Below are 57,671 nucleotides of genomic sequence, written 5' to 3' on the forward strand. Positions count from 1 at the left end.
AACGTCCTGTGGGCCATGATCCGTGACGGACAGCGCTACCAAGGTTCACCTCCCGTCACGGCTGCGGCTTGACATCACGATTGGGAAGTCCTTTCGCTCGGTGACGACGGGGAGTTGCCGCTACGGGCCATTACGAAACAGTACGAGCATGTACGAGCCGTTACGAGCCGGTACAAGGAGGTACGGGGCGATACAAGCAGGTACGGGGCGGGGCTCAGAGCTCGATCCACCCCACGGCCAGCGCCGCGACGCCGACGGCGGCACCGACGACCGACACCGCGCAGATGACCGCCTCGCCCGGGGAGAAGAGCCTGCGCCCCTGCTCCCGGCGGGACTTGATGAAGAGCAGGGTCGCCGGGGCGTAGAGGATGAAGGAGACGAGGACGAACTTCAGCCCGGCCGCGTACAGCAGGAACGCGGTGTAGAGGGTCGCCACCACGGCGATGACCAGCTCGCGCCGGGTGGAGCGTCCGACCACGTCCGTACGGCGGCCCGGCCGCCGGGCGATCCGTACGGCGAAGGCGGCGGCCAGCAGGAACGGGATCAGGCTCAGCGCGCTGGTCAGGTCCAGGGCGAAGTTGAAGGCATCGTCGGAGAACAGCGTCACGACGAGGACGACCTGGCTCAGACACGTCGTCATGAGCAGCGCGGCGTCCGGTACGTCCCCCGCCGTGGACCGCTTCAGGAAGCGCGGCATGTCCTTGTCCTTGGCGGCGACGAAGAGGACTTCGGCGGCCATCAGGGTCCAGGCGAGATAGGCGCCGAGCACGGAGACGATGAGGCCGACGCTGACGAAGACCTGCCCCCAGGTGCCGACGGCGGACTCCAGCACTCCGGCCATCGAGGGCTGCCGCAGCTCGGCGATCTCGGCCATCGGCAGCAGCCCGTAACTGACGATCGTGACGGAGGCGAAGACGGCGAACACGCTGAGGAACCCCAGGACGGTGGCCCGGCCGACGTCCTCGCGCCGCTTGGCGTGGCGCGAATAGACGCTGGCCCCCTCCACTCCGAGGAAGACGAAGACGGTGGCGAGCATGGTCCCGCGCACCTGGCCGAAGAGGGAGCCCGCGTAGTCGGTGCCGCCGAAGTTGTCCGCGAAGACGGACGGCTCGAAGTAGAACAGGGCCAGGATCACGAAGAAGACGATGGGGACGATCTTCGCCACGGTGACGATCCGGTTGATGGCCGCCGCTTCCTTCACTCCGCGCCGGATCAGCAGGAAGAACCCCCACAGGCCGACCGAGGAGACCACCACCGCCGTCACGGTGTCACCGTTCCCGAGTACGGGTGCCACCGCGCCGACGGTCGACATGATGAGCACCCAGTAGGTGACGTTGCCGACGCAGGCGCTGGCCCAGTAGCCGAAGGCGGAGAAGAACCCGAGGTACTCGCCGAACCCTGCTTTCGCGTACGCGTACACGCCCGCGTCCAGGTCCGGCCGGCGCACGGCGAGGGTCTGGAAGACGAAGGCGAGCATCAGCATGCCCGTCCCGGCGACGGCCCAGGCGATCAGCGCCCCCGCGACCCCGGTCTCCTGCGCGAACCGCCGCGGCAGCGAGAACACCCCGGCGCCGACCATCGAACCGACGACCATCGCGGTGAGCGTCAGCAGGGTCAGCTTGGCGGCCGGCCGCGGGACGGCTTCCGAACCGGTGTGGGTCATGGGGTTCCCCTGTCGATGCGGTCATCGGCCAAAGGGGAAAGTTAGCAACTTTATGGGGTGTTATGCCCTATATCGCCAATGATTTTCCAATGACGCAAACATCTGGATGACGCCGATATCCTTGCGCGGCAGGAGGCGCAGGGGCACACGGAACACGCAATGAACAAACACGCAATCAATCGCGCTGAACAAGCGATACGGAATGGGGCGACGATGGCGCGACTGACCCGCGCACAGCAGCAGGAGCGGACCCGGGCGGAGGTGCTGGTCGCGGCCCGGCAGGAGTTCGCCGAGCACGGCTACGGCGATGCCAAGATCGACCGGATCGCCGATCGGGCCGAACTGACCAGGGGAGCGGTCTACTCCAACTTCACCGGCAAGCGCGCGCTCTACCTCGCCGTGCTCGCCGACGCCGCCGAACAGGCCCGGGACCACGCCGAACCGCCCCTGGAATCACCGGAATCGCCCGGGGCCGCGCTCGGTGCGTTCGCCCGGGTCTGGCTGGAGCGGCTGCCCTTCGCGGGCGACACCCCGGGCAACGGCCACCTCCAGCTCCGCTCCCTGTCCGGAGTGCTCGACACCGAACCGGCCAGGGCCACGCTGGCCGAACTCGTACGGCTGGAAGCCCTGTTGCTGGCCCCGGCACTCGAACCGCACACCCCGCTCCGCACCCGGACGGTCCGCCTGGCCGAGCTGACGCTGACCCTGCTGCACGGCGCGGCCGGTCTCGCGGAGAACGCCCCCGGGACCGGCGACCCGTTCGACCTGGCCCGCGCCGCCGAGCACCTGGCCGGCATCGGCCCCATCGACGACTCGCCCCCGCCCCACCTGCCCTTCGTCGCCCCGGCACGGCCTGCGCAGGACGAGTGGGCGGCGCCCCAGGGGCTGCGCGACGAGGTCACCGGCCGTCAGATCGGCCTCGATGAAGACGGCGTGGTGGTCGTGCTGGGTGTGAGACGGCTGTCCGCGGCCGAGGAGGCACTGCGCTCGGCGCGACCGTACGGAGACGAGGTGACCCTCGTCGTCGTGACGAGCGACCCCGCCGAGCTCGGCCGACTGGCCCGGCTCCGCATCACCGATCTCGTCGGCTGCCTGCGCCGGGTCTTCGCGCCCGCCGAACTCCCGAGGCTGCGGATCGTGTTCGACGACACCGGCAGGGTCCCCGCCGCCATCGGCCGGGAGGCGGCGGACGACTGGACCGAACTCGCGATCCGGGTACGGGACGGGCTGATCGTGGCCCGCGCGGAGGGGCGCGGCGCGGGTCACGCGGTGGCCGACCACGGCCGGGTACACGCGGACGGGCGCGGCGCGGACCACACGGCGGCTGACCACAGCTCCCACGGAGGCGGCGCACAGCCCGACGCCGACGCGGATCCGGACCCGAGCACGGACCCGCGCGCGGACGCGACCCGGCCGCAGCGCGAGCGTCCGGCCTCCGGGGACTCCCCGCGTCGCTGACCGGGGGCCGGGACCCCGATAGGCCCGGCCCTCGGCCCCCGGCCCCGGTCAGGGACGGGCACGCCCTCTCCGTACTCCGTACACACCCGCGCCGACGGCCAGAACCGCGGCTCCTGAGATGACCGAGGCCGTGGGCAGGGCGAGGGCCAGAACCGTACAGCCGACCAGGCCGAGGACGGGGACGATCCGGGGCGGGCGGCCCTCGGCCCGGGTGAGGGTGTGGGCGGCGGCGTTGGCGATGGCGTAGTAGGCCAGGACTCCGAAGGAGGAGAAGCCGATGGCCCCGCGCAGGTCGACGGTGGCCGCGGCGACGGCGACGACCGCTCCGACGGCGAGTTCGGCGTGGTGGGGAACCCCGAAGCGCGGATGCACGGCGGCCAGGGCGCGGGGGAGATGACGGTCGCGGGCCATGGCCAGGGTGGTGCGGGAGATCCCGAGGATCAGCGCGAGCAGGGACCCGAGGGCCGCGACGGCCGCACCGACGCGCACGACCGGGACCAGGGCGGGGACCCCGGCCGCCCGCACGGCCTCGGCGAGCGGATCGGCGGCCTGGGCGAGCCGGTCGGGCCCCAGGACCGACAGGACCGCGACGGCCACGCAGGCGTAGACGACGAGGGTGATGGCCAGCGCGAGGGGGATCGCCCGGGGGAGGGTACGGGCGGGGTCGCGGACCTCTTCGCCGAGGGTGGCGATCCGGGCGTAGCCGGCGAAGGCGAAGAACAGCAGCCCCGCGGCCTGGAGGACGCCGCTCGCCGTGACGTCCCCGCCGATGTCCGGCCACCCGGCCCCGGTGCTCGCGCCGGTCAGGCAGGCGGTGACCACTGAGGCCAGGACCGCGAGCACGACGGCGACGATCACGCGGGTCAGCCGTGTGCTCTTCTGCACCCCGGCGCAGTTGAGCGCGGTGAGCGCCACCACGGCGGCCACCGCGACCGCGCGTTCGTGACCGGGCCAGGCGTAGGTGCCCACGGTCAGCGCCATGGCCGCGCAGGAGGCGGTCTTGCCGACGACGAACGCCCACCCGGCCAGGTACCCCCAGAACTTCCCGAGCCGTTCGCGCCCGTAGACGTAGGTCCCGCCCGAGGCCGGGTAGCGGGCGGCCAGCCGGGCCGAGGAGGTCGCGTTGCAGTACGCGACCACCCCGGCGAGCGCCAGCCCGACCAGCAGCCCGGACCCCGCCGCCCGGGCCGCGGGCGCGAGCGCGGCGAAGATCCCGGCCCCGATCATCGCCCCGAGTCCGACCAGCACGGCGTCCCCCACCCCGAGACGCCGCTTCAACCCGCTCGACCCGCCCTCACCGACCGGAACTTCCCCCGCACTCATCCCCAGCCCCCTTCACAACAGCCCACAGCCCACAGCGCGCCGCCCGCCGCCCACGCCCGCATCCACCATCTCGGCGCACCGCACCGCACCGTAGCGGAGCAGGAGCTGAGACGGATCACCGCCCGGTCCCTGAATCCGGCCGGGTGTGCCCCGCCGGTTTCCCGCACCGCCTCGGGAGGTTCGGAGCAGATGCCGGTTGGGAGCCTGCGCGGCGTTGGCGTACTCAGGCAGCGCAACGACCGTTACACCGGCCTCTTCGAGGAGCCCCGTGCCGTCGGCGCCCACGACAAAGGTGTCGGGCTCGCTCCAGGCGGTGACGACCCGGCGGATACCGGCGTCCCGGATGAGCTCGGCGCAGGGGCGAGGCCTGGATGCCCGCTTGGCGCAGGGTTCCAGGGAGCTGTAGACCGTGGCCGTGGCCAGCCGGGCATCGTCGGCGGGGAGCTTGGCGAGGGCGCCTTCCTCGGCGTGGTCGTGGGGGTTGTTCTCGCGGGAGTGGCCGCGGGCGAGTTCGGTCCCGTCGGCCGCGACGATGACCGCACCCACGCTGAAAGCGGTCGCCGAGGGCGGGCAGAGGGCGGCCAGCTCGCAGGCGAGGGCGAGCCGCCGCCTTCGACCATGAGCCGCTCGACGGCGTACGTATCACCGAGGAGGTCGAGGGCAGCGGGCCAGACGCCCTCGGCGGGAACGTTCCGAACGGCGGCCAGGCCACCCAGATTGGCACGCGCCTCCGCCGCGGCCGCGTCCCCGACGGCCAGAACGAGCTTGTCCCCGCCGTGGTGCCAGAACTTCCACTCGGCGTCCAGGTCGCCCGTACCGGTGATGGTGACCTTCAGCGGGTACTCCGGCCGCCCGGCCGCGATCCGCGCGGCCCTGCGTTCCTCCGAGTTGACGAGGAGAGGGGGGTTGTCGGCACGGAGTGTCCCGGCCCCACGAGGATGGCGTCGACGCCTGCCCGTACGGAGTCGACGCGGTCGAAGTCCTCCTTGTTGGACAGCAGGAGCCGGTCCTCGCCCGGACGGGTATCCAGGTGGCCGTCGAGCGAAACGGCTGCGGACAGCAGGACGTACGGGCGGGACACGGTGTCTCCAGGAGGTAGGACGTGTGCGCCGACGGTTCGGGCGGGATACAGGACGATACGGTCGAGCGAGGCCCGGAACTCGACGTCCGGCGTCGGCGCGGACGCGCCACGAACGCAGCCGGGCGTCACCGTCACGAACGCGGCCGGACGTCACCGTCACGAATGCCCAGGTCAGATCCTCTCCGCCTAGCACTCGATGATGTTCACCGCGAGCCCGCCCCGCGCCGTCTCCTTGTACTTCACGCTCATGTCGGCGCCCGTGTCCTTCATCGTCTTGATGACCTTGTCCAGCGAGACCTTGTGGCTGCCGTCGCCGCGCAGCGCCATCTTCGCCGCCGTCACCGCCTTCACCGCCGCCATGCCGTTGCGCTCGATGCACGGGATCTGGACGAGGCCGCCGACCGGGTCGCAGGTCAGGCCCAGGTTGTGTTCCATGCCGATCTCGGCGGCGTTCTCCACCTGCTCGGGGGAGCCGCCCAGGACCTCGGCGAGGGCGCCGGCCGCCATCGAGCAGGCCGAGCCGACCTCGCCCTGGCAGCCGACCTCGGCGCCGGAGATGGAGGCGTTCTCCTTGAAGAGGAGGCCGATGGCGCCGGCGGCGAGGAGGAAGCGGACGACGCTGTCCTCCTTCTCGGCCTCGGTGCAGCCGTGGGCCGCGAAGTTCATGTAGTAGTGCAGGACGGCCGGGATGATGCCCGCCGCGCCGTTGGTGGGGGCGGTGACCACGCGGCCGCCCGCCGCGTTCTCCTCGTTGACCGCCATCGCGTAGAGGGTGATCCACTCCATCGCGTGGGCCTGCGGGTCGCCCTCGGCGCGCAGTTGGCGGGCCGAGTTCGCGGCGCGGCGGCGGACCTTGAGGCCGCCGGGGAGGATGCCCTCGCGGGACATGCCGCGCGAGACGCACGCCTGCATGACGCGCCAGATGTCCAGCAGGCCGGAGCGGATCTCGGCCTCGGTGCGCCAGGCCAGCTCGTTCTCCAGCATCATCTGGGAGATGGAGAGGCCGGTCTCGCGGGCCAGGCGCAGCAGCTCGTCGCCCGTACGGAAGGGGTGGCGCAGGGCCGTGTCGTCCGGGACGATCGGGTTCTCGCCCGCCACCGCGTCCTCGTCCACGACGAAGCCGCCGCCGACCGAGTAGTACGTCTTCTCCAGGAGCGGGGCGCCCTCGGAGTCGTACGCGAAGATCGTCATCCCGTTGGCGTGGTACGGGAGCGCCTTGCGGCGGTGCAGGACCAGGTCGTCGTCGAAGGAGAACGCGATCTCGTGCATGCCCAGCAGGTTGATCCGGCCGGTGGAGCGGATCTCCTCCACCCGGGTGTCGGCGGACTCGACGTCGACCGTCTGCGGGGACTCGCCCTCCAGGCCGAGCAGGACCGCCTTCGGGGTGCCGTGGCCGTGGCCGGTCGCGCCGAGGGAGCCGTACAGCTCGGCCCGTATCGAGGTCGTGTGCGCGAGCAGGCCCTCGTTCTTCAGGCGGCGCGCGAACATCCGGGCGGCCCGCATCGGGCCCACCGTGTGGGAGCTGGACGGGCCGATGCCGACCGAGAAGAGGTCGAAGACCGAGATGGCCACGGGAGGACTCCTTGGGGGGTTGGAAGACGCCGTTGTCTGCCTGGGCGGTGCGGGGACAAGCGGGGCAAGCGGGAGAAGCGGGAGGAAACCAGCGGGCGAGGGGCATGGAACGGGGCACCGCGCTCACTCTCCTCAGTGTGCGCGGTGCCCCGTCCGGATGCGTGGAACCGCAGGCCAGGTGCTACTTCAGGCCGGGGTACAGCGGGAACTTCTCGGCCAGCGCCACCACGCGGGCCTTGAGGTCGTCCGCGTCGTACGACGGCTTGAGGGCGGCGGCGATGATCTCCGCGACCTCCGCGAAGTCCTCGGCGCCGAAGCCGCGGGTCGCGAGCGCCGGGGTGCCGATCCGCAGGCCCGAGGTGACCATCGGGGGGCGCGGGTCGTTCGGGATGGCGTTCCGGTTGACCGTGATGCCCAGCTCGTGGAGCCGGTCCTCGGCCTGCTGGCCGTCCAGCTCGGAGTTGCGCAGGTCCACCAGGACCAGGTGCACGTCGGTGCCGCCGGAGAGGACGGAGACGCCCACCTCGGTGACGTCCGGCTGGACCAGGCGCTCGGCCAGGATGCGGGCGCCGTCCAGGGTGCGCTGCTGGCGCTCCTTGAACTCCTCGCCCGCCGCGATCTTGAACGAGACGGCCTTGGCCGCGATCACGTGCTCCAGCGGGCCGCCCTGCTGACCCGGGAAGACCGCCGAGTTGATCTTCTTGGCGAGCTCCTGCGTGGAGAGGATCACGCCACCGCGCGGACCGCCGAGGGTCTTGTGCGTGGTGGTCGTGACGACATGGGCGTGCGGCACCGGGTTGGGGTGCAGCCCGGCCGCGACCAGGCCCGCGAAGTGCGCCATGTCGACCATCAGGTACGCGCCGACCTCGTCCGCGATCCGGCGGAAGGCGGCGAAGTCCAGCTGGCGCGGGTAGGCGGACCAGCCGGCCACGATCAGCTTCGGCTGGGACTCCTTGGCGAGGCGCTCGACCTCCTCCATGTCCACGAGACCGCTCTCGTCGACGTGGTAGGGGACCACGTTGTAGAGCTTGCCGGAGAAGTTGATCTTCATGCCGTGGGTCAGGTGACCGCCGTGGGCCAGGTTCAGGCCCATGATCGTGTCGCCCGGCTTCAGCAGCGCGAACATCGCGGCGGCGTTCGCCTGCGCACCGGAGTGCGGCTGGACGTTGGCGGCCTCGGCACCGAACAGGGCCTTGATCCGGTCGATCGCGATCTGCTCGACCACGTCGACGTGCTCACAGCCGCCGTAGTAGCGGCGGCCCGGGTAGCCCTCGGCGTACTTGTTGGTGAGGACGGAGCCCTGTGCCTCCATGACCGCGACCGGAGCGAAGTTCTCCGAGGCGATCATTTCGAGGGTGGACTGCTGGCGGTGGAGCTCGGCGTCGACGGCGGCGGCGACGTCCGGGTCCAGCTCGTGGAGGGAGGAGTTCAGAAGCGACATCAGGGGGTCCCTTAAGGTCTCAGTTGCCGGAGAACGCGGTGTACTCGTCGGCGGAGAGCAGATCGTCCGGCTCCCCCTCGACGCGCACCTTGAACAGCCAGCCGCCCTCGAAGGGAGCGGAGTTCACCAGCGAGGGGTCGTCCACGACGTCCTGGTTGGCCGCCGTCACCTCGCCGGTCACCGGCGAGTACAGATCGCTGACGGACTTGGTCGACTCCAGCTCGCCGCAGGTCTCGCCCGCGGTCACCGTGTCACCGACCTCCGGAAGCTGGGCGAAGACGACGTCACCGAGCGCGTTGGCCGCGTACTCCGTGATGCCGATCGTGGCCACGCCGTCCTCGACGGCCGACAGCCACTCGTGCTCCTTGCTGTACCGCAGCTGCTGGGGGTTGCTCATGACCTGAATTCTCCTGTACGCGGGGGAGTGCTGATGAACGGTGGTCTTACGGTGTGAGACGGAGGTACGTCACTTCTGTGACGCCCGCGCGCCGATAGGGAGGGGCCGGAATACACCGTTCCCTCCGGAATATCACTTCTGGCGCTTGTAGAACGGCAGCGCGACGACCTCGTACGGCTCGTGCGTGCCCCGGATGTCCACGCCCACGCCCTCGGTGCCCGGGGCGGCGAAGGCCGCGTCCACGTACGCCATGGCGATCGGCTTGCCCAGGGTGGGGGAGGGAGCGCCGGAGGTGACCTCGCCGATGACCTTGCCGTCGGCGACGACCGAGAAACCCGCACGCGGGACCCGGCGGCCCTCGGCGATCAGGCCGACCAGCTTGCGCGGCGGGGCGGTCTCGGCGCGCTCGGCGGCGGCCCGGAGCGCCTCGCGCCCCACGAAGTCGCCCTCCTTCTCGAACTTCACGACCCGGCCCAGACCCGCGTCGAACGGGGTCAGCGCGGTCGTCAGCTCGTGCCCGTACAGCGGCATGCCCGCCTCCAGGCGCAGCGTGTCCCGGCAGGAGAGGCCGCAGGGGATCAGCCCGTGCGCCTCGCCGGCCTCCGTCAGCGCCCGCCACAGCTGCTCCGCGTGCTCGGGCGCCACGAACAGCTCGAAGCCGTCCTCGCCGGTGTAGCCGGTACGGGCGATGAGCGCCGGGACCCCGGCGACCGTGCCCGGCAGGCCCGCGTAGTACTTCAGCCCGTCCAGGTCGGCGTCGGTGACGGCCTTCATGATCGCGGGGGACTCGGGGCCCTGGACCGCGAGCAGCGCGTACGCGTCCCGGTCGTCGCGCACCTCGGCGTCGAAGCCCCCGACGCGGGCGGTCAGCGCGTCCAGCACGATCTGGGCGTTGCCCGCGTTGGCGACGACCATGTACTCGGTCTCGCCCAGCCGGTAGACGATCAGGTCGTCCACGATGCCGCCGTCCTCCTGGACGATCATCGTGTAGCGCGCCCGGCCGTTGCCGACGGTGGCGATGTTGCCCACCAGCGCGTAGCTCAGGAAGGCCGCGGCCTCGGGGCCGGTGACGGTGATCTCGCCCATGTGGGAGAGGTCGAAGAGACCGGCCCGGGTGCGTACGGCGTTGTGCTCGTCGCGCTCACTCGCGTACCGCAGCGGCATGTCCCAGCCCGCGAAGTCGGTCATGGTGGCGCCGAGCGAGCGGTGCAGCGCGTCGAGGGCGGTGAGACGGGGGGCAGTGCTCATGGATACGGCTCCAGGGCATGACGACGTCAGGACGGAAATCCTCCCCATCTGTCATCGGAACCTGAGAGGTTCGCCGATAGCCCCTGACGGGGTATGCCCCTGAAGAGGGACGCCCCTGGTCACGGGGCTCGGCTTGCACCTTGGGTGGAGCCGCCGGAGCGGCCCGCTTTTCAGATCTGCCTCGTCCACGCGGTACGGGGCCTGAGAGATTCAAGGGAGGATCTTGCTCCTTCGGCGCCCGGCTCACACTGTGGCCGGAACTCTCCCGCGCGGATTCGAACGGCCGGTATGCAGTTGGCGGGGTCATCATCGCACGGCTTGCGGCAGAGTGGGGCGGCCGGTCCCGGACTCATGTACGGGAGGCGGAGCCGGTTGTGCCGCCTTGCCGTTTCTTTACACTTCACAGCAGGCGTGAGCGGCCCGACAGCAGGGGGATGGGCGATGACGTTGCAGCGGTCGGTACCGACCGCGGGGGTCGCGCACGACGCGATGCCCGCGCAGGCCGGGGCACCTGTGCGGGAGCTGCCCGCACAGCCCGGGGCCGGGGCGTCGGTGCCCGGACTTTCGGCGCAGCCCGGCGCGCCCGTACACGAACTGCTGGAACCCCGTGCGCCGGTGGTACGCGATCTGCGCGGGCGTACCGGGAACAGCCCCGAGTGCCTCCACTTCCCCGCAGGCGCCGTCGTGGTCGTCTCCGGGCTGCCCGGCGGGGGCAAGTCCACCCTGATCCGGCGGACCGTGAGCGGCCGCGCCATCGACTCCCAGAACACCCGCGACCGCTGGGCCGCCGCCCTGCCCCGGTTATTCCCCTACGCCCTCTACCGCCCCCTGGTCCGGGCCGCGCACTACCTCGGGCTCTGGGCCACCCTGCGTTCCGGCGAATCCGTCGTCGTACACGACTGCGGTACGCAGACCTGGGTACGCCGCTGGCTCGCCCTGCACGCCGCCCGCCGGGGCCGGACCCTGCATCTGATCCTCCTCGACGTGGACCCCCGGACGGCCCGCCAGGGACAGCGCGAGCGTGGCCGGGGCGTCTCCGGTTACGCCTTCGCCCGCCACCGGCACGCGGTGGCCCGGCTGATCCGCGACACCGAACAGGGCGCGCTGCCCCCCGGCTGCGCCTCGGCGGTGCTGCTGGACCGGGCGGCGGCGAGCGCGCTCGGCCGGATCTCCTTCCCGGACGGCCGCGACTTCCCGGACGGCCATGACTTCCCGGACGGCCACGACCCGGCGGCCTGCTCCGGTTAGGGTTCTGGCCGGAACAGGCGACAGCAGCGAGAGGCGCAGAGGCAGTGGACATTCCGGCACCGGTCCAGCCACACCCCCAGCAGGGCTGGCCCGCCAACGAGCTCGAAGAGGTGCTGACCGCCTCCCTCGGCGTCGCCGACGCGGGCGGCCGCCTCGTCGAAGTGCTCGGCCGCAGCTCGGTCTGGGTGCCGCTGCCCAACGGCGGCTCCCCCGCCAGCGCCGACCTGGACCTGCCGATGATGGACATCGACGGCGCCGCGTACGTCCCCGTCTTCAGCTCCGAGGGCCAGTTCCTGAGCTGCGTCGGCAGCCATATGTCCTTCGCCGTGGCGCCCGCCCGCGACTTCGCCCGAGGCCTGCCCCCGCAGGTCGGCATCGCGGTGAACCCGGGCGGCGCGGTCGGCATACCGCTGCCGCCGTCCGCCGTCGCCGAGCTCTGCCGGGCCGGGCGCACCGCCCTGGACGGGCCCGCCTCCGGCGGCCGGGTCAAGCTGTACGAACCGGACTGGCAGCACGACCCGCTCGACTTCCTCGCCGCCGTCTCCGCCGAGTTCGAGGCGACCGGCGTGGTGGCCACCGCCCGCCGGGCGCTCGCCAGCATCGAGGGCGGCGACCCGGTCCTCTTCGTCGGCGTCGAGTTCGCGGCCTGGGACGGTACGGGGCAGAACCTGCCCATGGACGCCCTGGGCCGGGCGCTCGGCCGCGTCGAGGTGCCCTGGCCGGTGAACCTGGTCCTGCTGGATGTGACCCAGGACCTGGTCGGCGACTGGATGCGGGAGAAAGTGCGGCCGTTCTACCGGCGCGAGGGCCACGTACCGCACCCGGGCGGGGGCCACTGACCGTACAACGGTGCGGGTCACTTGCCGCACCGGGGCAAGAGCCACTTACCGTACCGGCGCGAGGGTCGCTCACCGCACTGCCGCGGGGCCGCGGACCGGCGTCCGCCGACCGTGGCGTCAAGTCGGTGCCAGAAGTGGCGCATAAGCTGGTTTGATGACGAGGACCGCTCCCGTGTGCCCGGGAGCGACGGACGATGAGGGGCGGAACCCAGGGTGAGTGCGTCAGGCACTGCGGCGGCCGGCAAGGTCGAGCACATGCTGCGCCAGGTGACCCCCGGGCGTTTCGACGCCTACGAGGCGCTGCTCGCGGCCCTCGCCGACGGCCGGGTCTGGATGCTGCTCTGGCACGGCACGGCCGGCTCCCCGGACGCCCAGTACGGGTCCATGGAGGTCGACGGCCTGGGGTACGCCCCGTGCGTCACCTCCGCCCAGGAGCTCTCCGCCAGCGGCTGGAGCAGGGCCCACGAGCTGGTCTCCGGCCGGGACATCTCCCGCGCCCTCTTCCCCGACCGCTGGGGCATCTGGCTCAATCCGCACGCCCCGGGCGGCGGCGTCGGCATCCCCTGGCTCGACCTGCGCCGGATCGCCACCGGCCTGGACCGGCTGCCCGCGGGCCCGCTCCGGCTGACCGAACCGGCCGTGGAGCTCCCGCAGTTCTACGCCCAGCTCACCCAGAACGCCCACCGCACCCCGGCCGTCCGCTCGCTGCGCCGCGCCTGGGTGCACCCCGCCGTGGGTGTCCCGTACCTCGCGATCGGGCTCGATCTGTACGACACCGGGCGGGCCTCCGTCGACGCGGTGCGCACGATGATGCGGCAGTCGATCGGCGCGGTCCCCGACGGGCTGCCCGTCTCCACCGTCGCCATGTCCGACGAGTACGACCCGGTCGCGATGTGGCTGCGCGCCAACACCCGACCGTTCTACGACCGCGAGGCGCACGCCCCCGCGGGCCCGCCGCCCGCCGCCGCCCCCGGCTACGGCTACCCGCCCCAGCCCCGCTGACGCGCTGACCCGCGCCCGGGGCCCTCGCCTCGCCGAACACCCCTGGATGTCCGGCTTGTTAACTGCCCACGGGGGGATGTCCCGGAACTGGACGGTTTGTTAACTGTCCGGGTCTCGACTAGGTCTCACCGCTATCCGGACTGTTCTCTTGCGGTGTACCCCGTCTGTAGTGTGCGGCCATCAAACCTCACCACATGGCGAACCAGGGGTGGACCCATGCGCATATTCAAGTCCCGGGCCGTCCGGGCGATCACGACAGCGGTCGCTGTCGGTCTGATCGCCACGGGCTGTTCCAGCGAGCGGGACGAGGGCGGCTCCAAGGGGGGCGACAAGGACACCTTCGTCTTCGCCGGATCCGGTGACCCCGGCTCCCTCGACCCGGCCCTCGCGAGCGACGGCGAGACGTTCCGCGTCACCCGCCAGGCGTTCGAGGCGCTGCTGGAGCACGAGCCCGGCGGCAGCAAGCTGGTCGGCGGCCTCGCCGAGAAGTGGGAGAGCGACCCGACCGGCAAGGTCTGGACGTTCAACCTGCGCCAGGGTGTGAAGTTCCACGACGGCGAGGCGCTCAACGCCGCCGCGGTCTGCGCGAACTACGACCACTGGTTCAACTGGAAGGGTACGTACCAGTCCAGCGCGGTCTCGTACTACTGGCAGAAGATCATGGGCGGGTTCGCGAAGAACGAGGACTCCGAGGCGCCCAAGGCGAACTACAAGTCCTGCACCGCCAAGGACGAGAACACCGCGGTCATCGAGGTCAACGAGACCACGGCGAACCTGCCCGGCGGCTTCTCCCTCCAGGCGCTCGCGATCCACTCGCCCAAGGCGATCCAGGAGTACGCGAAGCAGGACGCGACCGCCAAGGGCGACGCGATCACGTACCCCAAGTACAGCCAGGAGGCCGGCACGGTCGCCGGTACCGGCCCGTACAAGATCACCAAGTGGAACAAGGGGAACAAGGAAGTCTCCCTGGAGCGCTTCGACGGCTACTGGGGCGACAAGGCCAAGGTGAAGAACCTGGTCTTCCGCACCATCTCCACCGAGGAGACCCGCCGCCAGGCCCTCCAGGCCGGTGACATCGACGGCTACGACCTGGTCTCGCCCGCCGATGTGACGACGCTGGAGAAGCAGGGCTTCGAGGTCCCGACCCGTGACGTCTTCAACATCTTCTACGTCGGCATGACGCAGTCGGCCAACCCGGCGCTGAAGAAGCTTGAGGTCCGCCAGGCCATCTCGCACGCCATCGACCGCGAGAACCTCGTCAAGACCCAGCTGCCCGAGGGCGGCAAGGTGGCGACCCAGTTCATGCCCGACACGGTCGCCGGCTACTCGGACCAGGTGAAGACGTACGCCTTCGACACCGCCAAGTCGAAGGACCTCCTCAAGCAGGCCGGTGAGGAGAAGCTGACCGTCGACTTCTGCTACCCGACCGAGGTCACCCGCCCGTACATGCCTGCCCCGCAGGACCTGTTCGAGCTGATGAAGGCCGACCTGGAGAAGGCCGGCATCACCGTCAAGCCGAAGGCCATGAAGTGGGCCCCGGACTACCTGGACGCCGTGCAGTCCGGCTCCTGCTCCCTGCACCTGCTGGGCTGGACCGGTGACTTCAACGACGGCTTCAACTTCATCGGCACCTGGTTCTCCAAGCACGACGCGCAGTGGGGCTTCAAGGACAAGAAGCTCTTCGAGGTCGTGAACGCGGCCTCCGAGATCGCCGACACCGCCGGCCGTACCGACGCGTACAAGAAGGCCAACGAGGCGATCATGGAGTACGTCCCGGGCGTGCCGATCTCGTCGTCCCCGCCGGCGATCGCGTTCGCCAAGAACGTCAATCCGCCGAAGGTCTCCCCGCTGACGCAGGAGAACTTCGCCGAGGTCTCCTTCAAGTAATCGCACACCAGCGGGTCCGCCCGGCCACAGCAACCAGGTGGCCGGGCGGACCCGCTTCGACGCACGTGAGAAAGGGGCATGCGGGGTGCTGCGACTCGTCGTCAGAAGACTTCTCCAGCTCATTCCCACCCTGCTCGGCCTGTCGGTCCTGCTGTTCCTCTGGCTGAACCGACTGCCCGGCGGACCCGCCTCAGCGATCCTGGGCGAGCGGGCCACCGAAGCCGAAGTGGCGAGGATCAACCGTGCACTCGGGCTCGACGAGCCGGTGCACGTCCAGTACTGGCGCTTCCTCAAGCGCATCTTCGAGCTCGACCTCGGAACCTCCACCCAGACCGGTCAGCCGGTGTGGGACGAATTCGCCCTGCGCTTCCCGGCCACTCTGGAGCTCAGCGTCGCCGCGATCCTGATCGCCGTCGTCGTGGGCATCCCGATGGGCTATCTGGCGGCCAAGCACCGCGGCGGCTGGCTGGACGTGGCGTCCGTCTCCGGATCGCTGCTCGGCATCTGCATCCCGGTCTTCTTCCTGGCCATGCTGCTGCGCGGGATCTTCTCCGTCCAGCTGGGCTGGTTCCCGAGCCAGGGGAGGCTCACCACCGGCCTCAACGCCACCGACGTCACCGGGCTCGCCGTACTGGACGGGTTGCTGACCGGCGAGTTCGACGCGAGCTGGGACGCGATCATGCATCTGGTCCTGCCCGCCCTCGCGCTGGCCTCGATCCCGCTCGCCGTGATCGTCCGGATGACCCGGGCCAGCGTCCTGGAGGTGCTCGGCGAGGACTACATCCGTACCGCCGAGTCCAAGGGCCTGGACAAGCGCGTCGTCCGCGGGCGCCACGTCCTGCGCAACGCGCTGCTGCCCGTGATCACCGCGGTCGGCCTGCTGACCGGCAGCCTGCTCTCCGGTGCGGTGCTCACCGAGTCCGTCTTCGACTTCGGCGGCATCGGCTCCTTCATCCGTACCGCGATCGACGGTCGCGACTACCCGGTCCTCGTCGGATTCATTCTCTTCATCGCGATGGTGTACGTGCTCATCAACCTCCTGGTCGACCTCGCGTACAGCATCATCGACCCGAGAGTGCGGGTGCACTGACGTGACGATCCTGACCAACAAAGCAGACAAGATCGACCGTCTCGCCGAGCTGACACAGAGCTCCGAGACCGTCGCGGGCACCAGCCTCTGGCGCGAGGCGTTCCGCCGGATGCGCTCCAGCAAGATGGCGGTCATCGGCGCCTCGATCATCGCCGTGTTCGTGCTCGTCGCGATCATCGGCCCGATCCTCGCGCCGCACGGCCCCACCGCGCAGACGTGGCGCGGCGAAGTCTTCCCCAACCAGGGCAAGTTCGTCGGTATGCGCGGCGAGAACTGGTTCGGCCTGGACCACCTGGGCCGCGACATGTTCTCCCGCTGGCTCGTCGGGGCCCGGCAGACGCTCCTCGTCGGTGTGGTCTCCATGCTCATCGGCCTGATCGTCGGCGCCACCGTCGGTGTCCTCTCCGGCGCCGCCGCCACCCTCGGCGGCAAGGTCGGACAGCGCGTCGACACCGTGATCATGCGCATCACCGACATCATGCTGTCGCTGCCGTCCCTGCTGCTGGCCGTCTCCATCGCCGCCGTGCTCGGGCAGTCGCTGACCACCGTGATGATCGCCGTCGGTGTCGTCCAGATCCCCATCTTCGCCCGCCTGCTGCGGGGTTCGATGCTGGTCCAGGGCGGCGCGGACTACGTGCTCGCCGCGAAGGCCGTCGGTATCCGGCGCAAGCGGATCGTCCTCACCCAGATCCTGCCGAACTCCCTGAGCCCGGTGATCGTCCAGGCGACGCTGAGCCTCGCCACCGCGATCATCGAGGCGGCGGCCCTCTCCTACCTGGGGCTCGGCAACCCCGACCCGGCCGTTCCCGAGTGGGGCGTGATGCTCTCGCAGGCGCAGCGCTTCTTCGACAACGAGCCGATGATGGCCGCCTACCCGGCCATCGGCATCATCATCACGGCACTCGGCTTCACCCTGCTCGGCGAGTCCATGCGCGAAGCCCTCGACCCGAAGCTGCGAGGCTGAAGTCCTATGCCACTGCTTTCAGTTGAAGAACTCAGCGTCACCTTCACCGCGCGCGGCCGCAAGGACGCCACGGCCGTGGACGGCGTCTCCTTCGACGTCGACCAGGGCCAGGTCGTCGGCCTGGTGGGCGAGTCGGGGTGCGGCAAGTCCGTCACCTCGCTCGCCCTGATGGGGCTGCTGCCCCGCAAGGGCGTGACGATCGGGGGACGGGCCGAGTTCGACGGCCAGAACCTGCTGGGCATCAGCGAGCGCAAGCTCCGCGACATGCGCGGCAGCCAGCTGGCGATGATCTTCCAGGACCCGCTCTCCTCGCTGAACCCGGTCATCCCCATCGGTATCCAGGTCACCGAGATCCTCCAGCGGCACCGCGGCCTCAAGGGCGAGAAGGCCCGCAAGGAAGCGGCGTCGCTGCTGGACCGGGTCGGCATCCCCGACCCCACGCGGCGGCTCAAGGAGTACCCGCACCAGCTCTCCGGCGGTATGCGTCAGCGTGCGCTGATCGCCATGGCGGTGGCCTGCGCGCCCCGCCTGCTGATCGCGGACGAGCCGACCACGGCACTGGACGTGACCATCCAGGCGCAGATCCTGGAGCTTCTCAAGGAGCTGGTCGACCAGGAGGGCACCGCCCTGCTGATGATCACCCACGACCTGGGCGTGGTGGCCGGTCTCTGCGACGAGGTCAACGTCCTCTACGCGGGCCGGGCGGTGGAGACGGCGGGCCGCCGCGAGCTGTTCGCCCATCCCACCCACCCGTACGCGCACGGGCTGCTCGGCTCCATCCCGCGCCTGGACGCCCCGCGCGGCGAGCCGCTCAACCCGATCCGCGGCTCCATCAACGACAAGATCGCCTGGGCCGACGGCTGCGCCTTCGCACCCCGTTGCGACCACTACACGCTGGAGTGCCTCACCGGCACCCCCGAACTGACCGAACCACGCGCCGCCGGACACCAGGTCCGCTGCGTCAACCCGGTCCTGCCCAAGGCGGAGGTCCCGGCATGAGCCTGCTCGAACTGGACGGCGTCAAAGTCCACTTCCCGGTGAAGAAGGGCCTCTTCTTCGACCGTACGGTGGGCCATGTCTACGCCGTCGACGGCGTCTCGCTCAGCGTGGCGGCCGGGCAGACGTACGGCCTGGTCGGCGAGTCGGGGTGCGGCAAGACGACCCTCGGCCGCGCGGTGCTGCGGCTGAACGACATCACCGACGGCGCGGTCGTCTTCGACGGCACCGACCTCGCGCAGCTGCCCTCGGAGGAGATGCGGTCCTTCCGCCGCCGCCTCCAGATGGTCTTCCAGGACCCGCTGGGCAGCCTCAACCCCCGGCAGAACATCGAGTCGATCCTGTCCGAGGGCATGGCGGCCCACGGCATCGGCAAGGACCAGGCCGAGCGCCGGGAGAAGATCAAGGCGATCCTCGCCCGGGTCGGCCTGCCGTCCAACGCGCTCTCCCGCTACCCGCACGAGTTCTCCGGCGGCCAGCGCCAGCGCATCGGCATCGCGCGGGCCCTCGTCCTGGAACCCGACGTGATCATCTGCGACGAGCCGGTCTCGGCGCTCGACGTCTCGGTCCAGGCGCAGGTCATCAACCTCCTGGAGGAGCTCCAGGAGTCGCTGGGCCTGACCTATCTGGTGATCGCCCACGACCTCGCCGTGGTCCGGCACATCTCGGACGTCATCGGGGTCATGTACCTGGGCGGGCTGGTCGAGGAGGCGCCGAGCGACGCGCTGTACGCGGGGCCCCGGCACCCGTACACCAAGGCGCTGATGTCGGCCGTCCCGGTGCCGGACCCCGAGGTCGAGGACCGCCGCGAGCGCATCCTGCTCCACGGCGACCTGCCCTCCCCGGCCAACCCGCCGGCCGGCTGCCGCTTCCACACCCGCTGCCCGTGGGTGCAGGAGACCAAGTGCGCCACGGAGCGCCCGCCGCTGCTGGACACCGGTGACGGGCACAAGGTGGCCTGCCACTTCACGGCCGAGATCGAGGCCGGGACGGTCAAGCAGACCCTGGCCACCGGGATCGAGGCGGTGATCTCCACGGAGGCGGTGGCGACCGAGGCGGTGGAGGTGTCGGAGGGGGAGGCGTCTGACGCGCCGGAGGCCGGTGCTCCGGAAAAGGAGGCCGACGCTCCGGCCGAGAAGGAAGCGGCTCCGGAGAAGGAGGAGCCCGCGACCGTACCGGCTCAGGCCGACGCGGGGAGCACCGACCGGGCGGAGGAGAGCCCCAAGGCCTGAGACCGGGGTCTGAGACCGGGGTCTGAGGCCGGGGTCTGAGACCGGCACAATTGTCCGGTGCTCACCGAACTGTTCACGCCCTCCGTCCAGCATGCGCTCGATCTCGTCGGGATCTTCGTCTTCGCGATCTCGGGCGCCCTGCTCGCCGTACGCAAGAACTTCGATGTCTTCGGCATCGCGGTCCTCGCCGAGGTGACAGCGCTGGGCGGAGGGCTGTTCCGTGACGTGATGATCGGCGCGATCCCGCCCGCCGCCTTCACCGACCTCGGCTACTTCATCACCCCGCTCTTCGCCGCCGGCCTGGTCTTCTTCCTCCACCCGCATGTGGAGCGGATCCAGTCCGGCGTCAACGTCTTCGACGCGGCGGGGCTCGGCCTGTTCTGTGTGACGGGGACGGTGAAGGCGTACGAGTACGGGCTCGGGCTGACGGCCTCCGCGGCGCTCGGGCTGGCCACGGCCGTCGGCGGCGGTGTGCTGCGGGACGTGCTGGCCAACGAGGTGCCCTCGCTGCTGCGCTGGGACCGAGACCTGTACGCGGTGCCCGCGATCGTCGGCGCGACCATGGTCGTCCTGTGCATCCGCTTCGACACCCTCAACGCCTTCACCAGCGGCGCGGCCGTGATCGCCGCGTTCACCCTGCGGCTGCTGGCGCTGCGCTTCCACTGGCGGGCGCCGCGTGCGTACAACCGCTCCTCGGCGCGGGCGGAGGAGGCGTAGGGCCGCGCAAGGGGCCACCAAAAAGCTACCGCTCAGTAATTCAATCGGTGTACCGTCCCTCTCATGGCACAGGCAGCGACAGAGGCGGCGGCACAGACCGCCCCGGCAACCATCGGCGACAGCGAGTTCGACCGGGACACCGCGGTCACCCTGCGCGAGGAAGGCGTCTACGACGCGGAGCTCTCCGCGGGCTGGACCATCATCCAGGCCGTCAACGGCGGATACCTGCTGGCCCTCCTCGGCCGCGCGCTGGGCGAGGCCCTGCCGCACCCCGACCCGTTCTCCGTCTCGGCGCACTACCTCACCGCCTCCGTCCCCGGACCGGCCGTGATCCGGACCCAGACGGTCCGCACCGGCCGCACCCTCTCCACGGGTCAGGCCTCCCTCTTCCAGTACGCCGAGGACGGCAGCGAGATCGAGCGCATCCGGGTCCTCGCCACCTACGGCGACCTGGACGCGCTGCCCGACGACGTACGCACCACCGCCCTGCCGCCCGCGATGCCCGACCGGGACCACTGCCTCGGCCCGAGCGACGGCGCGCCCAGGATCCCGGGCAGCTCGGCCATCACCGACCGCCTCGACATCAAGCTGGACCCGGCGACCGTCGGCTGGGCGGTCGGCGCCCCGTCCGGCAAGGGTGAGATGCGCGGCTGGTTCGGCCTCGCGGACGGCCGCGACCCCGACGCGCTCTCCCTGCTGCTCACGGTGGACGCCCTGCCGCCGACCTCGTTCGAGCTGGGCCTCACCGGCTGGACCCCCACCGTCGAGCTCACCACCCACATCCGCTGCCGCCCCGCCCCGGGCCCGCTGCGGGTCTCCATCACCACCCGCAACCTCGCGGGCGGCTTCCTGGAGGAGGACGCGGAGGTCTGGGACAGCGCGGACCGCCTCGTCGCCCAGTCCCGCCAGTTGGCGAAGGCGCCGCGCGCGAAGTAGGACGTACGCGACGGAGAAGGCCGTACGGACGTAGACGTACGGCGACGGCTTCCGCGCCCGTCCGGGGCATCCCCGGGCGGGCGCGGCGCCGTTGTCAGTCCCGGGCGGGGGCCTCGTCCAGCCAGTGGGCGCGGCCGATCGACACCAGCCGCAGCCGCCGTTTGGTCCGCCGGACCACCTCCCGCTCACGCTCCGGACCGCCCTCCAGCAGCGCCGACGCGGTCATCACCATGTGGTCCACATAGAACCCGCCCAGCATCAGCAGGTCCTCCTCGCTCCATCCGGCCGCCTCCGGCTCCTGGCCGAGCGCGAGGGCCACCTCCTCCGCGAACCGGAACAGCTGCGCCGCGATGGCCTCGCGCACCGGGCCCACCCCGCCGTGCTGCTCCCGGGCGATGAACCGGAAGTGGGCGGGCTGCGCGGCGACATGGCGCGCTATCACCTCCACGCTGCGGTCCACCCGCTCCTCGCTGTCGCCCGTCTCCATGAGCACCGCGGCGATCAGCCCGTGCAGACTGCCCAGCGTCTCCTCCACCAGGGCCACCCCGAGGGTGGCGGTGTCCTCGAAGTGCCGGTAGAAGGCGGTGGGGGTGACCCCGGCGGCCCGGGTCACCTCCCGCAGCCCCAGGCTGCTCAGGCTCTGGTGCTCCAGCAGCCCGAGCGCGGCGTCCAGCAGGGACTGGCGGGTCCTCAGCTTCTGGGTCTGGCGAATGCCGACGGTGTGACTCATGCCATTCAGTAAACAACCGTTCTCCGAGCCAAGGAAGGGGCCGGAGGTTTAGGCTGGCAAGTCAGTGAACACTCGTACTCCGAACGGCTTTCGTCTCGCGCGGCCCCGCGCAGACTTCGTAGAGAGAGGTTCCGCCGTGCTTGTCCTCGTCGCCGCGCTGTTGCTCCTGGGGATCGCCCTCGGGGCGGTCGCCCAGCTTCCGGTTCCGGTCTCCCTGGCCGCCGGGAGCGTGATCGGCGTCTGGCTGCTGATCTTCGCCGCCCGGGAGCGCCACGCCCGCCGCACCCGCTGACCCGCACCCGTATCCGTACCTGCTGATCCGTACGCGTAGTCCGTACCTGCTGATCCGCCCCGCAACCCGATGATCCGCACGTACACCCGCACCCGCACCCGCCGAGCCCGTCCCGACCGGACCCATCCGAAGGAGCTCGCACCATGACCCTCACCCTCATCGACCGCGCCCGCCGTACGGACGAGGTCATCGACCAGGACCCCGCCGACCCGGGCACGGCACCGGAGAAGGCCCCCGCCCCCGCTCCCCGCCGGGCCGTCGGCCGGGAGGCGGACGGGCTGGCCGTCGCCTCCTTCGTCCTCGGCCTCGTCGGCCTGCTGGTGTTCAACCTGCTCCTCGGCCCCACCGCGATCGTGATGGCGCTGCTGGCCCTGGCCCGCCGCACCCGCCGCCCCGGCCGCGCCCGGCTCGGCCTCGCACTCGGCGTCGCCGACCTCGTCGTCCTGGCCGTCCTGGTCTCCGTCAACGGCACGGTCGCCTGGAACCTGGGCGGCTGACGAGGGCGGTCCGGGACGTGCCCGCCATGCGCCCCGCCCCGGGCTCGTAGAATCGGCCCCACCATGGCCTACCTCGACCACGCCGCGACCACGCCGATGCTTCCCGAAGCGATCGAGGCGATGACCGCCCAGCTCGCCGTCACCGGGAACGCGTCCTCCCTGCACGCAGCCGGGCGCCGGGCCCGCCGTACCGTCGAGGAGTCCAGAGAAACCCTCGCCGACGCCCTCGGCGCCCGCCCCAGCGAGGTGGTGTTCACCTCCGGCGGCACGGAGGCCGACAACCTCGCCGTCAAGGGCCTCTACTGGTCCCGGCGCGACGCCGACCCCCGCCGCACCCGGGTCCTCGCCGGTCCCGTCGAACACCACGCGGTCCTGGACGCCGTCGACTGGCTCGCCGAGCACGAGGGCGCGACCGTCGACTACCTCCCGGTCGACCGCTACGGCCGGGTCCACCCCGAAGACCTCCGCGAGGCGATCCTCCGGGACCCCGACGACGTCGCGATGATCACCGTGATGTGGGCGAACAACGAGATCGGCACGGTCATGCCGGTACGGGAACTGGCTTCGGTGGCCGCCGAGTTCGGGATCCCGATGCACGCCGACGCCGTCCAGGCCTTCGGTCAGCTGGAGGTCGGCTTCGCCGCCTCCGGACTGGCCGCGATGACGGTCAGCGGCCACAAGATCGGCGGCCCGTTCGGCATCGGCGCGCTGCTGCTGGGCCGCGACCACACCCCCGTACCCGTGCTGCACGGCGGTGGTCAGGAGCGGCACGTGCGCTCCGGCACCCTGGACGTGCCCGCCGTCGCCTCCTTCGCCGTGGCGGGGCGGCTGGCCGCCGAGGGGCGCGAGCACTTCGCCCGGCGCGTCGGAGGGCTGCGCGACGACCTCGTGGCCGCCGTACGCCACGCCGTCCCGGACGCCGTGCTCGGCGGCGACCCGGACCCGGCCGGGCGGCTCCCGGCCAACGCCCACTTCAGCTTCCCCGGCTGCGAGGGCGACTCCCTCCTCCTGCTGCTGGACGCCCAGGGCATCGAGTGCTCCACCGGCTCCGCCTGCACCGCCGGGATCGCCCAGCCCAGCCACGTACTCCTGGCCACCGGCACCGATCCGGACCTGGCCCGGGGCACCCTGCGCTTCTCGCTCGGCCACACCTCCACCGAGGACGACGTGAAGGCGCTGGCCCAGGCGATCGGCCCGGCGGTGGAGCGGGCCCGGACGGCCGGGCTCAGCTGAGGGCGCTCACCCGGAAGCCCGTACGGAAGGGGTGGGCGCGGGGGCCGTCGCCGCCCGCCGCACCAGCTTCAGATAGCGGTCCCAGTCCCAGTGCGGCCCCGGGTCGGTGTGGTCGGTACCCGGCACCTCCACGTGCCCGATGATGTGCTCCCGGTCGATGGGTATGTCGTACCGGGCGCAGATCGACGCCGTCAGCCGCGCCGAGGACTCGTACATCGCCTTGGTGAGGTCCTTGGGCCGGTCCACGAACCCCTCGTGCTCGATGCCGATCGCCCGTTCGTTGAAGGAGCGGTTGCCCGCCTGGTACGCCACGTCCAGCTCGCGGATCATCTGCACCACCCGTCCGTCCTGGCCCACGATGTAGTGCGTCGCGGCCCGGTGGGCGGGGTCCTGGAACACCCGTACCGCGCTGTCGAAGCTGCCCTGGGTGACGTGGATGATCACGCGGTCGATCCCGTAGTCGTCGGGGCGGTCCGCGCGCCGCCAGTTCGCCTCGGAGGCGGCGACCCAGGTGGCGCCCGCGTAGTCCAGCTCACCGGGCTTGCGGGGCTTCTCCACACCTGGCACCCGCCACCAGGCCCGCTTCACCTCGTCGCGCGCGAGCACGACGGCGGTGCCGGCGGCCACCACCGCACCGCCGCCGATCAGCAGAGCACGCCGGCTGACACCGCCCGCGGACTTCTTCCGCGACGGCCTGCCCGAGGGCTTTCGCGACGCCCGGGTGCTCCCGTTGTTCCCCATGTGATCGTCAACGTATATCCGCGGGCATTCGGTTCCCGGCGACCCGTACCCTGGAGGGGCTATGACTCAGACTTCCCAGCGCCCCCTGCGTGTCCTCGCCGCGATGTCGGGCGGCGTGGACTCCGCCGTCGCCGCGGCCCGCGCCGCCGAGGCGGGCCACGACGTGACCGGTGTCCACCTCGCCCTCTCCGCGAACCCCCAGTCCTTCCGGACCGGGGCGCGCGGCTGTTGCACCATCGAGGACTCCCGGGACGCCCGCCGCGCGGCCGACGTCATCGGTATCCCGTTCTACGTCTGGGATCTGGCGGAACGCTTCCGCGAGGACGTGGTGGAGGACTTCGTCGCGGAGTACGAGGCCGGGCGCACGCCCAATCCGTGCCTGCGCTGCAACGAGAAGATCAAGTTCGCCGCGCTGCTCGACAAGGCCCTCGCCCTCGGCTTCGACGCCGTCTGCACCGGCCACTACGCCACCGTCGTGCTCACCGAGGACGGCAGCCGCGAGCTGCACCGCGCCTCCGACATGGCCAAGGACCAGAGCTATGTGCTCGGCGTCCTGGACGAGAAGCAGCTCGCCCACGCCATGTTCCCGCTCGGTGACACCCTCACCACCAAGGACGAGATCCGCGCCGAGGCCGAGCGCCGGGGCCTGGCCGTCGCCAAGAAGCCCGACAGCCACGACATCTGCTTCATCGCCGACGGCGACACCCAGGGCTTCCTGGCGAGCCGCCTCGGCGGCCCGGCCGAGGGCGACATCCTGGACGAGTCCGGTACGAAGCTGGGCACCCACGAGGGCGCGTTCGGCTTCACCATCGGCCAGCGCAAGGGCCTGAAGATCGGCCACCCCGCCCCCGACGGCAAGCCGCGCTACGTGCTCGACATCTCCCCGGTGAACAACACGGTCACCGTCGGCCCGGTCGAGGCCCTCGACGTGACCTCCCTGACCGCCATCAAGCCCCGCTGGTGCGGAACGCCCCCGGCCGGCCCGGGCACGTACACCGCTCAGCTGCGCGCCCACGGCGGCGAGTGCGAGGTGACGGCCGAGCTGGTGGACGGCTCCGAGCTGCACGTCACCTTCACCGAGCCGGTCCGGGGCGTGGCCCCCGGCCAGGCGGTCGTCCTCTACGACGGGACGCGCGTGGTCGGCTCGGCCACCATCGCGACGACGGTGCGCCGCGAGCGGGTCTCCTCAGGAGCCTGATTCCCGGCCCACGGCGCCCGGAGCTCCCTACCTCAGGGAGCTCCCTGCCTCCCGGAGCTCCCTACGCCACCTTCTCCGTCGCGTAGAAGCAGAAGTGGTCCTTGATGGCGGCGACTTCGGGCTTCGGGTCCGGGTAGGCCCAGACGAGGTCGGCGGCGTCGGGCAGCGACCAGTAGGAGGCGTCCCCCTTGAATGGACAGTGGGTGGTGGTCTCCGAAGGGGTGAGGAGTTCGGTGCGGACGTCCTCGGGCGGCAGGTAGTAGCGGTCCGGACAGCCCGTCTCGCGCAGGACGAGGGGGCGGCGGCTCTCGGCCAGCACCTGGCCCTCGTGGACGGCCCTGACGTGCTCGGTGCCCGGCTCGACGGTGATGTGGTGTCCTCGGGTGGAAGTCATGCCTGCTTCAGCGGCGTACGGGCCAGGAATCTTCCCCGCCCCGTGGACCGTGACGCGGACGGGGGAGTGTCAGAGGCGGGTCGTACGGTGACTCCATGAACATCTGCGTCTTTCTCTCCGCCGCCGACCTCGACGACCGCTACACCGTGCCCGCCCGGGAGTTCGCCGAGCTGCTCGGCAGAGGCGGGCACACCCTGGTCTGGGGCGGGTCGGAGAGCGGCCTGATGAAGGTGGTCGCGGACGGGGTGCAGGCGGCGGGCGGGCGCCTGGTCGGGGTCTCGGTGGACTTCCTGGCCGCGAAGGCCCGTACGAACGCCGACGAGATGGTGATCGCCCGCGACCTCGCCGAGCGCAAGGCCCTGCTCCTGGAGAAGGCCGACGCCGTGGTGATCATGGTCGGCGGGACCGGGACGCTGGACGAGGCCACCGAGATCCTGGAGCTGAAGAAGCACGGCAAGCACACCAAGCCGGTCGTCCTGCTCAACACGGCGGGCTTCTACGACGGGCTGCGCGAGCAGTTCCGGCGGATGGAGGACGAGGGGTTCCTGCCCATACCTCTGACGGAGCTGGTCTTCTTCGCCAAGGACGCCGTCGGTGCGCTGGCGTACCTGGAGGAGTCCGCCGGTCTGCGGTAGGCAGGGCCGCCCTTCGGGCGACGACGGCAGTTTGACGACAGGACCTAGGATCGGCCCATGCCTACTCACCTCATCACCGGCGCCGGTTCCGGCATCGGTGCCGCTGTCGCCCGCCGTCTCCTGGAGCGCGGTGACGATCTCGTCCTGCTCGCCCGTGACGCCGGGCGCGCCAAGGAGTTCGCCGACCGCTACCCGGGAGCGCGGACGCTCGTCGGGGACCTCGGCAACCCCGACCGGCTCTCCTGGGCGTTCGGCCAGCAGGCCATGCCCGAGCGGATCGACACCCTGCTGCACATCGCGGGCGTCGTCGAGCTCGGCGAGGTCGGTGAGCTCACCCCCAAGGCCTGGCACTTCCAGCTCAACGCCAACCTGGTCGCCCCCGCCGAGATCACCCGCCTCGTGCTCCCGCAACTGCGCGCCGTCCAGGGCCACGTCCTCTTCGTGAACTCCGGTGCCGGGCTCAACGCCCACGCCGGGTGGAGCGCGTACGCCGCGAGCAAGCACGGCCTCAAGGCGCTCGCCGACTCGCTGCGCCACGAGGAGCACGGCAACGGGGTGCGCGTCACCTCGGTCTACCCCGGGCGCACCGCCAGCCCCATGCAGGCCAAGGTGCACCAGCAGGAGGGCAAGGAGTACGACGCCGCCCGCTGGATCGACCCCGAGTCGGTGGCCACCACGATCCTGATGGCGATCGACCTGCCGCGCGACGCCGAGGTCAACGACCTCACGGTTCGCCCGGGGCGCTGAAGCTCACCGTGTACCCGGGGCGCTGAAGCCCGGTCGCGCGGGTGCCCCACTCGGGACCGTAGGCTTCCCGGGTGAGCGAGAAGAGCAAGTTCAGCGGGTGTCCGGCGACCGGGATCGGGTCGATGCCCGGGGGAGACGCGAGGGAGGCGGCGAAGACCGTCACCGGCTCCTTCGCCGACGGCCAGGGCATGCCGTACCTGGCAGAGCTGCCGGCGCGCGGGCCGGGTGCCGACATGATCGGCCGGACCATCGGCATGCTCGTCGAGATGTACGGACACGTCGAGCCGAGCGGCTGGCGGATCAGCGACCGGCCCGGCCGGGACACCCGCCGCGCCCGCTCCTGGCTCGGGGAGGACCTGGACGCCCTGGAGGAGTTCACCCAGGGGTACGAGGGTCTGCTCAAGGTCCAGGCGGTGGGCCCGTGGACGCTCGCCGCCGCCCTCGAACTGCGCGGCGGCGAGGCCATGCTCGGCGACCCCGGCGCCTGCCGCGACCTGGCCGGGTCGCTGGCCGAGGGGCTGCGCGCCCACCTCGCCGAGGTGCGCCGCCGGATGCCTGGGGCCGAGGTCGTCCTCCAGCTTGACGAGCCCTCCCTGACCGCCGTCCTGCTGGGCCGCATCCGCTCGGCCAGCGGCTACCGCACCTACCGGGCCGTCGACCGCCAGGTCGTCGAGGCGGCCTTGCGCGACGTCCTCGCCGCCGCGGGCGAGGACGGTACGGCGCTCGTCCACTCCTGCGCCCCCGAGGTGCCGTTCGCGCTGCTGCGCCGGGCCGGGGCGGCCGGAATCTCGTTCGACTTCTCCTTGCTCACCGAGCGTGAGGAGGAGGCGATCGGGGAAGCGGTCGAAGGCGGCACCCAGTTGTTCCTGGGCGTGGTGCCCTCGACCGACGCGGCAACAGGGGCATTGTCAGACCCGGGCGGTAGCGTCATGGGGGTCAGGACGCTGTGGAGCAGGCTGGGGCTGAATCCGGGGACTCTCGCCGAGTCCGTCGCGATCACCCCGTCGTGCGGTCTCGCGGGGGCATCGCCCGCGTACGCCCGCACCGCGCTCGCCCACAGCGCCAAGGCGGCGAGGTCGCTCGCGGACAACCCTGAGTGACGGGGACGACGGGTACACAGGAGGACGGGACGATGGCGGGCGAAGAGCGGGTGGAGCAGGAGAGTTCGGTTCCGGCGGGTGTGCGGGAGACGCATGCCCTGCTGGCCGAGCAGATCGAGGAGCACCGCTTCCGTTATTACGTGAAGGACCAGCCGGTCGTCAGCGACGCCGAGTTCGACCGGCTGATGCGCTCCCTGGAGGCCCTGGAGGAGGAGTATCCGCAGCTTCGGACGCCGGACTCCCCGACCCAGAAGGTCGCGGGGCCCTACATCACGGAGTTCACCTCCGTCGAGCACCGCGAGCGCATGCTCTCCCTGGACAACGCCTTCGACGCCGACGACCTGGCCACCTGGGCCGAGCGCGTCGCCAAGGACGTCGGCACGCCCGACCACCACTTCCTGTGCGAGCTCAAGGTGGACGGGCTCGCCGTCAACCTCACCTACGAGCACGGCCGGCTGACCCGGGCGGCGACCCGGGGCGACGGCCGCACCGGCGAGGACATCACGCCCAACGTCCGGACGATCGCGGAGATCCCGCACCGGCTCCAGGGCGAGGACATCCCCGCGCTGGTCGAGATCCGGGGCGAGGTCTTCTTCCCGATGGAGGGCTTCGAGGAGCTGAACGCCCGGCTGGTGGCCGCCGAGGACAAGCCGTTCGCCAACCCGCGCAACGCGGCGGCCGGCTCGCTGCGCCAGAAGGACCCGAAGGTCACCGCCACCCGCCCGCTCCACATGGTGGTCCACGGCATCGGCGCCCACGAGGGCCTGAGCATCGACCGCCTCTCCCAGGCGTACGAGCTCCTCCACTCCTGGGGCCTGCCCACGGCCCAGCACAACAAGGTCGTCGACTCCATCGAAGGCGTACGGGAGTTCATCGCGTACTTCGGCGAGCACCGGCACTCCGTGGAGCACGAGATCGACGGGGTCGTCGTCAAGCTCGACGAGATCCCGCTCCAGGGGCGCCTGGGCTCCACCTCGCGCGCCCCGCGCTGGGCCATCGCCTGGAAGTACGCCCCCGAAGAGGTCAACACCAAGCTGGTCAACATCCGCGTCGGTGTCGGCCGCACCGGCCGCGTCACGCCGTACGCCCAGGTCGAGCCGGTCGAAGTGGCCGGTTCCGAGGTCGAGTTCGCCACCCTCCACAACCAGGAGGTGGTCAAGGCCAAGGGCGTCCTGATCGGCGACACCGTGGTCCTGCGCAAGGCGGGCGATGTCATCCCGGAGATCCTCGGCCCCGTCGTCGATCTGCGCGACGGCACCGAGAAGCCGTTCGAGATGCCGACGCACTGCCCCGAGTGCGGTACGGAGCTGCGCCCGATGAAGGAGGCCGACATCGACCTCCGCTGCCCCAACGCCCGCACCTGTCCGGCCCAGTTGCGCGAGCGGGTCTTCTATCTCGCCGGGCGCAAGAGCCTGGACATCGACCACTTCGGCTATGTGGCCGCCGCCGCCCTCACCCGGCCCCTGGAGCCCGCCGAGCCGGTCCTGAAGGACGAGAGCGGCCTGTTCGACCTCACCATCGAGCAGCTGCTGCCGATCCGGGCGTACGTCCTGGACCAGGACAGCGGGCTGCCCAAGCGCGACCCGAAGACCGGCGAGGAGAAGATCGCCACGGTCTTCGCCAACAAGCAGGGCGAGCCGAAGAAGAACGCGGTCGCCATGCTGGAGGGCATCGCCGCCGCGAAGGACGCGCCGCTGGCCCGCATCCTGACCGGGCTCTCCATCCGGCACGTCGGACCGGTCGCCGCCCAGGAGCTGGCCCGCCAGTTCCGCTCCATCGACCGCATCGACGAGGCCACCGAGCAGGAGCTGGCCGACTCGGACGGTGTCGGCCCCATCATCGCCGCCTCCGTCAAGCAGTGGTTCGCCGAGGACTGGCACCGCGAGATCCTGCGCAAGTGGCGCGAGGCCGGGGTCAGGATGGCCGACGAGGGATCGGACGAGGACGAGGGTCCCCGCCCCCTCGACGGGCTCACCGTCGTTGTCACCGGTACCCTCGCCGCCCACACCCGGGACGGCGCGAAGGAAGCGCTCCAGAAGCTCGGGGCGAAGGTCACCGGATCGGTGTCGAAGAAGACCGCGTTCGTGGTCGTCGGCGACAACCCCGGCTCCAAGTACGACAAGGCCATGCAGCTGAAGGTCCCCGTACTGGACGAGGCAGGCTTCACCGTCCTCCTCGACCAGGGCCCGGACGCCGCCCGGGAGGCGGCCCTGCCCGTACCGGAACCGGAGACGGCACCGGAAGAGCCGGAGGCCGCTCCGGAGTAGGCCGCACGGGCCGGGGGCGCCCCGGAGCCCGTTCCGGGGGTGCTGCGGAGCCCGTTCCGAAGCAAGCAGCCCGCCCCGGAGGCCGTCCCCGACCGGGCAGCCCGCCCCGGACCGCCCCCGACCGGGCAGCCCCGCCCCGGACCGCCCCCGGGTAAACCGTCCAAGCCGCCCACCGCCCACCGCCGGTTGCCGGTTTTCGTCCCCGGCTCGCGCCCGCCCGGCTCCGCCCCGGGCTCCCGCCCCGCCGGTCCGTCCGCCACACCCGGACATCCGCTGTTCGCCGGATCGAGACGACTTCGAGACGATGCCCCGGCGTGGCGCGGCTCCGGCGGGGAAGAAACGGGGCAGAGAGGCCGAGAAAGGTCGGCCGGACCCCGAACGGCCCCACCGTTTCACCCGTTCGGCGCATAGCAGATGGTGACGGGTAGTCGGTTCGCCTTCGGCAAGAGCTGTAGAGCGCTGCCCCTGGATGCCCTTCGCGGCCTACTGTTGAGAGGTAGCACGCCCGCCGCGCACGGCTGCCCGCCCGGGGCCGTGAAGGTCAGAGAGCGGGGGCCACCGAGGGCTTCGGCACCGCCGGCTGTGAGAGGGACGGAATGAAACCGACCGAGAGCGCCGCCCCGGTGTCGCGGCTGCAAGGTTTCGTCGGACTCACCTCCCCCGTGGGCGCCGTCGTCATAGGGATCGCCGCGTTACTACTGGGGGTCGGCTTCTACCGGACGGTGCGGGACGGCCACGCCCTCTTCCCGGACGGTGCCGTGGGCTGGTCGCTCGCCGTGCTCACCGGAATCATCGTCGGCCATCTGGTCGCGCTCGGCCGCGACCGCTGGTGGGGCGGCACCGGCTCCGGCGCCGCCCTCACCCTCGCTGTGCTGCTGCTCTACGGCTGGCTCCCCGCGGGGCTGGTCAGCCTGGTCGTCGTGGTCCTCGTCGGGAGCGCCCGCAGACACCGCTGGTGGCAGGGGCTCCTGCACGGTGCGGTGGACATCCTCGGCATCGCGGCGGCGGCGCTCGTGCTGGCCGCGTTCGGGGTGGTGCCGACCGTGGAGAGTCCCTGGCTGCCACTCGACTGGGGCATCGCCGCCGTACCGGAACTGCTCCTGACGGCGTCCACGTACCTGCTCGTCACCCGGGTCCTGCTGTGGTACGCGAGAGCGCCCCAGAACGGCGGGCTGCCCACCATCGCCCGTACCGCCCTGCTGCGCCAAGGGCTCGTGGCCGTCGCGCTGCTCGGCCTCGCCCCGCTGATCTGTGTCGTCGCGATGTCCATGCCCGTCGTGCTGCCGCTCTTCGCGGTGCCGCTGATCGCCCTGGACTCCACGCTCTGGATCGCCCGCGCCCGCGCCGAGGAGCAGTTGCGGGACCCGCTGACCGGACTGCCCAACCGGCAGTGGCTGCTGGAGCGGACCTGGTCGGCGCTGGAGGACGCCGAGAGCGTGGGCACCAGGTCGGGGCTCGTCCTGATCGACCTGGACCGCTTCCGCGCCGTCAACGACACGCTCGGCCACCTCGCCGGTGACCGGCTGCTGCTCCAGATAGCGGAACGCCTGCGCCTCGCCCTGCCGCCCGGCGCGGAGGCGGCCCGGCTCGGCGGCGACGAGTTCGCCGTACTGCTGCCGCAGGCCGACTCGACCACCAGCGCCCAGCGGGTGGCCCGCCATCTGGTCGCCGAGCTGTCCTCGCCGCTCGACCTGGACGGGCTGATCCTCGTGCTGGAGGCCAGCGCCGGGGTGGCGGTCTACCCGGACCACGCGCTGGACGCCGAGGGGCTGCTGCGCCGCGCGGACGTCGCGATGTACCAGGCCAAGCGCGACCGCACGGGCGTCGAGGTCTACGAGTCGAAGCGGGACAGCAACACCCCCGACCGGCTCGGGCTGCTCGGCGATCTGCGCCGGGCGCTGGACGCGGGCGACGTCGAGCTCCACTACCAGCCCAAGGTCCGCTTCGACGGGCAGGTCGCCGGGCTGGAGGCGCTGGTGCGCTGGGTGCACCCGGAGCGCGGCCGGGTCCCCCCGGACGAGTTCATCGCCATCGCGGAGTCCTCGGGCCTGATGCCGCACCTCACGGAGTACGTCCTGGAGACGGCGCTCGCGCAGGTTGCCCGGTGGCGGGCGCAGGGCCTCTTCGTCCCGGTCGCGGTCAACGTCTCCCCGCGCGATGTGCACACCCCCGGCTTCGCGGGCGGGGTCGCCGCCCGGCTGGCCCGGCACGGCGTCCCGGCCTCGGCGCTCCAGCTGGAGATCACCGAGCATGTGCTGCTTGAGGACCCGCAGCGGGCCGCCGACACCCTGGCCGGGCTGACCGCGCACGGCGTGAAGATGTCCCTGGACGACTTCGGTACGGGGTACTCCTCCCTCGTCCATCTGCGCAGGCTGCCCGTGAGCGAGCTGAAGATCGACCGCTCCTTCGTGGCCCGCCTCGCCCTGGACCACGAGGACGGCGAGATCGTCCGCTGCACGATCGACCTGGCCCACTCCCTCGGCCTGGTCGTCGTCGCCGAGGGCGTCGAGGACGACGAGACCTGGGAGCGGCTGCGGGACCTGCGGTGCGACGCGGTGCAGGGCTGGCTGGTGGCGGCCGCGATGCCGCCCCAGGAGACGACGGCCTGGCTCCGGGCGCGCGGCGAGCACGGCTGGCGCCGCCCCGCCGAACTGGAGGCCCAGGCGGCGGCCGCCGCGGCGGCGAACGGCACACCGGACACGGAACAGCACCCGCACCCGGCCCAGGGCCGCACGGTCTCGGGCCCGGCGACGGCCTGAGCCCGGGGCGTTCCCGTACGGAAGGCTCCGCGCGCAGGTACAGGGGCGGCCCGCGTCTCCGTACGGGATCGGCTCCCCCCTCCTTACGGGATCGGCTCCCGCCCTCCGTACGGGAGCAGCCCCCGTCCCCGTATGGGAGCAGCCCCCGTCTCCGTACGGAAACGGCACCTCCGGCCCCGTACGGAAACGGCACCTCCGGCCCCGTACGGAAACGGCACCTCGGTTCCCGTACGAAACGCCTCCGTAACCACCGAAACGGGTGGGGCGATCGGGGTGGGGTACCCGGCAGCGGGGGACCCCATAGGATTGGGGCCAAAACCACACACCAACCCCTGAGGATCGCTGCATGCCTGGCATCACGCGCGAGGAGGTCGCCCACCTCGCCCGGCTGGCGCGTCTGGAGCTGAAGGGCGAAGAGCTCGATCACTTCGCCGGTCAGCTCGACGACATCATCGGCGCGGTCGCCCGCGTCTCCGAGGTCGCCGACCAAGACGTACCGCCGACCTCCCACCCGCTGCCGCTGACCAACGTCATGCGCGCGGACGAGGTCCGTCCGTCGCTCACCCCCGAGCAGGCGCTCTCCGGCGCCCCGGCCCAGGAGCAGCAGCGTTTCAAGGTGCCGCAGATCCTGGGGGAGGACTAACCGCCATGACGGACAACAGCACCATCATCAAGCTCACCGCGGCCGAGATCGCCGCGAGGATCGCCTCCGGCGAGCTGACCGCCGTCGAGGTCACCGAGGCGCACCTCGCCCGGATCGAGGCCGTCGACGAGAAGGTCCACGCCTTCCTGCACGTCGACCGCGAGGGCGCCCTCGCCCAGGCCCGTGCCGTGGACGCCAAGCGCGAGGCGGGCGAGAAGCTCGGCCCGCTGGCCGGTGTCCCGCTCGCGCTGAAGGACATCTTCACCACCAAGGACATGCCGACCACCGTCGGTTCCAAGATCCTTGAGGGCTGGGTCCCGCCGTACGACGCCACGCTCACGCAGAAGCTGCGCGCCGCCGACGTCGTCATCCTCGGCAAGACCAACATGGACGAGTTCGCCATGGGGTCCTCCACCGAGAACAGCGCCTACGGCCCCACCGGCAACCCGTGGGACCTCACCCGCATCCCCGGCGGCTCCGGCGGCGGCTCCTCCGCCGCCCTCGCCTCCTACGAGGCTCCGCTCGCCATCGGCACGGACACCGGCGGCTCGATCCGCCAGCCCGCGGCCGTCACCGGCACGGTCGGCGTCAAGCCCACCTACGGCGGCGTCTCCCGCTACGGCATGGTCGCCTTCTCGTCCTCCCTGGACCAGGGCGGGCCCTGCGCCCGTACGGTCCTGGACGCGGCGCTGCTCCACGAGGCGATCGCCGGGCACGACCCGCTGGACTCGACCTCCATCGACGCCCCGGTCCCGCCGGTCGTCGAGGCCGCCCGCAACGGCTCCGTACAGGGCATGCGCGTCGGTGTCGTCAAGCAGTTCCGCGGCGAGGGCTACCAGGCGGGCGTCCTTCAGCGCTTCGACGAGTCCGTCGAGCTGCTGAAGTCGCTCGGCGCCGACGTCGTCGAGCTGGACTGCCCGTCCTTCGACCTGGCGCTCTCCGCGTACTACCTGATCGCGCCCTCCGAGTGCTCCTCCAACCTGGCCCGCTTCGACGCTATGCGCTACGGCCTGCGGGTCGGCGACGACGGTACGAAGTCGGCCGAGGAGGTCACCGCCCTCACCCGCGAGGCGGGCTTCGGCGACGAGGTCAAGCGCCGCGTCATCCTGGGGACGTACGCGCTCAGCTCCGGCTACTACGACGCGTACTACGGCTCGGCCCAGAAGGTCCGCACCCTCATCACCCAGGACTTCGAGAAGGCCTTCGAGCAGGTCGACGTGATCGTCTCCCCGACGACCCCGACCACCGCCTTCCCGATCGGCGAGCGCGCCGACGACCCGATGGCGATGTACCTCGCGGACCTGTGCACCATCCCCACCAACCTGGCCGGCAACTCCGCCATGTCGCTCCCCTGCGGACTGGCCCCGGAGGACGGTCTGCCGGTCGGACTGCAGATCATCGCCCCCGCCATGAAGGACGACCGGCTCTACAAGGTCGGCGCGGCCGTCGAGGCCGCCTTCGTGGAAAAGTGGGGGCACCCGCTGCTTGAGGAGGCTCCGTCGCTGTGACTGCCATGGCAAAGAAGGCCAGTAACTTCAAGAAGTCCAAGACCGGGCTGTACGTCTCGCTCGGCAGTACCGCGTTCGGCGCGATCAGCATCGCCAAGCAGGCGAAGCTCGCCCGCCAGGACAACGACGTGCTGCGGCTCGTCGACGCGGCGGTCTCCGCGGCCGCCATCGTCACCGGACTCGCGATCCTCTATCGCGAACTGAAGCGTCTCGGCGACGACGACGTTCTGCTGGGCTGAGAGGGAAAGTTTCACCGTGACTGTCACCGACCTGGTGTCGTACGAGGACGCGCTCGCGTCCTACGACCCCGTCATGGGCCTCGAAGTCCATGTCGAACTCGGCACAAAGACCAAGATGTTCTGCGGCTGCTCCACGGAGCTGAAGCAGGGCGCCAACTCCCAGACCTGTCCGGTCTGTCTCGGACTGCCCGGCGCGCTGCCGGTCGTCAACGAGATCGGTGTGGAGTCGGCCATCAAGATCGGCCTCGCGCTGCACTGCGAGATCGCCGAGTGGTGCCGCTTCGCCCGGAAGAACTACTTCTATCCGGACATGCCGAAGAACTTCCAGACCTCGCAGTACGACGAGCCGATCGCCTTCAACGGCTATCTGGACGTCCAGCTGGAGGACGGCGAGATCTTCCGCGTGGAGATCGAGCGCGCCCACATGGAGGAGGACACCGGCAAGTCGACGCACGTCGGCGGCGCCACCGGCCGTATCCACGGCGCGTCCCACTCCCTGCTCGACTACAACCGGGCCGGCATCCCGCTCATCGAGATCGTCACCAAGCCGATCGAGGGAGCCGGTGCCCGCGCCCCCGAGGTCGCCAAGGCGTACGTCGCCGAGCTCCGCGAGCTGATCAAGGCCCTCGGGGTCTCCGAGGCGCGCATGGAGATGGGCCAGATGCGCTGCGACGTCAACCTGTCGCTGCGCCCCAACGGCACCGAGACGTTCGGTACGCGCTCCGAGACGAAGAACGTGAACTCGCTGCGTTCCGTCGAGCGGGCCGCGCGCTACGAGATCCAGCGCCACGCCGCCGTGCTGTCCTCGGGCGGCACGATCGTGCAGGAGACCCGGCACTTCCACGAGGAGGACGGCTCCACCACGGCCGGCCGCATCAAGGACAACGCCGAGGACTACCGCTACTTCCCCGAGCCGGACCTGGTGCCCGTGGCACCTGCCCGCGACTGGGTCGAGGAGCTCCGCAAGGGCCTCCCCGAGCTGCCCCGGCTGCGGCGCGCCCGGCTCAAGGAGGAGTGGGGTGTCAACGAGCACGACATGCAGTCCATCCTCAACGCGGGCGCGGTCGACCTGATCGTCGCCACGACCGAGGAGGGCGCCCCGTCGGACCAGGCCCGCAAGTGGTGGATGGGCGAGCTGGCCCGTAACGCCAACGAGACCGGCCGCGCCCTGGACGAGCTGCCGATCACCCCGGCGCAGGTCGCCCGGGTGGCCGCGCTCGTCGCCAAGGGCGACCTCAACGACAAGCTGGCCCGCCAGGTCATCGAGGGCGTCCTCGCGGGCGAGGGCGACCCGGACACCGTCGTCGAGCAGCGCGGCCTGAAGGTCGTCTCGGACGAGGGCGCGCTCTCCACGGCCGTGGACGAGGCCATCGCGGGCAACGCGGCCATCGCGGACAAGATCCGCGGCGGCAAGGTCGCGGCGGCGGGCGCGCTCGTCGGTGCGGTCATGAAGGCCACCCGCGGCCAGGCGGACGCGGCGCGCGTGCGCGAGCTGATCCTGGAGAAGCTGGGCGTGGAGGGCTGACCTCCGGCTGAAGCTGAACCCGTCCCTGAAGGGGCGGTGCACCCGCACAAAGCGGGCGCACCGCCCCTTCAGGCGTGCACCACCTCTGCCTGAGAGGCCGTGCACTACCCCTGCCTGAGGGACCGTCCACCACTCCTGCCCGAGGGACCCCGTCCACCACCCCTGCCCGAGGGACCCCGTGCACCACCCCTGCCTGAGAGACCGTCCAACCCCTGCCTAGAGACCACGAGAGCCCCCTGAACACCGTCGCCGCCGAGCTCGTCTCCTTCGCCCTCCTCTTGGGGGTCCTCGCCTTCGCCGTCGTACGCCCACGGGGCCTGCCGGAGGCGACCGTCGCGCTGCCCGCCGCCGGTCTCGTGGTGGGGCTCGGGGCGGTGTCCTGGGCCGAGGCGCGGGAGCAGGTCGGGGAGCTGCTGCCCGTCGTCGGGTTCCTCGCCGCGATCCTGGTGCTGGCCCGGCTCTGCGCCGACGAGGGGCTGTTCCGGGCCGCCGGGGACCTGGTGGCGCGTGCCTGCCGGGGGCAGACCGGGCCGCTGCTCGGCGGGGTCTTCGGTGTCGCCGCCCTCGTCACCGCCGTCCTCAGCCTGGACGCCACCGTGGTTCTGCTGACCCCGGTCGTCCTCGCCACGGCGGCCCGGGTCGGCGCGCGGCCACGCCCGTACGTCTACGCCTGCGCGCACCTCGCCAACTCCGCCTCCCTCCTGCTCCCCGTCTCCAACCTCACCAACCTCCTGGCGTTCACCGCGAGCGGCCTCTCCTTCACCCGGTTCGCCGCGCTGATGGCGCTGCCGTGGCTGGCCGCGATCGCCGTCGAGTACGTGGTGTTCCGCCGCGCGTTCCGGGCCGATCTGGCCGCCGGGGCGCACGCGCCGGATCGCGAGGTCGAGCGCACGCCCGTACCCGTCTTCACGCTCGTCGTGCTGGCGCTGACCCTGGCCGGGTTCGTCGTCACCTCGTTCGCAGGCGCCGAACCGCTGTGGGCGGCGCTGGCGGGGGCGGCGGTGCTGGCCGTACGGGCGCTCGCCAAGCGCGAGACCACGCCCGCCGCCGTCGTCCGTTCGGCCAACCCGCTGTTCTGCCTCTTCGTCCTCGCCCTCGGCGTCGTCGTCAAGGCTGTCATGGACAACGGCCTGGGCGACGGCATGGCCGCCGTCCTGCCCGACGGCGACACGCTCCCCGCGCTCCTCGGCGTCGCCGTGGTCGCGGCGCTGCTGGCGAACCTGATCAACAACCTGCCCGCGATCCTCGCCCTGCTCCCGATCGTCGCGGCGGCCGGGCCGGGGCCACTGCTGGCCGCCCTGATCGGGGTGAACATCGGCCCCAACCTGACGTACGTCGGATCGCTCGCCACCCTCCTGTGGCGCCGCATCCTGCACGCCCACGGCGACGCCCCCGAGCTCGGCCACTTCACCCGGCTGGGACTCGCGACCGTACCGGCGACGCTCCTCGCCTCGACGCTCGCGCTCTGGGCATCGCTGCACCTCATCGGGGTGTGAGGGCCTCCCGGGGGACTCCCGGGGGACTCCCGAGGGCCTCCCCGGGGGATTCCGAGGGCCTCCCCCGGGCGACTCCCGAGGCCCGCCCGTACCGCCTCTTGGACTTCTCGTCCGGCCTCTTGGACGTTCACCACCAGTCCGTACGCAGTCCTTCCCGGCGCCACCTGACCTCACTAGCTTCCCGGCTGTAACCACCGATACACGGGAGGCTCTTTTGACCACGGACATGTCACGGCGGCGGCTCTTCGCCCTCGGCGGGGGCGCGCTCGGCGCCGCTGCGGCCGGATCGTTCCTGCCGCCGTCGCTCCAGGCAGCCATCGCCGCGCAGCCCGCCCACGCGGCGGGGTCCGGAGGGCTCGGGGCCATCAAGCATGTGGTGATCCTCATGCAGGAGAATCGTTCCTTCGACCACTACTTCGGCACCCTGCGCGGCGTACGCGGCTTCGGCGACCGCAACGCCATCGAGCTGCCCACCGGCGGCACCGTCTTCGAGCAGCCGGACGCCTCCGGCACCGCCACCGTGCTGCCCTTCCCGGTGCGCGGCGCTGCCGAGGAGCAGAAAAAGGACCTCCAGTACATCGGCGCCCTCGACCACTCCTGGAACGGCGGCGCGAAGGCCTGGGGCGGCGGCTGGATGAACGGCTGGATCAGCGCCAAGACGGCGGCGACGATGGCGTACTACGACCGCCGGGACATCCCGCTCCACTACGAGCTGGCCGACACGTTCACCGTCTGTGACGCGTACCACTCCTCGATCCACACCTCCACCAGCCCCAACCGCAACCACCTCTGGAGCGGCAAGACCGGCTTCGAGGCGAACGGGAAGCGGGTCGTCGGCAACGACGCGTACAACGAGGGCAGCCACCCCGGCTACGACTGGTCCACCTACGCCGAGCGGCTGGAAAAGGCGGGGCGGAGCTGGCGGACGTACACGGAGTGGGAGAACTTCACCGACAACCAGATCGAGTTCTACGCCACCTTCAAGGCCATCGCCCGAAAGGCGCTCGCCCGGACCGGCGGCCACACGTACATGGAGGCGTTCTACGCCAAGGTCCGCGGCGCCTCCGGGGCCGAGCGGGAGCGGCTGCTCGGCCTGCTGGAGGAGGGCGTCGCCACGCTCACCGAGCAGGAGCGGAGTCTGTTCGAGCGCGGGCTGCGCCGGGTGCCGACCGGGACCCTCGCCGACGCGTTCGCCCAGGACGTGGCGGCCGGGACGCTGCCGGAGGTCTCCTACCTGGTACCCTCCGCCATCGACTCCGAGCACCCGAGCACCTCCTCGCCCGTGCACAGCGCCACCATCGTCTACAAGATCCTGGACGCGCTCGGCAAACACCCGGACGTCTGGCGGCACACCGCCGTACTGATCAACTACGACGAGAACGACGGCTTCTTCGACCACGTACCGCCGCCCGTCGCGCCCCCCCCCGAGGTGGCCGAGGAGCAGTGGGAGGGCCGCCCGACCGGCCTCGGCATCCGGGTGCCGCTGCTCGTCGTCTCGCCGTGGACCGTCGGTGGGTACGTCTGCTCCGAGGTCTTCGACCACACCTCGGTCATCCGTTTCCTGGAGCGCTGGACCGGCGTGCGGGAGCCCAACATCGGCGACTGGCGGCGCCGCGTCACCGGCGACCTCACCTCCGCCTTCGACTTCACCCGGACCCGGCGGCAGCCCGCCGTCCAGGTGCCCGGTGCGATCCCGCCGTTCGGCGGCCGCTGGCAGCCCAGGCCGCCCGCCGACCAGCACCTCCCCGTCCAGGAGCCCGGCGTACGCCCGGCGCGCCCGCTGCCGTACCAGCCGGACGCCCAGGTCAGGCGGGTGGGCGGGGGCGCGCTGCGGGTGGAGCTCGGGAACAGCGGCCGGTCCTCGGCGCACTTCACGCTCTATCCGTACGCCGGTGAGTTCGCGGCCCCGCAGCACAAGGACGTACGCGGCTCGGCGCACTGGACCGTGCCGCTGACGGCGGAGACGTACCGCTTCACGGTCACCGGCCCGAACGGCTTCCGGCGCGAGTTCGCCGGTCCGGCCGGGGGCGGCGCCGAGGTCACCACCCGCGTCGACACCCGGGACCGCGACCTCCACCTCACCCTGCGCAACACCGGCCGCCGCCCCCTGACCTTCCTCGTCCGGCCGCTCGGCTACGCCGACGAGGACGACCTGCGCGACTGGACCCGCCGCGTCACCGTCAAGCCGGGCCGCCGCCGTACGGTCGTGCACTCGGCGGCCGACGCCCACGGCTGGTACGACCTCGCCGTCACGGCCGACGGGGAGGACGGCTTCCGGCGGCGGCTCATGGGGCACATCGAGAACGGCCGGGCGAGCGTCTCCGGCTGACCCGTCCCGTAGTCGGCCTCAGGGTCCGATCCGTCCCGTGTAGGGAGGAGATCAACCCCTGTGACCATGGCCACGAAACGGACAAAGGATCACTTTCTGCTGAGAGAGTGGCGGTCTCAGGTCATGCGACGTTTGCGGGCAGATCACGTTATCTGCGGGTAAAGGTCCACGAACCCGCAGGGAGCTCGTCCGTTGGCTGCCATCGCCCGCTGGTGCGTCAAGCACCGTCTTCTCGCCATCCTCATCTGGCTCGCCGCCCTCGGCGGTACGGCCGCCGCGGCGGGGTTCGCGGGTTCCGCGTACTCCAACGACTACGAGGTGCCCGGTACGGAGTCCGGCCGGGCCACCGAGCTGCTCTCGCGCGGCTTCACCGACCTCGGCGGCGACACCGACACCGTCGTCTGGCACACCACCGGCTCCACGGTCCGGGCCGCCGACGTCGAACAGACGATGACCCGCACCCTCCACGCGATCGACGCCCTGCCCGGCGTCGGCGGGGTCACCGGCCCCTACGGCGCCGAGGGCACGAACCAGATCAGCGAGGACGGCCGCACCGCCTACGCCACGGTCACCTTCGACCGTCCCGCCGACGAGATCCCCGCCTCCCAGGCCCAGGCCCTCGTGGACACCGCGAAGGCCGCCGAGAGCGACGGGCTCCAGGTCGAACTGGGCGGCACCGCCGTCGCCCTCACCGAGGCGCCCTCCGCGCACATCGCCGAGGCCGTCGGCGTCGCCGTCGCGGCCGTGGTCCTTTTCGTCGCCTTCGGCTCGCTCGCCGCCAGCCTGCTGCCCATCGCCACCGCCCTGGTCTCCGTCGGCACCGCCTACGCGGGCATCGTCCTGCTCGGCCATGTGATGACCGTGGCGGACTTCGCCCCGATGCTCGGCATGCTCATCGGGCTCGGCGTCGGCATCGACTACGCCCTGTTCATCGTCACCCGGCACCGCAGAGGGCTCCGGCGCGGGATGCCGGTCGACGAAGCGGCGCGGAACGCCGTCACGACCACCGGGCGCGCGGTCGTCTTCGCCGGGGCGACCGTCTGCATCGCGCTGCTCGGCATGCTGATCCTGCGGCTGAGCTTCCTGAACGGCGTCGCCATCGCCGCCTCCCTCACCGTCGTGCTGACCGTGGCGGCCTCCGTCACCCTGCTGCCCGCCCTGCTCTCCCTCATCGGGATGCGGGCCCTCAGCCGCCGCGAACGCCGGCAGCTCGCCGAGCACGGACCGCGCCCCGACCTGCCCACCGGCTTCGCCGCCCGCTGGTCCGCCTTCGTCGAGCGCCACCCCAAGCTGCTCGGCGGGATCGCGGCCGTCGTCATGGTCGTGCTCGCCCTGCCCGCGCTCGGCCTCCACCTGGGCACCTCCGACCAGGGCAACAACCCGGCCACCGCCACCACCCGGCAGGCGTACGACCTGATCGCCGACGGCTTCGGGCCCGGCGTCAACGGCCCCCTGACCATCGCCGCCCAGCTCGACGGGGCGGACGACCGGCTCGCCCTGGACTCGCTGCCCGAGAAGCTCCGTACCACCGAGGGCGTCTCCTCGGTCAGCCCGGTCACGTACAACAGCGGCGGCGACACCGCCTTCCTCACCGTCGTACCTGACTCCGCGCCCCAGTCGCAGGAGACCAGCGAGCTGGTCGACCGCATCCGGGCGGACGTCCTGCCGCAGGTCCAGGAGACGACGTCCCTGGAGGCGTACGTCGGCGGGGTGACGGCGAGCTACGACGACTTCGCCGAGATCATCGTCGGCAAGCTGCCCCTCTTCGTCGGGGTGGTCATCGGCCTCGGCTGTCTGCTTCTGCTCCTCGCCTTCCGCTCCATCGGCATCCCGGTCAAGGCCGCCGTGATGAACGTGGCCGCCGTCGCCTCCTCCTTCGGCGTCGTCGTCGCCGTCTTCCAGTGGGGCTGGGGGAGTGAGCTGCTGGGCCTCGGCAGCGCCGGGCCCATCGAACCCTTCCTCCCCGTGATCATGGTCTCGGTCCTCTTCGGCCTCTCCATGGACTACCAGGTCTTCCTGGTCGGCCGGATGTACGAGGAGTGGCTGGAGACCGGCGACAACCGGCGCTCGGTCCGGGTCGGCCTCGCCGAGACCAGCCGGGTGATCAACTCCGCCGCCGTGATCATGATCTCCGTCTTCCTGGCCTTCGTGCTCAGCGGCGACCGGGTGATCGCCATGTTCGGCATCGCGCTGGCCACCGCCGTCGCCCTGGACGCCTTCGTCCTGCGCACCCTGCTGGTGCCCGCCCTGATGCACATGCTCGGCGGCGCGAACTGGTGGCTGCCCGGCTGGCTGGACCGCCGGCTGCCCCGGATCAGCATCGAGCCGCCGGACTGCGCGGTGGAGCATGCGAGGATCCCGGGGGCGCGCGTCACGGAAGAGGGCGACGCGTCGGCAAAGGAGGAGCACGATGTTCGCCATATCCCTGGGTGAGGACCTGGACGAGGACCGGGCGGAGCTGCGCCCGCTGGAGGTCTGGCAGGCCGAGGAGTTCCTCGCCCATATGGACCGGGCCCGGGAACTGGTGGACCCGTGGATCCCGTTCGCCTCCTACGCCACCGACCTGGACTCGGCACGCGCCCTGCTCCAGCGGTACGCGGACAAGCAGGCGGCGGACACCGGGCGGCTCTACGGCATCTGGCTGGGGTCCACCCTCGTCGGCGGCGTCCTGTTCCAGACCTTCGACGCGAAGTCGGGCAACTGCGAGATCGGCGTCTGGCTGGAGCCCGCAGCCCAGGGCCGGGGCCTGATCACTCGTGCCGCCGAACGTCTGATCGACTGGGCGGTGTACGAGCGCGGCATGCACCGCGTCGAGTGGGACGCCTCCGCCGCCAACACCCGCTCGATCGCGGTGGCCAAGCGGCTGGGCATGACCCGTGACGGGGTGATCCGGCAGAACTACCCCTACGGGGGCGTCCGCCACGACTCGGAGATCTGGTCCGTGCTCGCCCCGGAATGGCGGGACCGCACCGGGCGCTGAGCCCCGGCCGCGCAGGGGGCCCACCGCCGGGCGTTAAGAGGGCTCTCATCCGGGACCCCTAGCGTGCGGCACATGAACACCACCCCCTCCAAGAGGACCACGCCCGCCGCCGACCCCGCCGAAGCCGTTACGGAGGGCCCCACCGGTACGCCGTCGGTGGCCTCCGGGGACGAAGCTCCGGCGGCCACCGACAAGGCCGGGAGCGACAAGGCCGGGAACGGTGAGACCGGGAACGGCGAGGCTGAGAGCGGCGAGACCGGGAACGGCGCGGCCGGGAACGCCGAAGCAGGGAACGCCGAAGCCGGAAACGGCGAGGTCCGGAACAGCGGCGCCGAGGACGGCGAGATCGACGACAGCGAGGCCGACGTCCACGACCTGGAGCCCGACCCCTTCACCGAGGCGCGCCACGGCGTCGGCGCGGGCGCCGCGGCCGTCGTCTCCGCCGCCCTGGGCATCGTCGCCCTGACCGGCGCCTGGACCGGCCGGGTCGCCGCCGAGCGCGAGACCCTGATCGGCCAGATCCAGACCGCCGGCGGCTCCAGCGCGGCCCAGCAGATCTCCGAGATCTACGGGGACGCCTGGCACACCACCGCCCTGGTGAACGGTGTCTTCGCGCTGCTGGCCCTGCTCGTCGGTGTCTTCGTCCTGGTCCGCCCCGCCTTCGGCGCCCCCGCCGACCGCCCGCAGCCCGGCTGGATCCGGGCCGTCGCGCTGGCCGGTGTCGCCCTGGGCACCCTCGGCGTGCTGATCTCCGTGGGTATGTACTTCGACCTGTTCCTCGCCCTGCCCGTCGCGGGCACCCCGGCGGGCTGACCCCTGAGGCCCCGGTACGGCGAGTAAGGCATCCGGCGCCCGCGCCTAAGGCCCCCGGCCCGGCGCGGATGCGGCACTCGCCCGATGCGGTGGCACCCCCTGGCCCACGAGAGTGGAGGCACAGCGGAGACAGAGCCCCGGCCGACCGGCCGACCGGCTTCCCCGCCGCTGTCGTGACCGTCACCAGGGAGCACCGCATGTACGAGTACGAGCTGTACCGGAGCACCTCCGCCGAGCTCATCAGCCGGGCCGAAGCCGAACGCGAGGTCCGCCGGGCCCGCCTCGACCGCCGGGCTGCCCGCCGCGCCTCCAGGCGCCGAGACCCCGGAGGGCGGGTGAGCGAGGGCAGGCCCGCGGACTTCGCCCGCGCCGCCTGACCGATGGCCGACTCCTTCCCCGCCGCTTCGGCGGCCCCCTCGACCGGGGCCACCGAGGCGGCGGGAGCCGCTGGGGTGTCCGGGGCCGCCGGGGCCACTGGGGCGTCTGGGGCTTCTGGGGCGCTCAGGGCGCCCGGAACCACCAGTGCACCCAGAGCCACCAGTGCACCCAGAGCCCCCAGGACGCCCGGCGCCACCGCCGCATCCAGCTCCGCCGAATCGCCCACGTACCGCCCTGAGACCATGATCACCATCATGGAAACCGGTGCCGTCCGGGCGGGCCCGTATGCGATGCTCCACCCCGTGGAGACCAGGTCAGTCAGCCCCCAGTTCGTCGGACGCGCCGAAGAACTCGGCGTGCTCACCGAGGCGCTCGCCCGTGCCACCGCGGGCGAACCGCAGGCGCTGCTGATCGGCGGCGAGGCGGGCGTCGGCAAGACCCGGCTGGTGGAGGAGTTCTGCGGCCGGGCGCGCCGGCGCGAGGCCGTGGTGGCCGTCGGCGGCTGTGTGGAGATCGGCGCCGAAGGGCTCCCGTACGCCCCCTTCCCCGCAGCCCTGCGCACCCTGCGCCGTACCCTGCCCGAGGAGATGGCCGTCGCCTGCGCCGGACAGGAGGGCGAACTGGCCCGGCTGCTGCCCGAGCTGGGCGAGGCCCACCGGGACGCGACCGACGAGCACAGCACCGCCCGCCTCTTCGAACTCACCGTACGGCTCCTGGAGCGGATCTCCGCCGACCGCCCGGTCGTCCTCGTCCTGGAGGACCTGCACTGGGCGGACGCCTCCACCCGGCACCTCCTCGCCTACCTCTTCCGCACCCTGCGCAGCGGCCGCCTCCTGGTCCTCGGCACCTACCGCGCCGACGACATCCACCGCCGCCACCCCCTGCGCCCGCTCCTCGCCGAGCTGGACCGGCTGCGCACCGTCACCCGCCTCGAACTCGACCGGTTCAGCCACGCCGAGGTCGGCCGCCAGCTGACCGGCATCCTCGCCGTGGCACCCGGCGCGGGCGTGGTCGACGAGATCTTCGACCGCTCCGACGGCAACGCCTTCTTCGTCGAGGAGCTGGCCCGCTCCCTGGAGTGCTGCGGCGACAGCTCCGGCCTCTCCGAATCGCTGCGCGACCTCCTGCTCGTACGGGTCGAAGCGCTCCCCGAGCACGCCCAGCGGGTCGCCCGGGTCGTCGCCGAGGGCGGCTCCCACGTCGAGCACGAACTGCTGGCCGCCGTCGCCGGGCTCTGCGAGGACGACCTCAACGAGGCGCTGCGCGCGGCCGTCGGCGCCAACCTCCTGCAACCCGCCCCCGACAACGACGGCTACCGCTTCCGGCACTCCCTGGTCCGCGAGGCCGTCAGCGACGACCTGCTCCCGGGCGAGCGCACCCGCGTCAACCGCCGGTACGCCGAAGCCCTGGAGGCCGACCCGTCCCTGGTCCGGGACGACGAGCGCGCCACCCGCCTCGCCAGCTACTGGTACGCGGCCCACGACCCGGCCAAGGCACTGCCCGCCGTGCTCCACGCGGCCGTACAGGCCCGGCGCCGCTACGCCTACTCCGAGCAACTGCGGCTCCTGGAGCGGGCGATGGACCTGTGGGACGACGTGCCCGACGCGGTACGCGACACCCTGCGCCCCATCGACTTCGCGGAGGTCTACCCGGCCTCGGGCGACGACCCGGCGAACACCCCGCTGCGCTACCTGGACGTGCTGGCCGAGGCCACCGTCGCCGCCCGCTTCGGCGGTGACCGCAAGCGCGCCCTGGCCATCTCCAAGAAGGCGCTGCGGACTCTGGAGACCGAGGGCGACCCGCTCCGCGCGGCCTGGTTCTGGGTGCAGCGCTCGCGGCTGACGCAGGGGCTCGACCGGGGCGACGGCTGGGAGGAGCTGGCCACCGCGCAGGAGCTGGTGCGCGGACTGCCGCCGTCCGCCGTGCACGCCGACGTCCTGACCAACGTGGCCAGTTGGCGGGCGCTGCACGAGCCGGGCCCGCAGGCGCTGGAGGACAGCGACCGGGCGGTGGAGTACGCCCGGCTCGTCGGCGACGAGTACATCGAGCTGCACGCCCGCCTCACCCGGGGCTGGCTCACGGCCGACGCGGGCGGCGTCGAGGACGGCCTCGCGGAGATGTACGAGGTCCGCGACCGGGCCGAGGAACGGAAGCTGGTCCACCTGGTCGGCCGGGCGAGCATCAACCTGCCCTCCTCCCTCGAAGCGATGGGCCGCTCGCTGGAGGCCGTGGCCGCCGCCGACCACGGCATCGAGGTCTGTCACAACCAGGGCCTGGCCGACTCCGGTTCCTGGGTGTACGCCAACCAGGCGCAGTCCTACTTCTCGCTCGGCCTCTGGGCGCGGAGCGAGGCGGCCGCGGCCTGCGCCGAGCGGCTGGCCCTCTCACCCAGGACCAGGGCCATGGCCGCCGTCCACCGCGCCGAACTGGCCGTGGCCCGTGGGGAGCAGACCGAGGCGGAGGAGCAACTCGCGCTCGCCCTCAAGCACTTCGGGCTGCGCAATCCGCAGCCCCAGCACCAGATCACCCCCGTCCGGCACACCATGCAGCTGGCGGCGGCACAGGGCCGGACCGCCGAGGCGCGGGAAGCCTTCGAGGAGCTGGCCCGCCGGGGCTTCCCGCCCGGCACCCAGCGGTACGCGCTGCCGCTGCTCCAGGCCGCCGCCGCGATCGAGGCCGACGCCCGCGGGCTGCCCGCCACCGAGCCGGGTCGCCCGGCGATGCTGGCCCTGATCCGCCGGCACGCCAAGGGGCTGCCCCTGGTCGTCCCCGTCTGGGCCGCCCACGGGCTGGCGATCGACGCCGAACTGGCCCGGGCGGAGGGCGCCGACACCCCGGACCACTGGGCCCGCGCGGCGGCCGCCTTCGCCCCGCTGTCCCGCCCGTACGAACTGGCTCGGATGCACCACCGCTGGGCCGAGTCCCTGCTCACCGCCCCGGGCGACCGGTCCACCGCGACGGCCCTGCTGCGCCGCGCCCACACCGCCGCCGTACGGCTCGGCGCCCGCCCGCTGGCCGAGGAGACCGAACAACTGGCCGCACGGGCCCGGATCGGCCTGGCGGCCACCGCCCCCGACGAGGAGATCCACCCGGCGGTCCTGGCCGCACCCGCCGACGTAACGACGGACGGGGCCGGGCCACACCCGGCAGAGGAGACCGACCCTGCCATCGCCGCCGTCGAGTCCTTCGGGCTGACCCCGCGCGAGCAGGACGTGCACCGGCTGGTCGCCGCCGGACATACCAACCGGAGGATCGCCGAGGAGCTGTTCATCGCCCCGAAGACCGCGAGCGTGCACGTCTCCAACATCCTGGCCAAGCTCGGCGTCTCCACCCGAGGCGAGGCCGCGGCCCTGGCCCACCGCCTCCGCCTCTACCCGACCCCGTAACCCCGGCTCATCGGCGCCCCGGCAACAGCCGCTCCGGGATCAGAGCTCCAGCGGCCCCTCGCCATCAGCCGCTCCGGCATCAGCGCTCCAGCGGCCCCTCGCCGTCCCCGGCCGGCTCCGCCCCCGGCGCGCGGACGACCACCTTGCCGGAGGTCAGGTCTATCGGCCCCCGGCCCGGATCGCCGGAGGCGACGTCCATCCGGCTCAGCTCCAGCCGCTTCCGCTCGTCGGCCGTGTGCTTGCGCCCCGGGGCGAAGAGCTCCTCGAAGAAATTGAACACGGTCGTGCTCCCTCCGGCATGCTGCGCGGGGTGGTGAGGTCCGGGGCGTCCGGCTACCCCACGTCGACCAGCAGGATCCTGTCGTCCCCCGGCTTCGGCTCCCCCCGGCCGTCCGTATTGCTGGTGACCAGCCAGAGCCGGTCGCCGCCCGCGCTCACCACCGTGCGCAGCCGGCCGTGTTCCTCCTCCAGGAACGCCTGGGGGTCCGCCAAAGGTTCCTTGTCCGCGTCCCCGGAGAGCGGGATGCGCCAGAGCCGTTCGCCGCGCAGGCCCGCCATCCAGATCGAGCCCTCGGCGAACGCGATACCGCTGGGCGAGGCCTCGGAGGTCTTCCACTGGGCGACCGGGTCGATGAACCCGTCCTCGCCCCCCTCGCCCTCCACCTCGGGCCAGCCGTAGTTGCCGCCGGGCTCGATCAGGTTCAGCTCGTCCCAGGTGTTCTGGCCGAACTCGGCCGCCCACAGCCGCTTCTTGTCGTCCCAGGCGAGCCCCTGGACATTGCGGTGCCCGTACGAATACACCACCGAGTCCGCCTCCGGGTTGCCGTGCACCGGCTCCCCGTCCGGGGTCATCCGCAGGATCTTGCCGCCCAGCGACTCCTTGTCCTGCGCGAGCCCGGTGTCCCCGACCTCGCCCGTGCCCGCGTACAGCATCTTGTCCGGGCCGAACGCGATCCGGCCGCCGTTGTGGACGGTGCCCTTGGGGATGCCGCGCAGGATGGTGTCCGGGGCGCCCAGCTGCTGGCCCGCCGGGCGCTTCTCGTCGTACTGCATCCGTACGATCCGGTTGTCGGAGGCGGTCGTGAAGTAGGCGTACACCCACTGGTCCGCGCCGAACGTCGAGGGGACCGCGAGCCCCAGCAGACCGCCCTCGCCCGCGGGGGAGACGCCCGGCACCGAGCCGAGCAGCGTCCGCTTCCCGTTCTCGCCGTCGATCCGGTGGATCGTCCCCTCGTCCCGTGAGGCGACCAGCAGGTCGCCGCCGGGCAGCGCGGTCAGCCCCCAGGGCGACTCCAGCCCCTCGGTCAGCGTCGAGACGACCTTCGCCGAACCCTTGGCGGGCGGCAGGTCCGACGACGCGCTCGGCGCGGGGGAGCCGGAGCTCGGGGAGGCGGTCGGCGAGGCGGTGGTGCCCGTACCGGACGGGTTCTCCTCCCCGCCCGGGGAGCACGCGGCGGACAGGACCAGCGAGGCCGTCGCCAGCGCGGCCACCACCCCCCTGCGCACCACGGGGGACTGAACTGATCCGAACACAGCACCGCGCACTGAACCGATCCTTTCGACAGCTGCCCGACTATGGCTGATATGGCTGACTACCTGTTCCGCACTACCTGTTCCTACCTCGTGCGCGCTCCCGGAGTTCCCCGTGCGGCCCATTGTCCTGCTATCTCGCACTGGGCGCCCGGCTCACGGAGACCCCGGGCCCCCGGTCAGTCCCAGGACCCGCGCGCCCGGGGCAGCGCGGCGATCTCCGCCAGGTCCGCCGCGTCCAGCTCCACCTCGGCGGCGCGCGCGTTCTCCACCGCCCACCGCTCCCGCTTCGTCCCCGGCACCGCCACCACATGCGGCCCCTGCCGGAGCACCCACGCCAGCGCCACCTGGGCCACGCTCGCCCCGCGCCGCTCCGCGATCCGCCGCAGACCGGCCACCACCGGCTGGTTCGCCGCCATCATCTCGGCTGTGAACCGGGGGTGCCGGGCCCGCAGGTCCTCGGGCTCGAAACCCTGCCCCGGCTTCAGCGTCCCGGTCAGATAGCCGCTGCCCAGCGGCATCGCGGCGAGCACCCCCACCCCGCGCGCCGCACACCAGGGCAGCAGCTCCTCCAGGGCCTCGGGCGACCACACCGACAGCTCCGCCTCCACCGCGCTGACCGGGAAGACCTGCTGGACCCGCTCCAACTGCCGGATCGTTCCCGCATGCGGCCCGGCCCCGGACCGGCGCGGGGCACGCGCCCCCACCGCGCAGAGCCCCAGCGAACGCACCTTGCCCGCGCCCACCAGCTCCGCCATCGCGCCCCAGGTCTCCTCCACCGGCACCTCGGGGTCGGCCCGGTGCAGCTGGTAGAGGTCGATCACATCGGTCTGGAGCCGCCGCAGCGAGGCGTCACAGGCCCGCCGTACGTACCCGGGGCGGCCGTTGGCGACGATGTGCTGATCACCCACCAGCAGCCCGCACTTGGTGGAGAGGAACGCCTCGGACCGGCGCCCCTTCAGCGCGCGCCCCACCAGCAGCTCATTGGTGAACGGCCCGTACATGTCCGCGGTGTCGAGCAGCCGGACACCCGCGTCGAGCGCCGCGTGCACCGTACGCACCGAACGGTCACCGCGCTGCTCCGATGCGCTGTAACCCCAGCTCATCGGCATACAGCCCAGACCGACCGCGCCCACGGCGAGCCCCGCCGCCCCGATAGTCCTGCGCTCCAATTCCCCGTACCCCTCCCTGGGACCTCTCGTTCCCGCAGTCACGGGGCCGTACCGCACCCAAACTAACCTCTGGCCCGGCGAGGTCTCCGATCAGCCGTCCTGCATCCGTGCTGCATCCGTCCTGCAGCCGTCCTGGAGCGTTCGCACACGCGTCGCATAGCCTCCTGACCATGACTGCGACGACTGCCGGCGCGACGACCGCCGACGTATGGCTGCCCTTCGAGGCCGACGAGATCGACGGGCTCCCCGAGGGCCTCAACTACCTCTTCTGGGACGGCGGTCCGGAGTTCCCCGGCGACCCCGCGCACTGTGTGTACTACGTCGTGCCCTACATGAAGGGTTCCGAGATCGCCGTGCGCCCCATGGGTGACATGAGCGCCGTCCAGGTGGTGCAGACGCTCTCCGCCGGCATCGACCACGTGGAGCCGGGGCTCGGCCTGCTGCACCCCGGCGTACGCCTCTGCAACGCCAAGGGGGTGCACGAGGCGTCCACCGCGGAGCTGGCTCTCGCCCTGATCCTGGCCTCCCTGCGCGGACTTCCCGGCTTCGTCCACGGCCAGGACAACGAGGAGTGGCGGTCCGGCTTCTACCCGGCGCTCGCCGACAAGTCCGTGCTCATCGTGGGGTACGGATCCATCGGCTCGGCCATCGAGGACCGGCTCGCGGCCTTCGAGTGCGCGCGGGTGGCGCGCGTCGCGCGCTCCGCCCGGACCACCGAGCGCGGTCCCGTACACACGCTCGACGACCTGCCCGCCCTGCTGCCCGAGGCCGACGTGGTCGTCCTCTCCACCCCGCTGAACGCCTCCACGCAGGGGCTGGTGGGCGCGGAGTTCCTCGCCGCGATGCCGGACGGAGCCCTCCTCGTCAACGTCGCCCGGGGCGGGGTCGTGGACACCAAGGCCCTGCTGGCCGAACTGGAATCCGGACGGCTGCGTGCGGCGCTCGACGTCACCGACCCGGAACCGCTGCCCTCCGGCCATCCTCTCTGGCATGCTCCGAATGTCCTGATCACACCTCATGTGGGCGGCAGCACCTCGGCGTTCGAACCGCGGGCCAAGCGGCTGATCGCCTCGCAGCTCACCCGCTTCGTCGCCGGGGAGCCGGTGGTGAACGTCGTCAGCACCACCGGCTGAGAAGTCCGGGATCGTCGGCTGAGGAGTCCCGGCGGTCACATGAGGGCATGATCCGCATGCGCTTAGCGCCGCCCACCTCGCATTTCGTCACGGAGCGTAGAGAAGCTATGGCCCTGAGTGACGAATCTGGTGTATCGTCCGCACCGGGGTGCTGCGCCGTGGAAGGGGCGGCGCGGGGGGAGCATCGGAACGCGAGGGGGCGACGGGCGATGTGCGGGCCATGGAGAGACGATCCGAGCCGGCGGGACGCAGTGCGGCGGTCATCGACGCTGCCCGGGTGCGGCGCCCTCCGATGGCCGGAAAACCACCCGAGGCGGCGGCCGGGGCCGGGGCTCGTACCGGCGGCCGTGACCCCGGTGCGGACCGGGCGGCGGCGCACCGCGCGGACCGGCCGTCCGGCGCCGGGGCGGCCGGGCCTTCCCGGGCCGGGGCGGGGAGCCCTCCGGTGAGCGTGCTGGGGACCTGGCTCTCGCCCCGGCCCACCGCCGGCTCCACGGGACTGCGCTCCCGGATCCTGCTCGGCCTCGTCTGCGCCGGATACTCCGTCGGAGCGGCCGTCGGCTGGGGCTCTCCGGAAATGGCCCGCTTCATGGGGGACTTCGGCCTCGCCGCGGCGGCGCTGGTGGCCGCCGTCTCCTGCTTCCTCTACGCCCGGGTGAGCCCCGGGCGGCTGCGCCCCGCCTGGCTGCTGTTCTCGGTCTCCTCCCTCATGGCGGCCTGCGGAAACGCCGTCTGGGGGTGGTACGAGGTGGTGCTCGGCGTCCCCGTGCCCACCCCGTCGGCCGCCGACGCCTTCTTCCTCTGCTTCGCGCCGCCCGCCATCGTCGGCCTGCTCGTCCTCGCCAAGCGCCCCGTCACCCGGGCCGGCTGGGTCTGCCTGGCCCTGGACGCCTGGCTGATCGGCGGCTCCCTGCTGACCCTCGCCTGGAGCCTCGCCCTCGCGCACACCGCGCACATGGCGGGCGTCGAGGAGGCCAGTGTCGGCCCGGCCGCGCTCTCGCTGGCCTACCCGCTGCTCGACATCGTGCTCGTCTCCATGGTGCTCGCGCTGCACTTCCGCCGCTCCGGGGCCAACCGCTCCGCCGTCAACACCGCGATCGCCGCCCTGGCGCTGACCGTCCTGAGCGACGCCATCTTCACCTCGCCGCTGCTGCGCTCCACCTACCACTCGGGCCAGTTGCTCGACGCCGGCTGGTTCGCCGGCTCACTGCTCCTCGCCTACGCGCCCTGGGGCGTACGCCGCCGGGCACCCGGCACCGACCGTCCCGCGCCCCCGCGCACCACCAGCCGCCCGATCGCCGGGTCGCTGGCCGCGCTGACCCCGTATCTCGCCGCCGCCGTCTGCACGTTGGGCATCCTGTACAACGTGGTCGAGGGCCGCCGGGTGGACCGGGTCGTCGTCCTCACCGGCTGCACGGTCGTCCTCGCGCTGGTCGTCCGCCAGGGCATCATGCTGCTGGACAACATCTCCCTCACCCAGGAGCTGGCCCAGAAGGAGAACCACTTCCGCTCCCTGGTGCAGGGCTCCAGCGACGTCATCATGATCGCCGCCCCCAGCGGCACCCTCCGCTACGTCAGCCCCGCCGCCGCCGGGGTCTACGGGCGCGACGCGGAGGATCTCGTCGGCTCCGAGCTCTCCTCGATCATCCATCCCGACGACCTCGGCCGGGTCGTCCACGAGGTGCGGCGCTTCCTCGCCGCCCCGCCCCACGAGGAGCCCACCACCCGCATCGAGTGCCGCTTCCGCTCCGGTACCGGCGACTGGCTGCACGCCGAGTCCACCGTCAACCGGCACCAGGGCGGACTCCTCCTCAACAGCCGGGACGTCACCGAACGCGTCCGGCTCCAGGCCCAGTTGCAGCACAACGCCGAGCACGACCCGCTCACCGACCTGCCCAACCGGGCGCTGTTCACCTCCCGGGTCCGGCAGGCGCTGACCGGCCGCCGCGCCGGGGACTCCGGCACCGCCGTGCTCTTCATCGACCTCGACGGCTTCAAGGCGGTCAACGACACCATCGGCCACCAGGCGGGCGACGAACTGCTCATCCAGGCCGCCCGCCGCCTCCAGGAGTCCGTCCGGGCGGGGGACACCGCGGCCCGGCTCGGCGGTGACGAGTTCGCCGCCCTCATCATGGGCGACGGCACCCGCGACCAGGGCGCCCGGGAGTACCAGGTGCACGAGATCGCCGACCGGCTCCGCCTCACCCTCTCCCAGCCCTACCGGATCGGCCCCAGCGAGGTCCGGGTGGCCGCCTCCATCGGCGTCGCCTTCGCCGAGCCCGGCATCACCCCCACCGACCTCATGCGCAACGCGGACCTCGCGATGTACCGGGCCAAGGCCGGCGGCAAGGACCGGGTCGAGCTGTACGCCCCCCAGATGCAGGCCGACGTCGTACGCCGCTCCGAGCTCGCCACCCGGCTGCGCACCGCCCTGCGCGAGGGCGAGTTCGCCCTGCTCCACCAGCCCGTCGTCCACCTGGCCAGCGGCTCCGTCGCCGCCGTCGCCGCCCAGGCCCGCTGGCGCTCCGCCCAGGGCATTCTGTTCACCCCCGCCGAATTCCTCCGGGTCACCGGCGACGACGACCGCACCGCCGAGCTGGGCCGCTGGCTCCTGGAGGAGGCCGTGAAGCAGGCCGCCGACCGGGCCAGGGCCGGACACCCCGTCGCCGTCTCCGTACGCCTCTCCGCCACCCGGCTGCTGGACAAGGCCCTGCCCTTCGGCTCCATCGAGGCGCTGCTGACCCGGCACGGGCTGCCCTCGGGGGCGCTGATGATCGAGGTGGCCGACAGCGACCCCCGGATCTCCTTCGACGAGCTGGAGCAGCGGCTCGTGGCCCTGCGCCGCCTCGGCGTCCGGATCGCGCTCGACGGCTTCGGCAGCGGTTTCGCCGCGATCAACGCGCTGCGCCGCCTCCCCATCGACGTACTCAAACTCGACCGGAACCTGGTCGAGGGGGTCGTCGAATCGGCCAGGCTGCACAAGATCACCAGCGGGCTGCTGCGGATCGCCTGCGACCTCGGCCTCCAGTCCGTCGCCGACGGGGTCGACGTCCCCGAGCAGGTCCTCGCGCTGCGGTCCATGGGCTGCACCCACGGCCAGGGGATGGCCTTCTCCGGCCCGCTCGACGAGTACCGGCTGCGCCGCGCCCTGGTCCGCGGCCAGTTCCCCGTTCCGGGCGTTCCCGGCCCCCGTACGGTGATGGCGGGAGGCTCGATCCCGCTGCTCACCGGATCACATGCTGAGACGCCCGTCCCACCCACTTGACACGTCATGCGTGCCGGAGAGAGGGTCAATGCCATGCGCACCCGAATTCTCGTACTTGGAAAGCGCGTCGGCTGAAGCAGAGTCACTCCACGACACTCTGCGACCGCACCCGGCGCGCTCCCCTCGCTTGCCTCACGGCACGAGGGGTTTTTTGTTGCACTGAACCTCTCAAAACGCTGCAAAACACCCGCGAAAAACCACCCGCGAACACCCTCAGCTTCGAGAAGAGAATGCCGATGACCGAGCAGGCCACCGGGGCCCACCACCCGCAGCCGCGCGCCCGAAACGGCGGACAGCCGTCCGTCACCGTCGAACACGTCACGGGCGCGCAGTCCCTCATCCGTTCTCTTGAGGAAGTCGGCGCCGACACGGTATTCGGCATTCCCGGCGGCGCGATCCTCCCCGCCTACGACCCGATGATGGACTCCACCCGGGTCCGTCACGTCCTGGTCCGCCACGAGCAGGGCGCCGGCCACGCCGCCACCGGGTACGCGCAGGCCACCGGCAAGGTCGGCGTCTGTATGGCCACCTCGGGACCCGGTGCCACCAACCTGGTCACCCCGATCGCCGACGCGCACATGGACTCCGTGCCGCTCGTCGCGATCACCGGCCAGGTCGCCTCCAAGGCGATCGGCACCGATGCCTTCCAGGAAGCCGACATCTGCGGCATCACGATGCCGATCACCAAGCACAACTTCCTGGTCACCAAGGCCGAGGACATCCCGCACACCATCGCCGAGGCCTTCCACATCGCCTCCACCGGCCGCCCCGGACCGGTCCTCGTCGACATCGCCAAGGACGCCCTCCAGGCGAAGACCACCTTCAGCTGGCCGCCCACCCAGGACCTGCCCGGCTACCGGCCCGTCACCAAGCCGCACGCCAAGCAGATCCGCGAGGCCGCCAAGCTGATCACCCAGTCCAAGCGCCCCGTGCTCTACGTCGGCGGCGGCGTCATCAAGGCCGGGGCCACCGCCGAGCTGAAGGTCCTCGCGGAGCTGACCGGAGCGCCCGTCACCACCACCCTGATGGCGCTCGGCGCCTTCCCCGACAGCCACCCGCTGCACGTGGGAATGCCCGGCATGCACGGTGCGGTCACCGCCGTCACCGCGCTCCAGAAGGCCGACCTGATCGTCGCCCTCGGAGCCCGCTTCGACGACCGCGTCACCGGCAAGCTGGACAGCTTCGCCCCGTACGCCAAGATCGTCCACGCCGATATCGACCCGGCCGAGATCGGCAAGAACCGCACCGCCGACGTGCCGATCGTGGGCGACGCCCGCGAGGTCCTGGCCGACCTGGTCCAGGCCGTCCAGGCCGAGCACACCGAGGGCCACACCGGCGACTACGCCGCATGGTGGAAGGACCTCAACCGCTGGCGCGACACCTACCCGCTCGGCTACGACCTGCCCGAGGACGGCAGCCTCTCCCCGCAGCAGGTCATCCAGCGCATCGGCAAGCTCGCCCCCGAGGGCACGATCTTCGCGGCGGGCGTCGGCCAGCACCAGATGTGGGCCTCCCACTTCATCGACTACGAGCAGCCCGCCACCTGGCTCAACAGCGGCGGCGCCGGGACGATGGGGTACGCGGTCC

46 protein-coding genes, 1 pseudogene and 1 riboswitch (1 of these 48 running past the window's edge) are annotated in these 57,671 nt (G+C 71.9%); of the genes and pseudogenes, 34 read left to right on the plus strand and 13 right to left on the minus strand.

Translation table 11 applies throughout. The annotated features are described in order from the left end of the window. Positions 1 to 214: 214 nt before the first annotated feature. A complete protein-coding gene (locus ACFW9Z_RS32600; protein WP_384646535.1) occupies positions 215 to 1,663 on the minus strand; it encodes a basic amino acid/polyamine antiporter in 1,449 nt (482 codons plus the stop codon). Positions 1,664 to 1,876: 213 nt separating this feature from the next. Between ACFW9Z_RS32600 and ACFW9Z_RS32605 the strand changes: the two genes are divergently transcribed. After that, positions 1,877 to 3,121: a TetR family transcriptional regulator gene (locus ACFW9Z_RS32605; protein ID WP_384646537.1), complete on the plus strand. Its 1,245-nt coding sequence runs from the start codon at positions 1,877 to 1,879 to the stop codon at positions 3,119 to 3,121. A gap of 48 nt (positions 3,122 to 3,169) precedes the next feature. Here the strand turns inward: ACFW9Z_RS32605 and ACFW9Z_RS32610 are convergent, their stop codons facing one another. The 6 genes and pseudogenes from ACFW9Z_RS32610 to gcvT form a co-directional block, all read right to left on the minus strand. Then, positions 3,170 to 4,444, minus strand: coding sequence for an APC family permease (locus tag ACFW9Z_RS32610; RefSeq protein WP_384646539.1), 1,275 nt, complete (start codon positions 4,442 to 4,444; stop codon positions 3,170 to 3,172). Positions 4,445 to 4,627: 183 nt separating this feature from the next. Next, a pseudogene (locus ACFW9Z_RS32615) lies at positions 4,628 to 5,525 on the minus strand (dihydrofolate reductase family protein); the annotation flags it as partial. Positions 5,526 to 5,711: 186 nt separating this feature from the next. Then, positions 5,712 to 7,097, minus strand: a complete 1,386-nt coding sequence (locus tag ACFW9Z_RS32620; RefSeq protein WP_384646542.1) for an L-serine ammonia-lyase — start codon at positions 7,095 to 7,097, stop codon at positions 5,712 to 5,714. Between the two features lie 181 nt (positions 7,098 to 7,278). Beyond that, a complete protein-coding gene (gene glyA / locus ACFW9Z_RS32625) occupies positions 7,279 to 8,538 on the minus strand; it encodes a serine hydroxymethyltransferase (RefSeq protein WP_018492302.1) in 1,260 nt (419 codons plus the stop codon). Positions 8,539 to 8,557: 19 nt separating this feature from the next. Continuing rightward, complete coding sequence (gene gcvH / locus ACFW9Z_RS32630; protein ID WP_384646544.1) at positions 8,558 to 8,935, minus strand: glycine cleavage system protein GcvH; 378 nt, start codon at positions 8,933 to 8,935, stop codon at positions 8,558 to 8,560. Positions 8,936 to 9,067: 132 nt separating this feature from the next. Next, a complete protein-coding gene (gcvT, locus tag ACFW9Z_RS32635; protein WP_384646546.1) occupies positions 9,068 to 10,183 on the minus strand; it encodes a glycine cleavage system aminomethyltransferase GcvT in 1,116 nt (371 codons plus the stop codon). Positions 10,184 to 10,363: 180 nt separating this feature from the next. Further along, positions 10,364 to 10,461: riboswitch (glycine riboswitch) on the minus strand. A gap of 163 nt (positions 10,462 to 10,624) precedes the next feature. Here gcvT and ACFW9Z_RS32640 point away from each other — a divergent pair. The 10 genes from ACFW9Z_RS32640 to ACFW9Z_RS32685 all read left to right on the plus strand — a co-directional run bounded on the left by ACFW9Z_RS32640 (position 10,625) and on the right by ACFW9Z_RS32685 (position 21,094). Then, a complete protein-coding gene (locus ACFW9Z_RS32640; RefSeq protein ID WP_384646548.1) occupies positions 10,625 to 11,431 on the plus strand; it encodes an AAA family ATPase in 807 nt (268 codons plus the stop codon). Positions 11,432 to 11,475: 44 nt separating this feature from the next. Next, positions 11,476 to 12,270 (plus strand): enhanced serine sensitivity protein SseB, encoded by a 795-nt coding sequence (locus tag ACFW9Z_RS32645; RefSeq protein WP_384646550.1) that lies wholly within the window; start codon positions 11,476 to 11,478, stop codon positions 12,268 to 12,270. 255 nt (positions 12,271 to 12,525) lie between these two features. Further along, positions 12,526 to 13,272, plus strand: a complete 747-nt coding sequence (locus ACFW9Z_RS32650; RefSeq protein WP_384646551.1) for an enhanced serine sensitivity protein SseB C-terminal domain-containing protein — start codon at positions 12,526 to 12,528, stop codon at positions 13,270 to 13,272. Positions 13,273 to 13,488: 216 nt separating this feature from the next. Beyond that, the gene (locus ACFW9Z_RS32655) at positions 13,489 to 15,159 is read left to right on the plus strand and encodes an ABC transporter substrate-binding protein (protein WP_384646553.1); all 1,671 of its coding nucleotides are present in this window, start codon (positions 13,489 to 13,491) and stop codon (positions 15,157 to 15,159) included. 85 nt (positions 15,160 to 15,244) lie between these two features. Beyond that, positions 15,245 to 16,249, plus strand: coding sequence for an ABC transporter permease (locus ACFW9Z_RS32660; protein WP_384646555.1), 1,005 nt, complete (start codon positions 15,245 to 15,247; stop codon positions 16,247 to 16,249). Between the two features lies 1 nt (position 16,250). Further along, entirely contained in the window at positions 16,251 to 17,213 is a 963-nt protein-coding gene (locus ACFW9Z_RS32665) for an ABC transporter permease (protein WP_384646557.1), read from the plus strand. 6 nt (positions 17,214 to 17,219) lie between these two features. Further along, positions 17,220 to 18,212: an ABC transporter ATP-binding protein gene (locus tag ACFW9Z_RS32670; RefSeq protein ID WP_384646559.1), complete on the plus strand. Its 993-nt coding sequence runs from the start codon at positions 17,220 to 17,222 to the stop codon at positions 18,210 to 18,212. Next, positions 18,209 to 19,441 (plus strand): ABC transporter ATP-binding protein, encoded by a 1,233-nt coding sequence (locus ACFW9Z_RS32675; RefSeq protein WP_384646562.1) that lies wholly within the window; start codon positions 18,209 to 18,211, stop codon positions 19,439 to 19,441. Before ACFW9Z_RS32670 ends, ACFW9Z_RS32675 begins: the two co-directional genes overlap by 4 nt. Before the next feature lie 57 nt (positions 19,442 to 19,498). Further along, positions 19,499 to 20,158: a trimeric intracellular cation channel family protein gene (locus tag ACFW9Z_RS32680; RefSeq protein ID WP_384646564.1), complete on the plus strand. Its 660-nt coding sequence runs from the start codon at positions 19,499 to 19,501 to the stop codon at positions 20,156 to 20,158. 63 nt (positions 20,159 to 20,221) lie between these two features. Next, a complete protein-coding gene (locus ACFW9Z_RS32685; RefSeq protein ID WP_384646566.1) occupies positions 20,222 to 21,094 on the plus strand; it encodes a thioesterase family protein in 873 nt (290 codons plus the stop codon). 94 nt (positions 21,095 to 21,188) lie between these two features. On the opposite strand, the gene ACFW9Z_RS32690 is transcribed toward ACFW9Z_RS32685, so the two are convergent. Then, positions 21,189 to 21,824: a TetR family transcriptional regulator gene (locus ACFW9Z_RS32690; RefSeq protein ID WP_384646568.1), complete on the minus strand. Its 636-nt coding sequence runs from the start codon at positions 21,822 to 21,824 to the stop codon at positions 21,189 to 21,191. Between the two features lie 136 nt (positions 21,825 to 21,960). On the opposite strand from ACFW9Z_RS32690, the gene ACFW9Z_RS32695 reads away from it, so the two are divergent. From ACFW9Z_RS32695 to ACFW9Z_RS32705, 3 genes are all read left to right on the plus strand, one after another. Beyond that, a complete protein-coding gene (locus tag ACFW9Z_RS32695; RefSeq protein ID WP_167405190.1) occupies positions 21,961 to 22,116 on the plus strand; it encodes a hypothetical protein in 156 nt (51 codons plus the stop codon). A 143-nt stretch (positions 22,117 to 22,259) separates the two neighbouring features. Continuing rightward, complete coding sequence (locus tag ACFW9Z_RS32700) at positions 22,260 to 22,613, plus strand: hypothetical protein (RefSeq protein WP_384646571.1); 354 nt, start codon at positions 22,260 to 22,262, stop codon at positions 22,611 to 22,613. Positions 22,614 to 22,676: 63 nt separating this feature from the next. Continuing rightward, a complete protein-coding gene (locus ACFW9Z_RS32705) occupies positions 22,677 to 23,846 on the plus strand; it encodes a cysteine desulfurase family protein (protein WP_384646573.1) in 1,170 nt (389 codons plus the stop codon). Between the two features lie 6 nt (positions 23,847 to 23,852). Here ACFW9Z_RS32705 and ACFW9Z_RS32710 read toward each other — a convergent pair whose 3' ends face one another. Continuing rightward, positions 23,853 to 24,587 (minus strand): N-acetylmuramoyl-L-alanine amidase, encoded by a 735-nt coding sequence (locus ACFW9Z_RS32710; RefSeq protein ID WP_384646575.1) that lies wholly within the window; start codon positions 24,585 to 24,587, stop codon positions 23,853 to 23,855. A gap of 61 nt (positions 24,588 to 24,648) precedes the next feature. Here ACFW9Z_RS32710 and mnmA point away from each other — a divergent pair, with 61 nt between their 5' ends. After that, positions 24,649 to 25,785: a tRNA 2-thiouridine(34) synthase MnmA gene (gene mnmA / locus ACFW9Z_RS32715; RefSeq protein WP_384646577.1), complete on the plus strand. Its 1,137-nt coding sequence runs from the start codon at positions 24,649 to 24,651 to the stop codon at positions 25,783 to 25,785. 61 nt (positions 25,786 to 25,846) lie between these two features. On the opposite strand, the gene ACFW9Z_RS32720 is transcribed toward mnmA, so the two are convergent. Next, entirely contained in the window at positions 25,847 to 26,179 is a 333-nt protein-coding gene (locus ACFW9Z_RS32720) for a DUF427 domain-containing protein (RefSeq protein ID WP_384646579.1), read from the minus strand. A gap of 95 nt (positions 26,180 to 26,274) precedes the next feature. Between ACFW9Z_RS32720 and ACFW9Z_RS32725 the strand changes: the two genes are divergently transcribed. The 16 genes from ACFW9Z_RS32725 to ACFW9Z_RS32800 all read left to right on the plus strand — a co-directional run bounded on the left by ACFW9Z_RS32725 (position 26,275) and on the right by ACFW9Z_RS32800 (position 48,984). Further along, on the plus strand, positions 26,275 to 26,814 hold the full coding sequence (locus tag ACFW9Z_RS32725) for a TIGR00730 family Rossman fold protein (RefSeq protein WP_384646582.1): 540 nt from the start codon (positions 26,275 to 26,277) through the stop codon (positions 26,812 to 26,814). Between the two features lie 57 nt (positions 26,815 to 26,871). Beyond that, positions 26,872 to 27,561, plus strand: coding sequence for an SDR family oxidoreductase (locus tag ACFW9Z_RS32730; protein WP_384646584.1), 690 nt, complete (start codon positions 26,872 to 26,874; stop codon positions 27,559 to 27,561). 71 nt (positions 27,562 to 27,632) lie between these two features. After that, positions 27,633 to 28,661, plus strand: a complete 1,029-nt coding sequence (locus ACFW9Z_RS32735; protein WP_384646586.1) for a methionine synthase — start codon at positions 27,633 to 27,635, stop codon at positions 28,659 to 28,661. Between the two features lie 32 nt (positions 28,662 to 28,693). Beyond that, positions 28,694 to 30,928 carry an NAD-dependent DNA ligase LigA gene (gene ligA / locus ACFW9Z_RS32740; RefSeq protein ID WP_384646589.1) on the plus strand — a complete coding sequence of 745 codons (2,235 nt, stop codon included), beginning with the start codon at positions 28,694 to 28,696 and terminating at the stop codon, positions 30,926 to 30,928. Positions 30,929 to 31,524: 596 nt separating this feature from the next. Then, the gene (locus tag ACFW9Z_RS32745; RefSeq protein ID WP_384646592.1) at positions 31,525 to 33,687 is read left to right on the plus strand and encodes a putative bifunctional diguanylate cyclase/phosphodiesterase; all 2,163 of its coding nucleotides are present in this window, start codon (positions 31,525 to 31,527) and stop codon (positions 33,685 to 33,687) included. 346 nt (positions 33,688 to 34,033) lie between these two features. After that, complete coding sequence (gene gatC, locus ACFW9Z_RS32750) at positions 34,034 to 34,330, plus strand: Asp-tRNA(Asn)/Glu-tRNA(Gln) amidotransferase subunit GatC (RefSeq protein WP_015036350.1); 297 nt, start codon at positions 34,034 to 34,036, stop codon at positions 34,328 to 34,330. A 5-nt stretch (positions 34,331 to 34,335) separates the two neighbouring features. Then, the gene (gatA, locus tag ACFW9Z_RS32755; protein WP_384646594.1) at positions 34,336 to 35,838 is read left to right on the plus strand and encodes an Asp-tRNA(Asn)/Glu-tRNA(Gln) amidotransferase subunit GatA; all 1,503 of its coding nucleotides are present in this window, start codon (positions 34,336 to 34,338) and stop codon (positions 35,836 to 35,838) included. 5 nt (positions 35,839 to 35,843) lie between these two features. Continuing rightward, positions 35,844 to 36,077 carry a hypothetical protein gene (locus ACFW9Z_RS32760; protein WP_018492329.1) on the plus strand — a complete coding sequence of 78 codons (234 nt, stop codon included), beginning with the start codon at positions 35,844 to 35,846 and terminating at the stop codon, positions 36,075 to 36,077. 16 nt (positions 36,078 to 36,093) lie between these two features. Continuing rightward, positions 36,094 to 37,602 carry an Asp-tRNA(Asn)/Glu-tRNA(Gln) amidotransferase subunit GatB gene (gatB, locus tag ACFW9Z_RS32765; RefSeq protein WP_384646595.1) on the plus strand — a complete coding sequence of 503 codons (1,509 nt, stop codon included), beginning with the start codon at positions 36,094 to 36,096 and terminating at the stop codon, positions 37,600 to 37,602. Between the two features lie 236 nt (positions 37,603 to 37,838). Further along, positions 37,839 to 39,098, plus strand: coding sequence for an arsenic transporter (locus ACFW9Z_RS32770; protein WP_384646621.1), 1,260 nt, complete (start codon positions 37,839 to 37,841; stop codon positions 39,096 to 39,098). A 214-nt stretch (positions 39,099 to 39,312) separates the two neighbouring features. Next, on the plus strand, positions 39,313 to 41,427 hold the full coding sequence (locus ACFW9Z_RS32775; protein ID WP_384646597.1) for a phosphocholine-specific phospholipase C: 2,115 nt from the start codon (positions 39,313 to 39,315) through the stop codon (positions 41,425 to 41,427). Between the two features lie 192 nt (positions 41,428 to 41,619). Further along, a complete protein-coding gene (locus tag ACFW9Z_RS32780; RefSeq protein WP_384646599.1) occupies positions 41,620 to 43,860 on the plus strand; it encodes an MMPL family transporter in 2,241 nt (746 codons plus the stop codon). Then, the gene (locus ACFW9Z_RS32785; RefSeq protein ID WP_384646602.1) at positions 43,838 to 44,407 is read left to right on the plus strand and encodes a GNAT family N-acetyltransferase; all 570 of its coding nucleotides are present in this window, start codon (positions 43,838 to 43,840) and stop codon (positions 44,405 to 44,407) included. Before ACFW9Z_RS32780 ends, ACFW9Z_RS32785 begins: the two co-directional genes overlap by 23 nt. Before the next feature lie 72 nt (positions 44,408 to 44,479). Next, positions 44,480 to 45,220: a hypothetical protein gene (locus tag ACFW9Z_RS32790; protein ID WP_384646604.1), complete on the plus strand. Its 741-nt coding sequence runs from the start codon at positions 44,480 to 44,482 to the stop codon at positions 45,218 to 45,220. A 197-nt stretch (positions 45,221 to 45,417) separates the two neighbouring features. After that, positions 45,418 to 45,597, plus strand: coding sequence for a hypothetical protein (locus ACFW9Z_RS32795; RefSeq protein ID WP_384646606.1), 180 nt, complete (start codon positions 45,418 to 45,420; stop codon positions 45,595 to 45,597). A gap of 255 nt (positions 45,598 to 45,852) precedes the next feature. Then, entirely contained in the window at positions 45,853 to 48,984 is a 3,132-nt protein-coding gene (locus ACFW9Z_RS32800) for an AAA family ATPase (protein WP_384646609.1), read from the plus strand. 79 nt (positions 48,985 to 49,063) lie between these two features. On the opposite strand, the gene ACFW9Z_RS32805 is transcribed toward ACFW9Z_RS32800, so the two are convergent. The 3 genes from ACFW9Z_RS32805 to ACFW9Z_RS32815 form a co-directional block, all read right to left on the minus strand. Further along, positions 49,064 to 49,264: a DUF6191 domain-containing protein gene (locus ACFW9Z_RS32805; RefSeq protein WP_384646611.1), complete on the minus strand. Its 201-nt coding sequence runs from the start codon at positions 49,262 to 49,264 to the stop codon at positions 49,064 to 49,066. 53 nt (positions 49,265 to 49,317) lie between these two features. After that, complete coding sequence (locus tag ACFW9Z_RS32810) at positions 49,318 to 50,529, minus strand: PQQ-dependent sugar dehydrogenase (protein ID WP_384646613.1); 1,212 nt, start codon at positions 50,527 to 50,529, stop codon at positions 49,318 to 49,320. 164 nt (positions 50,530 to 50,693) lie between these two features. Then, positions 50,694 to 51,650 (minus strand): aldo/keto reductase, encoded by a 957-nt coding sequence (locus tag ACFW9Z_RS32815; protein ID WP_384646623.1) that lies wholly within the window; start codon positions 51,648 to 51,650, stop codon positions 50,694 to 50,696. A 206-nt stretch (positions 51,651 to 51,856) separates the two neighbouring features. Between ACFW9Z_RS32815 and ACFW9Z_RS32820 the strand changes: the two genes are divergently transcribed. The 3 genes from ACFW9Z_RS32820 to ACFW9Z_RS32830 all read left to right on the plus strand — a co-directional run. Then, positions 51,857 to 52,819: a 2-hydroxyacid dehydrogenase gene (locus ACFW9Z_RS32820; RefSeq protein WP_384646615.1), complete on the plus strand. Its 963-nt coding sequence runs from the start codon at positions 51,857 to 51,859 to the stop codon at positions 52,817 to 52,819. A gap of 445 nt (positions 52,820 to 53,264) precedes the next feature. After that, positions 53,265 to 56,084, plus strand: a complete 2,820-nt coding sequence (locus ACFW9Z_RS32825; RefSeq protein ID WP_384646625.1) for a putative bifunctional diguanylate cyclase/phosphodiesterase — start codon at positions 53,265 to 53,267, stop codon at positions 56,082 to 56,084. Between the two features lie 230 nt (positions 56,085 to 56,314). Then, positions 56,315 to 57,671, plus strand: partial view of an acetolactate synthase large subunit gene (locus ACFW9Z_RS32830; RefSeq protein WP_384646617.1) — the 5' portion only. 500 nt of this gene lie beyond the right edge of the window; the window shows 1,357 of its 1,857 coding nt (coding positions 1–1,357); it begins with the start codon at positions 56,315 to 56,317; the stop codon falls past the right edge of the window.

Source organism: Streptomyces sp. NPDC059452, assembly GCF_042750035.1.
Classification (GTDB): Bacteria; Actinomycetota; Actinomycetes; order Streptomycetales; family Streptomycetaceae; genus Streptomyces.

Excerpts from the sequence above, each read along its gene's own strand:
- ACFW9Z_RS32685 (WP_384646566.1), top strand. The coding sequence starts at position 20,222 with ATGGCACAGGCAGCGACAGAGGCGGCGGCACAGACCGCCCCGGCAACC.
- gcvH (WP_384646544.1), bottom strand. The coding sequence starts at position 8,935 with ATGAGCAACCCCCAGCAGCTGCGGTACAGCAAGGAGCACGAGTGGCTG.
- ACFW9Z_RS32690 (WP_384646568.1), bottom strand. The coding sequence starts at position 21,824 with ATGAGTCACACCGTCGGCATTCGCCAGACCCAGAAGCTGAGGACCCGC.
- ACFW9Z_RS32785 (WP_384646602.1), top strand. The coding sequence starts at position 43,838 with ATGTTCGCCATATCCCTGGGTGAGGACCTGGACGAGGACCGGGCGGAG.
- ACFW9Z_RS32710 (WP_384646575.1), bottom strand. The coding sequence starts at position 24,587 with ATGGGGAACAACGGGAGCACCCGGGCGTCGCGAAAGCCCTCGGGCAGG.
- ACFW9Z_RS32745 (WP_384646592.1), top strand. The coding sequence starts at position 31,525 with ATGAAACCGACCGAGAGCGCCGCCCCGGTGTCGCGGCTGCAAGGTTTC.
- ACFW9Z_RS32800 (WP_384646609.1), top strand. The coding sequence starts at position 45,853 with ATGGAAACCGGTGCCGTCCGGGCGGGCCCGTATGCGATGCTCCACCCC.
- ACFW9Z_RS32650 (WP_384646551.1), top strand. The coding sequence starts at position 12,526 with ATGCTGCGCCAGGTGACCCCCGGGCGTTTCGACGCCTACGAGGCGCTG.
- gcvT (WP_384646546.1), bottom strand. The coding sequence starts at position 10,183 with ATGAGCACTGCCCCCCGTCTCACCGCCCTCGACGCGCTGCACCGCTCG.
- ACFW9Z_RS32760 (WP_018492329.1), top strand. The coding sequence starts at position 35,844 with ATGGCAAAGAAGGCCAGTAACTTCAAGAAGTCCAAGACCGGGCTGTAC.
- gatA (WP_384646594.1), top strand. The coding sequence starts at position 34,336 with ATGACGGACAACAGCACCATCATCAAGCTCACCGCGGCCGAGATCGCC.
- mnmA (WP_384646577.1), top strand. The coding sequence starts at position 24,649 with ATGACTCAGACTTCCCAGCGCCCCCTGCGTGTCCTCGCCGCGATGTCG.
- ACFW9Z_RS32655 (WP_384646553.1), top strand. The coding sequence starts at position 13,489 with ATGCGCATATTCAAGTCCCGGGCCGTCCGGGCGATCACGACAGCGGTC.
- ACFW9Z_RS32605 (WP_384646537.1), top strand. The coding sequence starts at position 1,877 with ATGGCGCGACTGACCCGCGCACAGCAGCAGGAGCGGACCCGGGCGGAG.
- ligA (WP_384646589.1), top strand. The coding sequence starts at position 28,694 with ATGGCGGGCGAAGAGCGGGTGGAGCAGGAGAGTTCGGTTCCGGCGGGT.
- ACFW9Z_RS32640 (WP_384646548.1), top strand. The coding sequence starts at position 10,625 with ATGACGTTGCAGCGGTCGGTACCGACCGCGGGGGTCGCGCACGACGCG.
- ACFW9Z_RS32670 (WP_384646559.1), top strand. The coding sequence starts at position 17,220 with ATGCCACTGCTTTCAGTTGAAGAACTCAGCGTCACCTTCACCGCGCGC.
- ACFW9Z_RS32610 (WP_384646539.1), bottom strand. The coding sequence starts at position 4,444 with ATGAGTGCGGGGGAAGTTCCGGTCGGTGAGGGCGGGTCGAGCGGGTTG.
- ACFW9Z_RS32720 (WP_384646579.1), bottom strand. The coding sequence starts at position 26,179 with ATGACTTCCACCCGAGGACACCACATCACCGTCGAGCCGGGCACCGAG.
- ACFW9Z_RS32675 (WP_384646562.1), top strand. The coding sequence starts at position 18,209 with ATGAGCCTGCTCGAACTGGACGGCGTCAAAGTCCACTTCCCGGTGAAG.
- ACFW9Z_RS32820 (WP_384646615.1), top strand. The coding sequence starts at position 51,857 with ATGACTGCGACGACTGCCGGCGCGACGACCGCCGACGTATGGCTGCCC.
- ACFW9Z_RS32730 (WP_384646584.1), top strand. The coding sequence starts at position 26,872 with ATGCCTACTCACCTCATCACCGGCGCCGGTTCCGGCATCGGTGCCGCT.
- ACFW9Z_RS32700 (WP_384646571.1), top strand. The coding sequence starts at position 22,260 with ATGACCCTCACCCTCATCGACCGCGCCCGCCGTACGGACGAGGTCATC.
- ACFW9Z_RS32790 (WP_384646604.1), top strand. The coding sequence starts at position 44,480 with ATGAACACCACCCCCTCCAAGAGGACCACGCCCGCCGCCGACCCCGCC.
- ACFW9Z_RS32600 (WP_384646535.1), bottom strand. The coding sequence starts at position 1,663 with ATGACCCACACCGGTTCGGAAGCCGTCCCGCGGCCGGCCGCCAAGCTG.
- glyA (WP_018492302.1), bottom strand. The coding sequence starts at position 8,538 with ATGTCGCTTCTGAACTCCTCCCTCCACGAGCTGGACCCGGACGTCGCC.
- ACFW9Z_RS32725 (WP_384646582.1), top strand. The coding sequence starts at position 26,275 with ATGAACATCTGCGTCTTTCTCTCCGCCGCCGACCTCGACGACCGCTAC.
- ACFW9Z_RS32795 (WP_384646606.1), top strand. The coding sequence starts at position 45,418 with ATGTACGAGTACGAGCTGTACCGGAGCACCTCCGCCGAGCTCATCAGC.
- ACFW9Z_RS32705 (WP_384646573.1), top strand. The coding sequence starts at position 22,677 with ATGGCCTACCTCGACCACGCCGCGACCACGCCGATGCTTCCCGAAGCG.
- gatC (WP_015036350.1), top strand. The coding sequence starts at position 34,034 with ATGCCTGGCATCACGCGCGAGGAGGTCGCCCACCTCGCCCGGCTGGCG.